General features: G+C 72.2%; 42 protein-coding genes. 30 read left to right on the top strand and 12 right to left on the bottom strand.

What is annotated here, in order from left to right:
- Positions 1-556: IS30 family transposase (locus tag FXF52_RS27930; protein WP_187413739.1), on the top strand; the 556-nt coding region annotated here is incomplete at its 5' end.
- 90 nt (positions 557-646) lie between these two features.
- Here FXF52_RS27930 and FXF52_RS27925 read toward each other — a convergent pair.
- Together FXF52_RS27925 and FXF52_RS27920 are read right to left on the bottom strand one after the other, a co-directional pair.
- Positions 647-1,972, bottom strand: a complete 1,326-nt coding sequence (locus tag FXF52_RS27925; RefSeq protein WP_148801317.1) for a hypothetical protein — start codon at positions 1,970-1,972, stop codon at positions 647-649.
- Positions 1,973-2,038: 66 nt separating this feature from the next.
- Positions 2,039-3,499, bottom strand: coding sequence for an RNA-guided endonuclease TnpB family protein (locus FXF52_RS27920; protein WP_187413738.1), 1,461 nt, complete (start codon positions 3,497-3,499; stop codon positions 2,039-2,041).
- Positions 3,500-3,927: 428 nt separating this feature from the next.
- On the opposite strand from FXF52_RS27920, the gene murD reads away from it, so the two are divergent.
- Positions 3,928-5,274 (top strand): UDP-N-acetylmuramoyl-L-alanine--D-glutamate ligase, encoded by a 1,347-nt coding sequence (gene murD / locus FXF52_RS27910; protein WP_148801311.1) that lies wholly within the window; start codon positions 3,928-3,930, stop codon positions 5,272-5,274.
- 50 nt (positions 5,275-5,324) lie between these two features.
- Positions 5,325-5,690, top strand: a complete 366-nt coding sequence (locus FXF52_RS27905; RefSeq protein WP_148801310.1) for a hypothetical protein — start codon at positions 5,325-5,327, stop codon at positions 5,688-5,690.
- Between the two features lie 49 nt (positions 5,691-5,739).
- On the opposite strand, the gene FXF52_RS27900 is transcribed toward FXF52_RS27905, so the two are convergent.
- A complete protein-coding gene (locus tag FXF52_RS27900) occupies positions 5,740-6,717 on the bottom strand; it encodes a hypothetical protein (protein ID WP_255472411.1) in 978 nt (325 codons plus the stop codon).
- Positions 6,718-6,900: 183 nt separating this feature from the next.
- Here FXF52_RS27900 and FXF52_RS27895 point away from each other — a divergent pair, with 183 nt between their 5' ends.
- Positions 6,901-8,208: an aspartate aminotransferase family protein gene (locus FXF52_RS27895; protein ID WP_148801309.1), complete on the top strand. Its 1,308-nt coding sequence runs from the start codon at positions 6,901-6,903 to the stop codon at positions 8,206-8,208.
- Complete coding sequence (locus FXF52_RS27890) at positions 8,205-9,695, top strand: CoA-acylating methylmalonate-semialdehyde dehydrogenase (protein ID WP_148801308.1); 1,491 nt, start codon at positions 8,205-8,207, stop codon at positions 9,693-9,695. The genes FXF52_RS27895 and FXF52_RS27890 overlap by 4 nt, the downstream gene beginning before the upstream one ends.
- Here FXF52_RS27890 and FXF52_RS27885 read toward each other — a convergent pair.
- Complete coding sequence (locus FXF52_RS27885) at positions 9,667-11,046, bottom strand: acyltransferase (RefSeq protein ID WP_148801307.1); 1,380 nt, start codon at positions 11,044-11,046, stop codon at positions 9,667-9,669. The two genes, FXF52_RS27890 and FXF52_RS27885, sit on opposite strands and share 29 nt — an antisense overlap.
- 210 nt (positions 11,047-11,256) lie before the next feature.
- Between FXF52_RS27885 and ngcE (FXF52_RS27880) the strand changes: the two genes are divergently transcribed.
- From ngcE (FXF52_RS27880) to FXF52_RS27850, 7 genes are all read left to right on the top strand, one after another.
- On the top strand, positions 11,257-12,675 hold the full coding sequence (ngcE, locus tag FXF52_RS27880) for an N-acetylglucosamine/diacetylchitobiose ABC transporter substrate-binding protein (protein ID WP_148801306.1): 1,419 nt from the start codon (positions 11,257-11,259) through the stop codon (positions 12,673-12,675).
- A gap of 66 nt (positions 12,676-12,741) precedes the next feature.
- Positions 12,742-13,650, top strand: coding sequence for a carbohydrate ABC transporter permease (locus tag FXF52_RS27875; protein ID WP_148801305.1), 909 nt, complete (start codon positions 12,742-12,744; stop codon positions 13,648-13,650).
- On the top strand, positions 13,647-14,552 hold the full coding sequence (locus FXF52_RS27870; protein WP_148801304.1) for a carbohydrate ABC transporter permease: 906 nt from the start codon (positions 13,647-13,649) through the stop codon (positions 14,550-14,552). Before FXF52_RS27875 ends, FXF52_RS27870 begins: the two co-directional genes overlap by 4 nt.
- An 89-nt stretch (positions 14,553-14,641) precedes the next feature.
- Entirely contained in the window at positions 14,642-15,244 is a 603-nt protein-coding gene (locus FXF52_RS27865) for a hypothetical protein (RefSeq protein WP_148801303.1), read from the top strand.
- A gap of 86 nt (positions 15,245-15,330) precedes the next feature.
- On the top strand, positions 15,331-15,705 hold the full coding sequence (locus FXF52_RS27860) for a glyoxalase superfamily protein (RefSeq protein WP_148801302.1): 375 nt from the start codon (positions 15,331-15,333) through the stop codon (positions 15,703-15,705).
- Entirely contained in the window at positions 15,698-16,018 is a 321-nt protein-coding gene (locus tag FXF52_RS27855; protein ID WP_148801301.1) for a helix-turn-helix transcriptional regulator, read from the top strand. The genes FXF52_RS27860 and FXF52_RS27855 overlap by 8 nt, the downstream gene beginning before the upstream one ends.
- On the top strand, positions 16,011-16,442 hold the full coding sequence (locus FXF52_RS27850) for an SRPBCC domain-containing protein (protein ID WP_148801300.1): 432 nt from the start codon (positions 16,011-16,013) through the stop codon (positions 16,440-16,442). Before FXF52_RS27855 ends, FXF52_RS27850 begins: the two co-directional genes overlap by 8 nt.
- Positions 16,443-17,152: 710 nt before the next feature.
- Here the strand turns inward: FXF52_RS27850 and FXF52_RS27845 are convergent.
- Entirely contained in the window at positions 17,153-18,142 is a 990-nt protein-coding gene (locus FXF52_RS27845) for an N-acetylglucosamine kinase (RefSeq protein WP_148801299.1), read from the bottom strand.
- Between the two features lie 199 nt (positions 18,143-18,341).
- Between FXF52_RS27845 and FXF52_RS27840 the strand changes: the two genes are divergently transcribed.
- The 8 genes from FXF52_RS27840 (at position 18,342) to FXF52_RS27805 (ending at position 26,781) form a co-directional block, all read left to right on the top strand.
- A complete protein-coding gene (locus FXF52_RS27840; RefSeq protein ID WP_148801298.1) occupies positions 18,342-19,304 on the top strand; it encodes a MurR/RpiR family transcriptional regulator in 963 nt (320 codons plus the stop codon).
- Complete coding sequence (locus FXF52_RS27835) at positions 19,301-20,050, top strand: SIS domain-containing protein (RefSeq protein WP_148801297.1); 750 nt, start codon at positions 19,301-19,303, stop codon at positions 20,048-20,050. Before FXF52_RS27840 ends, FXF52_RS27835 begins: the two co-directional genes overlap by 4 nt.
- 23 nt (positions 20,051-20,073) lie before the next feature.
- On the top strand, positions 20,074-21,489 hold the full coding sequence (gene ngcE, locus FXF52_RS27830; RefSeq protein WP_148801296.1) for an N-acetylglucosamine/diacetylchitobiose ABC transporter substrate-binding protein: 1,416 nt from the start codon (positions 20,074-20,076) through the stop codon (positions 21,487-21,489).
- A 22-nt stretch (positions 21,490-21,511) separates the two neighbouring features.
- A complete protein-coding gene (locus FXF52_RS27825; RefSeq protein ID WP_148801295.1) occupies positions 21,512-22,453 on the top strand; it encodes a carbohydrate ABC transporter permease in 942 nt (313 codons plus the stop codon).
- A gap of 163 nt (positions 22,454-22,616) precedes the next feature.
- A complete protein-coding gene (locus FXF52_RS27820; RefSeq protein WP_255472413.1) occupies positions 22,617-23,420 on the top strand; it encodes a carbohydrate ABC transporter permease in 804 nt (267 codons plus the stop codon).
- Positions 23,421-23,522: 102 nt separating this feature from the next.
- Positions 23,523-25,226 (top strand): bifunctional 3'-5' exonuclease/DNA polymerase, encoded by a 1,704-nt coding sequence (locus tag FXF52_RS27815; protein ID WP_148801293.1) that lies wholly within the window; start codon positions 23,523-23,525, stop codon positions 25,224-25,226.
- A 141-nt stretch (positions 25,227-25,367) separates the two neighbouring features.
- Positions 25,368-25,961: an NTP transferase domain-containing protein gene (locus tag FXF52_RS27810; RefSeq protein WP_148801315.1), complete on the top strand. Its 594-nt coding sequence runs from the start codon at positions 25,368-25,370 to the stop codon at positions 25,959-25,961.
- Positions 25,962-26,022: 61 nt separating this feature from the next.
- Positions 26,023-26,781: a hypothetical protein gene (locus FXF52_RS27805; RefSeq protein WP_148801292.1), complete on the top strand. Its 759-nt coding sequence runs from the start codon at positions 26,023-26,025 to the stop codon at positions 26,779-26,781.
- 13 nt (positions 26,782-26,794) lie between these two features.
- Here the strand turns inward: FXF52_RS27805 and FXF52_RS27800 are convergent, their stop codons facing one another.
- Positions 26,795-27,667: a LysR family transcriptional regulator gene (locus FXF52_RS27800; protein ID WP_148801291.1), complete on the bottom strand. Its 873-nt coding sequence runs from the start codon at positions 27,665-27,667 to the stop codon at positions 26,795-26,797.
- Between the two features lie 100 nt (positions 27,668-27,767).
- Here FXF52_RS27800 and FXF52_RS27795 point away from each other — a divergent pair, with 100 nt between their 5' ends.
- Both FXF52_RS27795 and FXF52_RS27790 read left to right on the top strand, forming a co-directional pair.
- Positions 27,768-28,967, top strand: coding sequence for an MFS transporter (locus tag FXF52_RS27795; protein WP_148801314.1), 1,200 nt, complete (start codon positions 27,768-27,770; stop codon positions 28,965-28,967).
- Positions 28,968-29,076: 109 nt separating this feature from the next.
- Positions 29,077-30,117: a phosphotransferase gene (locus FXF52_RS27790; protein WP_148801290.1), complete on the top strand. Its 1,041-nt coding sequence runs from the start codon at positions 29,077-29,079 to the stop codon at positions 30,115-30,117.
- A gap of 15 nt (positions 30,118-30,132) precedes the next feature.
- On the opposite strand, the gene FXF52_RS27785 is transcribed toward FXF52_RS27790, so the two are convergent.
- From FXF52_RS27785 to FXF52_RS27765, 5 genes are all read right to left on the bottom strand, one after another.
- The gene (locus FXF52_RS27785; protein WP_187413737.1) at positions 30,133-30,528 is read right to left on the bottom strand and encodes an N-acetyltransferase; all 396 of its coding nucleotides are present in this window, start codon (positions 30,526-30,528) and stop codon (positions 30,133-30,135) included.
- Between the two features lie 164 nt (positions 30,529-30,692).
- On the bottom strand, positions 30,693-31,553 hold the full coding sequence (locus FXF52_RS27780) for an amidohydrolase family protein (RefSeq protein WP_255472412.1): 861 nt from the start codon (positions 31,551-31,553) through the stop codon (positions 30,693-30,695).
- A gap of 83 nt (positions 31,554-31,636) precedes the next feature.
- Positions 31,637-32,446: a metal-dependent hydrolase gene (locus FXF52_RS27775; RefSeq protein WP_148801287.1), complete on the bottom strand. Its 810-nt coding sequence runs from the start codon at positions 32,444-32,446 to the stop codon at positions 31,637-31,639.
- A 187-nt stretch (positions 32,447-32,633) separates the two neighbouring features.
- Positions 32,634-33,959: a glycosyltransferase family 4 protein gene (locus FXF52_RS27770; RefSeq protein ID WP_148801286.1), complete on the bottom strand. Its 1,326-nt coding sequence runs from the start codon at positions 33,957-33,959 to the stop codon at positions 32,634-32,636.
- A gap of 146 nt (positions 33,960-34,105) precedes the next feature.
- Positions 34,106-36,046, bottom strand: coding sequence for an amylo-alpha-1,6-glucosidase (locus FXF52_RS27765; protein WP_148801285.1), 1,941 nt, complete (start codon positions 36,044-36,046; stop codon positions 34,106-34,108).
- A 42-nt stretch (positions 36,047-36,088) separates the two neighbouring features.
- Between FXF52_RS27765 and FXF52_RS27760 the strand changes: the two genes are divergently transcribed.
- A complete protein-coding gene (locus FXF52_RS27760; protein WP_148801284.1) occupies positions 36,089-38,791 on the top strand; it encodes a glucosidase in 2,703 nt (900 codons plus the stop codon).
- A gap of 45 nt (positions 38,792-38,836) precedes the next feature.
- Here FXF52_RS27760 and FXF52_RS27755 read toward each other — a convergent pair whose 3' ends face one another.
- Positions 38,837-40,186 carry a hypothetical protein gene (locus FXF52_RS27755; protein WP_148801283.1) on the bottom strand — a complete coding sequence of 450 codons (1,350 nt, stop codon included), beginning with the start codon at positions 40,184-40,186 and terminating at the stop codon, positions 38,837-38,839.
- Positions 40,187-40,355: 169 nt separating this feature from the next.
- On the opposite strand from FXF52_RS27755, the gene FXF52_RS27750 reads away from it, so the two are divergent.
- The 7 genes from FXF52_RS27750 (at position 40,356) to tnpB (ending at position 46,176) form a co-directional block, all read left to right on the top strand.
- The gene (locus tag FXF52_RS27750; protein ID WP_148801282.1) at positions 40,356-41,054 is read left to right on the top strand and encodes an HAD family hydrolase; all 699 of its coding nucleotides are present in this window, start codon (positions 40,356-40,358) and stop codon (positions 41,052-41,054) included.
- A gap of 22 nt (positions 41,055-41,076) precedes the next feature.
- Positions 41,077-41,868 (top strand): DUF4184 family protein, encoded by a 792-nt coding sequence (locus FXF52_RS27745; RefSeq protein WP_148801281.1) that lies wholly within the window; start codon positions 41,077-41,079, stop codon positions 41,866-41,868.
- A 419-nt stretch (positions 41,869-42,287) separates the two neighbouring features.
- Positions 42,288-43,073 (top strand): L,D-transpeptidase, encoded by a 786-nt coding sequence (locus FXF52_RS27740; RefSeq protein WP_148801280.1) that lies wholly within the window; start codon positions 42,288-42,290, stop codon positions 43,071-43,073.
- Between the two features lie 114 nt (positions 43,074-43,187).
- The gene (locus tag FXF52_RS27735; RefSeq protein WP_148801279.1) at positions 43,188-44,120 is read left to right on the top strand and encodes a rhomboid family intramembrane serine protease; all 933 of its coding nucleotides are present in this window, start codon (positions 43,188-43,190) and stop codon (positions 44,118-44,120) included.
- A 120-nt stretch (positions 44,121-44,240) separates the two neighbouring features.
- Complete coding sequence (locus tag FXF52_RS41870) at positions 44,241-44,624, top strand: hypothetical protein (protein WP_187413736.1); 384 nt, start codon at positions 44,241-44,243, stop codon at positions 44,622-44,624.
- Complete coding sequence (locus FXF52_RS27725; RefSeq protein WP_148801278.1) at positions 44,621-45,202, top strand: IS607 family transposase; 582 nt, start codon at positions 44,621-44,623, stop codon at positions 45,200-45,202. The genes FXF52_RS41870 and FXF52_RS27725 overlap by 4 nt, the downstream gene beginning before the upstream one ends.
- On the top strand, positions 45,199-46,176 hold the full coding sequence (gene tnpB, locus FXF52_RS27720) for an IS607 family element RNA-guided endonuclease TnpB (protein ID WP_187413735.1): 978 nt from the start codon (positions 45,199-45,201) through the stop codon (positions 46,174-46,176). The genes FXF52_RS27725 and tnpB overlap by 4 nt, the downstream gene beginning before the upstream one ends.
- Positions 46,177-46,261: the final 85 nt, after the last annotated feature.

Below are 46,261 nucleotides of genomic sequence, written 5' to 3'. Positions count from 1 at the left end.
AATCTTGACAAGCTCTAGTCGGCGTCGGCGGCCCTGGATCGGGGACCTGCACATCAGCGCCCGGCCCGCCGAGGCCGCCGACCGGGCGGTGCCGGGGCACTGGGAAGGTGACCTGGTCATCGGCAAAGCCGGCGGCTCGGCGATCGTGACCCTGGTGGAACGAGCCACCCGGTATGTGATGCTCGGCGCCCTGCCCCACGGCCGCGACAGCGAAGCCGTCATCGGCGTCCTCACCGCCCTGGCCGCCCGGATGCCGGCGCACCTACGCCGCTCGCTGGCCTGGGACCAGGGCGTGGAAATGGCCACCCACCCGGTGTTCACCGTCGCCACCGGCTGCCCGGTCTACTTCTGTGACCCGCACAGCCCCTGGCAACGCGGCACCAACGAAAACACCAACGGCCTGCTACGCCAGTACTTCCCCAAGGGCAGCTACGACTTCCGCACCATCAACCAGACCGGCCTGGACGAGGTCGCCCACGAACTGAACACCCGACCCCGCCAGACGCTGGGCTGGACCACCCCAGCCCAGCGGCTAGCCGAACTCATCACGCCCTAACAATTGCACTCACCACTTGACGCCACCGGACAAATTGCGCGGCTAACCTCATGATCAACGCGGAGAGGCGGTGGGCGGCGCCTGGGCGGGTCAGGTGAGGGTGGTCAGGGCCTTGGCGTAGGCGGGGGGGACGAAGGTGGGGCCGGCGGGGGTGAAGACGTCCGAGGTGGCCGCGGTCGACCAGGCGGTGTCCGGGACCGCGTCGACCAGGGCGCGGACCACCGGGGCGTCGCGCCACTGGTCCTGCTCGGCGAGCAGGCTCAGCGCCACCACCGACTCCTCGACCTCGCCGACGCACTCGAACGGCTTGTGTCCGTCCACGCCGAGCAGCTCGCGGTAGCCGGGGATCTGCGCCTCGTCGGCGAGCAGGTCGCCACCGAAGATCCTGGTGAGCCGCTCCCGGGGCATGAACGGCGCCATGGCCAGGAAGACGAACCGGCACTTCGGGCAGTCGCGGCACCAGCGCTCGCTCGCGTCGCGCAGCTTGAACGCGGCGTTGCAGCTGGTCACCACGGCGTCGTACCGGTCGATCTCGGCGAACAACCGGGCGATGTGCAGCTCCGACAGCGACCGCAGCAGCGAGAAGTACGGCTCGGTGAGCCCGGCGTGCTCGGCGAGCGCGGCCCGCAGCAGCCCCTCCGCCTCGACGCCCTTGGACCACTGGTGGTTGATCTCGTGCCCCTGCCAGCTGAGGTTGGGGTCGGACGCCGAGCGCTCGTTGGACATCACCACCGGGCCGAGGCCGTGCAGCACGGCGGTGGCGACCGCGATCAGCGAGTTGATCGCGGTGACCGGGATATGCCCGTTGCGCGCGCCGGCCGCGTTGAGGTCGAACAGCACCGGGTCGATCCGCCGCCGGGCCGCGAGGGGCACCAGGTCGGACGCCTCGTTGACCGACACGATGACGTGGTTGGGGTTGACCGAGAAGGGCACCGGGTCGAAGCCGGCCCGGCGCAGCGCCTCCAGGCTGACGATGGAGTCCTTGCCGCCACCGACCGCGGAGAGCGGGCGCCGGTCCGATTCGTCGTACACCCGGGGTGGGGTGACCTCCCCGGCCGGCACCTCCGGGCGCAGCTCCAGCACGTGCGGCAGCTGGTTGCGGTACGCGTACTCGCCGAGGCCCTTGGTGTAGACGGCGGTGACCAGCTCGACGGCGGCCGCGCCCAGCGGCGCCGGCAACACCAGCCGGGGCGGCGCGGCGGCCTTGTAGTAGCTGACCCCGGCGACGATGTGCAGCAGGTCGAGCACCCGGTTGACGGTGGCCGCGGTCTCGTCCGACACCGGCTCGGCGGGCAACGGGAAGGTGATCACCTCGGTGAACCGCTGCTCGCCGTCGGGGCCGGTGAGGGCGTAGTCGAACAACGCCTCGCCGGTGGCGAAGTCGATCGAGTAGGACGGGAAGGTGAAGGCGTCCATCCGCCGGAGCTGCTCGTTCTCGTTGGGCACACGCCATACTACAGCGTGTCTCAATCGTCTGTTGGGTCATGAGACACCGCCCTTCTCGGGCGTCCCTGCCGTCGCGGGTGTTCGTGGCGGCGGGGTTCCTCCGTCGTCGGGGCTGGTTTCACCGGCGCGTGGGCGCTGGCCAGAGCCGTCCCCTCGGGAGGCGTTGGTGACCGGGCCTCGTGCTTCGGGGTCCCGGGTCTGGGCGTGGTGTTGCTCGGCCCAGACGGCGAGGTTGACCGCCGCGTTGACGTCTCGGTCCGCCGTATGCCCGCACTGGTCGCAGCGGAAGATGCGTACGGACAGGGGTAGGGCGGGGCCGATGGTGCGGCAGGCGCTGCACATTCTGGTGGACGGGTACCAGCGGGGTGCCATGGTGGCCTGCCCGCCCCGCCAGCGTTGTTTGTAGCCGATGATGCGGGCCAGGTCAGCCCAACCCGCATCGGAGATGGCGGCGGCCAGACGCCGGTTGCGCAGCAGGCCGGCGGTGTGCAGGTTTTCCAGCGCCAGCCGGTCGTGGGTCTTGACCAGCCGGTTGGCGACCTTGTGCAGAAAGTAGCGGCGCACGTTCGCGACACGATGGTGGGCACGAGCCAGTCGGGCGACAGCCTCGCTCCGGTTGCGCGAGCCTCGCTGTTTACGACTGACCTGGCGGGAGAGACGCCGCAGCCTCGGCAGGGCAGCCCGCAGCGGGCGCGGCGCATCATCGACGCGCAGTACCTGCCGGCCGGTCGTGTCGGCAGCCACGACGAGGGCGGCGAGGCCGCGGTCGACGCCCACCCAACCACCGCTGTCGGTGTCGGGGCGGGGCGGGTGCTGGCGGGCCGGATGCAGGTCCGCCGCCTCCACTGTCACGGTGATGGTCCATCGGCTGGCCCGGCAGGAGACGGTGGCATACCGGATGTGCGCTCGCCTGGTGCGGATCATCCGCCGGAGCCGGCGGGTGTCCTCCCGCACCCTCAGGATCCCGATCTTCGGCAGACAGACACTGCGAGGCCCCGCCGTCGGATCCCCCACCCGGATACTCGCCCGACCCGCCTTGGTGGTTTTGCAGCGGATCCGGAACGACGGCCGGGTCCGGGTCTTGCGTTTGAATGTCGGGAACCCCACCCGACGGCCCGGCCGTTTCCCCTGTCGGGAATCGGCCCAGGCGGTTAGGGCGCGGCCCAGGTCGACGGCGGCTTCCTCACACACCTGCTGGCACACCTGCGCCCGCCACGACAACCCCGTCGCCACGATCTCGACCGAACCGGCCGCGTCGACCACGAAACGGCGACCCGCCTGCGCTGAGCACTTCCAGGTGTTGAACGCGTTGATCAGGTCGAAACCCGACCACGGCACCACCACCGACCCGCCCCGACGCTTCGCATCCAGGGCTTCCTTCACCAAAGCAAGGCACTGGTTGAACGCGAACCGGGACGCCCCCGCATGACGGGCCAACACCACCACCTGCGACGGCGACGGGTCGACCGTGAACCGGAACGCGGCAAACCTCCCCACAGCCCCACAGCATGCCTGCCACCTACGACACTTCCGAGACACGCACCAGCTAGGCACTGGTTCGTCCGGCTGCGCCGGGCCGCGCCCCACCGACCGCCGTCGCCACCATCTTTCTGGGCAGGGTGCCCGGTCCTTCACGGCCGTAGGGAATGTCCGTTTTCGTGTAGTGGGGCAGGGGTGGCCGGGGCGCCGCGCAAGAGCCAAGCCGAGTTCGTCTGCTTCTTCTGCGGCTTCACCTGCAACGCCGACACCAAGGCATTAGTCAACGTCGCGGCATGACTGGGCGGAATCCCCTGCCCCGGCGAACAGCCGGTGCCGGATGGGCGACAGCGGCCACCAGCCGTTCGAACGCCCGTGAACCTCAGCCTGTATAGGCTGGATCCCCCCTCATCCTGTAAGAGGGAGGAGGATGTCAACGAGGAGAGCCTGTGCGCCTGTCTGATCTGCGCGGACGTCATGTCGCCGTCTGGGGCGCCGGCCGGGAGGGCCGGGCCGCGGTGACCGCGATCGCCGCGCACGGCCCGGCCGAGCTGGTCGTGGTCGACGACAGTGCGAACTTCCTCACCCTGCCCTGGGAGGGGGCGCTGGCGGAGGCCGCCCCGCTGGTCACCGGGGAGGCCGGCTTCGCCCGGCTGGTCGCCGCCGACGTGGTGGTCCGTTCGCCGGGCGTGCCGAACACCCACCCGTGGATGGTCGAGCTGCGCCGCCGGGATGTCCCGATCACCCAGGGCAGCGCGTTGTGGATGGCCGACCACGCGGCTCGGACGGTGGGGGTCACCGGCAGCAAGGGCAAGAGCACCACGTCCAGCCTGATCAGCCACCTGCTGACCGCGGCCGGTCGACCCAACGTCTTCGGCGGCAACATCGGCGTGCCGCTGCTCGATCTGCCCGAGGCCGAGCTGTACGTGCTGGAGCTGTCCAGCTACCAGTGCGCCGACCTGACCGACTCCCCCCGGGTGGCCGTGGTCACCGCGCTCTTCCCCGAGCACCTCGACGCGCACGGCGGCGAGCGGGAGTACTACCGGGACAAGCTGAACCTGCTCGCGCACGGCCCGCACACGGTGGTGGTCAACGGCGCGGACCCGCGGCTGGCCCTGGAGTTGGGGGACCGGGCCGCGGTGCGGGTCGGCCTGCCGGACGCCACCCACGTCGCCTCCGGCCCGGACGGCACCCCCTGGTTCCACCTGCGGGACCAGCCGCTCTTCCCGCGCGCGGTGCTGCCGCTGGTCGGCCGGCACAACGAGGGCAACCTCTGCGTCGCTCTCGCCGTGCTGGACGCGCTTGGCGTGGACGTGGTGGCCGCCAAGGACACCCTCGCGGTGGCGGTCGCCGGGTTCCAGGGGCTCGCCCACCGGCTGACCGAGATTCCCGACCCGTCCGGCCTCACCTTCGTCGACGACACCCTGGCCACCAGCCCGTACGCGGCGATGCACGCGATCGACGCGTACGAGGGGCGGCCGTTGACCGTGATCGTCGGCGGGACCGACCGGGGGCTGGACTACACCCCGCTGCGCGACCACCTGGCCGAGCGGGAGGTCACCGTGATCGGCATCCCGGACAGCGGCCCCCGGATCGTCGAGGCGCTCGCCGGGCTGCCGGCGGTGCGGACCGAGCTCGCCGAGGACCTGGTCGCCGCGGTGGGGCTCTCCCGCAAGCTCACCCCGGCCGGCGGGGTGGTGCTGCTCTCCCCGGCCGCGCCGAGCTACGGGCGGTTCCGCAACTTCGAGCACCGGTCCGAGGTCTTCGCGCAGGCGGTCGCCGACACCGCCCGCTGAGCCCCGGCCGGCCCTGGTCGGGGCCGGTCCGTCGGGCTAACCTCGTGATCATGGCGGTGCTAGTGGACGTGGACCCGGAACAGTTGGTCGTCCGGCTCACCGGCGCCGACCGGCTGTGGGCGCTCACCGCCGGGGTCCGCGTGCCCACCGCCGCGATCACCGGCGTGCGGCCGGTCTCCCGCGCCGAGGCGTACGCGCGGGGCTCTGGCTGGCGGCTACCCGGCACCTTCTGGCCCGGCCTGATCATGGCGGGCAGCTACGTCTCCCGGACCAACGGCCGGTCGTTCTGGTGCGTGCACCGCGCCGAGGAGGTGCTGCTGGTCGAGTTGGACGGGGAGCCGTACGACCGGCTGGTACTGGAGGTGGAGCAGCCGGCGGAGGTTTCTCGGGCGATCGCGCGTGCCCGGTTCCGCTGAGTCCCTCCCGGTGAGGGCAACCGGGGCGGGCTCCTGCACCGGTGCCGGCTCAGCTGGGTGGCAGCACCGCGTGCAGGGCGCGCATCGACCGGATCGCCGACCGGATCTCCTGCAGGTAGCGGCCCGGGGTGAGGGTGGGTTCGGGTAGCCCGGCCACCGCCGCCAGCGCCGGGTCGACCCCGACCGTGTCGATCCCGCAGCGGTACGGCACGGCGAGGGTGCGCAGCGCGTCGCAGTGCTGGAACGGCACGTAGATCGGCGCGGTCACCATCAGCACCGGGTCGCCGGCCCGTAGCCGGACGTGTTCGGCCCAGAACCGCTGGGTGTCGGCGGTGTGCGCCCGGCGCCGGTCCGGCTCGCTGGACGGGGCGGCGAGGACCCGGACCGGGGGCAGGCCGGCCGGTCGGTAGGTGCGCGAGGACCAGGCCCGGTGCGGGTGGTCGGCCGGCTCGCCGCGCTCCTCGCTCGGCGTCGTGACCCCGAACGCGGCGCGTACGGCCGCGTCGAGGGCGTCCACCTCGGTCGAACAGTCGGTGATCCCGGCGTCGGCGAGCATCCGCGACTCGGCCGGGGAGAGGACCCGGCAACTGCCCAGCACCGCCACCTCGCCGGAGATCCCGGCGACCGTGCGCGCCAGGTGCGCGGCGTACGCGGTGCGTCGCAGGCAGGCGTGCGCCAGCCCGCCGAGCACCAGCAGGTGGGCGTATCGGGGTAGGGCCGGCGGGACGGGTCGGACCAGGCCCAGCGCCGCCGCGGCGTCGAGTACCAGCCGGACGGTCGCCGGGTCGAAGGCCGGCTCCCGGGCCTCCGGGCGTTCCCGCCCCTCGCGGAAGTCCCAGTGCCGGGCGGAGAAGTCGTCCAGCCCGGACAGCACCGCCGGCAGGTCCCCGGCCGGCCAGTCACCGCCGAAGTGCCGCACCAGGGCGCGCAGCGGCGGCGAGTCCACCCACGCGCGTACTCCCGCCGCGAGTTCCCCGTCGGTCGTTCCCGCCGCGCCGGCCGGCAGCGCCACCCCCGTCGTCCGCACCCGGCGGATGCTACCGCCCGTCCGGACGCGGGCACCGGCCGTTGTGGATCGTGGCCACACCGGTGGCGGCGCGGGTTGACGCGGTGTCAGGCGGCCGGGGCCGCTGCGCTACACAGTGACAGTTGTCCCCCTCATCCGGCGGTGAGAGCGTGCGAGGACCAACCGCCGCTGAAGGGTGCGACGATGACCTCCGACGATCTGCTGGCCCGGCACCGGGCCGTGCTCCCGTCCTGGATGCCGCTCTACTACGCCGAACCGATCGAGCTGGTCTCCGGCTCCGGCCGCCGGGTGACCGACGCCCAGGGACGCAGCTACCTGGACTTCTTCGGCGGGGTGCTGACCAACATGATCGGCTACGACATCCCCGAGATCCGGGACGCGGTCGAGCGGCAGCTGCGCACCGGCATCGTGCACAGCTCGACCCTCTACCTGATTCGGCAGCAGGTGGAGCTGGCCGAGAAGATCGCCCGAATCTCCGGCATCCCCGACGCGCGGGTCTTCTTCACCAACTCGGGCACCGAGGCGAACGAGGCGGCGCTGCTGGTCGCCACCAACCACCGCCGCTCGCACCAGATCCTCGCGGTACGCAACAGCTACCACGGCCGGTCGTACGCGGCCATGGGCGTGACCGGCAACCGCAGCTGGTCGGCGAGTGCGCTCAACCCCCTGCAGGTGGCCTGGCTGCACTCCGGTGAGCGGCTGCGCGGTCTGCTGGCCCGGCTCGACGAGTCCGACCGGATCGACGCCGCGGTGGAGGACCTGCGCGAGGTGCTCGCCACCCAGACCTCCGGCGACGTGGCCTGCCTGATCGCCGAGCCGATCCAGGGCGTCGGCGGGTTCGTGCACGGCCCGGACGGGCTCTTCGCGGGCTGGAAGAAGGTGCTCGACGAGCACGGCATCCTGCTGATCAGCGACGAGGTGCAGACCGGCTGGGGACGGACCGGCGAGCACTTCTGGGGCTACCAGGCGCACGGCGTCACCCCGGACCTGCTCACCTTCGCCAAGGGCATCGGCAACGGCTTCGCCCTGGCCGGCGTGGTCGGCCGGGCCGACGTGCTGGAGTCGGTGCCGGCGATCAGTTTCTCCACCTTCGGCGGCAACCCGATCTCCACCGCGGCCGGCAACGCGGTCCTCGACTATCTGCTGGATCACGACCTGCAGGCCAACGCGGAGCGGGTGGGCGCGATCCTCGGCGACGGCCTGCGCGCCGCGGTGGCCGATCTCGACTGCGTCGCGGAGGTACGCGGCAAGGGCCTGATGCTGGGCGTCGAGTTCGTCCGCCCGGGCACCAGCGAACCCGACCCGGCGCTCACCGCCCGGGTCTTCGAGGCGTGCCGCGCCGGGGGCCTTCTGGTCGGCAAGGGCGGCCTCTACGGCAACGTGGTGCGGATGGGTCCGCCGCTGACGCTGACCGAGGACGAGGCCCGGGAGGGCCTGGCGATCCTGGTCGACGCGATCCGTTCCTGCGTGGCGGCGGAGGTGGCGGCGTGAACACGATCGGGCATTTCGTCGACGGCAAGCGGGTCGTCGGTGACTCGGAGCGGCGCGGGGACGTCTTCGACCCGGCCACCGGCCGGCGTACCGGGCGGGTGGCGCTGGCCTCCGCGGCGGATGTGGCGGGCGCGGTGGAGGCGGCCGAGCGGGCCGCGCGGGCCTGGCGGGACGCGTCGCTCTCCAAGCGGACGGCGGTGCTGTTCGCCTTCCGCGAGCTGGTCCACGCCCGGCGCGACCGGCTCGCCGAGGTGATCACCGCCGAGCACGGCAAGGTGCTCGCGGACGCCGCCGGCGAGGTGCAGCGGGGCCTGGAGGTCATCGAGTACGCCTGCGGCATCCCGTCGGCCCTGCGCGGCGGCTTCAGCGAGAACGTCTCCACCGAGGTCGACTCGTACAGCCTGCGCCAGCCGCTGGGGGTGGTGGCGGTGATCTCGCCGTTCAACTTCCCGGCGATGGTGCCGCTCTGGTTCGTCCCGGTCGCCGTCGCCTGCGGCAACGCGGTGGTGCTCAAGCCCAGCGAGAAGGACCCGAGCGCGGCGCTGCTCCTGGCGGAGTGGTTCAGCGAGGCGGGCCTGCCCGACGGCGTGCTCAACGTGGTCAACGGCGACAAGGAGGCGGTCGACGCCCTGCTCGACCACCCGGGGGTGAAGGCGGTGTCCTTCGTCGGCTCCACCCCCGTCGCCCGGTACGTGCACCAGCGCGCCGCGCTGGCCGGCAAGCGGGTGCAGGCGCTGGGCGGGGCGAAGAACCACATGGTGGTGCTCCCCGACGCCGACCTCGACCTGGCCGCCGACGCGGCGGTCAACGCCGGCTTCGGCTCGGCGGGGGAGCGGTGCATGGCGATCTCCGCCCTGGTCGCCGTGGAGCCGGTGGCGGACGCCCTGGTCGCGAAGATCGCCGAGCGGATGGCCCGGCTGCGTACCGGGGACGGCCGGCGCGGCTGCGACATGGGTCCGCTGGTCACCGCCGCGCACGCCGAGCGGGTCCGGTCCTACGTGGAGTCCGGGATCGCGGCCGGCGCGGTGCCGGTGGTGGACGGGCGGAACGTCAGCCCGGACGGCGACGCGGGCGGGTTCTGGCTCGGTCCGACCCTCTTCGACCACGTCACCCCGGACATGTCGATCTACACCGACGAGATCTTCGGCCCGGTGCTCAGCGTCGTCCGGGTCGGCTCGTACGACGAGGCGGTCGACCTGGTGAACGCCAACCCGTACGGCAACGGCACGGCGATCTTCACCAACGACGGCGGGGCCGCCCGGCGGTACCAGCACGAGGTGGAGGTCGGCATGGTCGGCATCAACGTCCCCATCCCGGTGCCGATGGCGTACTACTCGTTCGGTGGCTGGAAGGCGTCGCTCTTCGGTGACCTGCACGCGCACGGCGCCGAGGGGGTGGCCTTCTTCACCCGGGGCAAGGTGGTCACCAGCCGCTGGCTCGACCCCCGGCACGGCGGGGTCAACCTCGGCTTCCCCACTCAGACCTGAGCAGTCGCAGCACCCCCGCCCCGGCCAGGTACGCCGCCAGCGCCGGGGCGGGCAGCCCCAGCGGCTCGGGCGCGGTCTTGCCGGTGAGGCTGTTGATCAGCAGCCCGGCGACCGGGCCCGCGTAGCCCACCGCGACCAGCGCGGTCCGGACCGGTCCGCCGGTGCTCGCCCGGCCGTGCCGGCGGGTGCGGGCCTCGATCGGGCCGAATACGGCGACCAGCGCGGCCAGCACCACGGCCAGGGCGAGCAGCCAGGGCACCCGCCAGGCCCACCAGGCCGCCGTGGCGACCTGCGGGGTGGGCAGCACCCCCAGGGTGTCCAGCAGGCCGACCAGCAGGATGGTGGCGGTCAGGTGCCAGAGGAAGACGGTCAGCACCACCGCGTTGACCGCGATCACCGCCTGCCAGGGGCCGGGGCGGCGCAGCCACCGTCGGGCGGGATTCTGCAGCAGCAGGATCAACCCGAGTTGCGCGGTGGCTGCCGCGAGCAGCGCCACGCTCGGCGGGGCGGTGTTGTCCAGCCGCTCGCCCGGCACGTTCAGCATCGATACCGGGTACGGCCCGACGCGGGTCAACAGCAGCAGCGCGACCAGCCCCACGAGCACCAGCACCGCCCCGGCGCGCCGCGAGGTGGGCAGCCGTCGCCGGCGCAGTCCGGGCGGGTCCTCCCTGCCTCGTTCCGGTGCTGGGGGGTTCGGGCGTCGGGCGTCGTACCAGGCGAAGCCGAGCTGGTGGACGGCCAGCCAGCCGAAGAGGTAGTTCCCGGTGGCCAGGTCGGCCGGGCCGAGGATCCGGCCCAGATCGCCGAGCGCGACCAGCCCGACCAGCACCAGCGGTACGACCAGGCCGAGGCGGCGGTGCACCGCGTACATGACGGGGGTCAGCGGGACCACCACCAGGTAGGCGACGAGGAACCAGAGCGGGATGGTGGCGAACCAGACCACCGTGCGGATCTCGGCGGCGTCGGCGCCGCGCAGCCGGGCCACCGCCGCGCCGGCGGCCAGCACCACCAGCAGCGCGGTGGTGGGCCGGATCAATCGGCTGCTGCGGTCGACCAGCCAGCCGGTGGCGTCCCCGCCCCGGGACCGCCAGGACGTCAGCGCGGCGGCGTTGGCGTAACCACCGACCAGGAAGAAGACCGGCATCACCTGGACCACCCAGGTCAGCGGCCAGGCCCAGGGGAGGTCGCCGAGCGCGGAGTGCCCGGTGGGCCGGCCGGCCTGGTCGTGCCCGATCACGGCGATGGTCCAGTGGCCGAGGACGACCAGGGTGATGGCGAGCGCCCGGAGCAGGTCGACGTAGCGCTCCCGCCCGGCCGGCGTGCGCTCGGCGAGCTGCCGCAGGCGGCGCATGGGCCCAGGCTATGCCAGCCGATGTTTTCTCGGGGTGATAACGGTTCGGTCGTCGGGTCTTGTGGTCCGCGCCCCACTGTCGTAGAAATTCTTCAGCAATACGGAATGAACTGAAGACAAGCAACGTGTAACCCCACCGTGCCTCGCCGTCGCGGCCGCCGTCCCCCATTCCCGGCGGGCCGCCCCCCGTACCCGAACCGAGGAGATGCGATGAACAGGCGTGAGATCCTGCAGCGCACCGCCGCCGCCGGCCTGTTGGCCACCCCCGCCGCCGGCCTGCTCGCCGGCTGCGCCACCTCCGGCGGCGACGACAACAACAAGAAGGACACCGGCTACCAGGGCACCAAGAGCGCCCAGAACCCGCTCGGCGTCAAGGAGGCCGCCCCGCTCGAGGTGGTGATCTTCAACGGCGGCTTCGGCGAGGAGTACGCCAAGGCCCACGAGGCCATGTACAAGGAGAAGTACCCCAAGGCGGAGATCAAGCACTCGGCGACGCAGGAGATCAACAAGACCCTGCAACCGCGCTTCGTCGACGGCAACCCGCCGGACGTGGTGAACAACTCCGGCGCCGGCCAGATCGACCCCAACGGCCTGGTGTCCCAGGGCGCCATCGCCGACCTGGGCGAACTGCTCGACGCCCCGAGCCTCGACATCCCCGGCAAGAAGGTGCGCGACACGCTGCTGCCCGGCACCGTCGAGGTCGGCTCGTACGACGGCAAGTTCCTCGTCCTCAACTACACGTACACCGCGTACGGCATCTGGTACTCCACCAAGCTCTTCACCGAGCGCAACTGGCAGTACGGGAAGACCTGGGAAGAGCACATCGCGCTTTGCAAGCAGATCAAGGCCGCCGGCATCGCGCCGTGGACGTACGCGGGCAAGCACCCCCGCTACATGAGCTGGCCGCTGATCTCCACGGCGATCAAGTTCGGCGGACCGTCGGTGGCGATGGCGATCGACAACCTCGAGCCGAACGCGTGGAAGTCCGACGCGATGAAGGCGGCCGCCGACGCGTGGCACCAGATCGTCAAGGACAAGTACATCCTGGACGGCTCGTCGGGCCTGGACCACATCCAGTCCCAGACGGCCTGGTGCCAGGGCAAGGCCGCCTTCATCTCCTGCGGCTCCTGGCTGGAGAACGAGCAGGCGAAGGTCACCCCGGCCGGCTTCAACATGACCGTGGTGCCCACGCCCAGCCTGAGCACCGGCGACAAGCTGCCGTTCGAGGCGATCCGGGGCACCGCGGGCGAGCCGTTCATCGTCCCGGCCAAGGCCAAGAACGTCGCCGGCGGCTTGGAGTACATGCGGGTGATGCTCTCCAAGAAGGGCGCCCAGGACTTCACCAAGAAGGTCTCCAGCCTGCCCGTGGTCGCCGGCGCCACCGAGGGCGTCGAGCTGCCGTTCGGCCTGAGCACGGTGTCGAAGGCGCTGGAGGCCTCCGGCTCCAACGGCTTCAACTGGGTCTACAACAACTTCTACCGCAAGCTGGAGCGCGAGCTCGTCGACGCGGCGTGCGGTGAGTTCTTCAGCGGGCGGATCGGCCCGGCCGAGTTCCTCGACCAGTGCCAGAAGGGCGCCGACTCGATCGCCCAGGACAGCTCGATCAAGAAGTACAAGCGGGCCGCGTAGCCAGCCGGTGGGGGTGGGCGTCGGCCCGCCCCCACCTCCCTGGCCGGTTGGAGGAGGATCCCCCTCGTGCGACATGGCAAGTACCCGCTGATCATCACGTTCCTGCTGCCGCCGCTGGCGCTCTACGTCCTGTTCGTGATCTCGCCGTACCTGCAGGCGTTCCAGATCTCGACGACGAGCTGGCTGGGCTACTCGGCGCAGGCCGACCCGGTCGGTCTCGCCAACTTCCGGGCGATGCTGCATGACGACCGGGTGTGGAACGCGATCGGCAACAACGCCATCCTGCTCGCCGTGGTGCCGGTGCTGACCATCGGCCTCGGCCTGTTCTTCGCCACCATGCTGTCGATGGGCGGTCGCGGCGACCGGGCCGGCGTGACCGGAGTCCGCGGATCAGCCTTCTACCGGCTGGTCTACTTCTTCCCGCAGGTGCTCTCAGTAGTGATCATCGCGCTGCTCTGGCGGGAGATCTACCACCCGAACAACGGCCTGCTCAACGGCTTGCTACGCGCCGTCGGCCTGCCCGCGCCGACCTGGCTCGGCGATCCGCGCACCGCCTTCTGGTGCGTACTCGCCGTGATGGTGTGGAGCAACGTCGGCTTCTACGTGGTGCTCTTCGGCGCGGCGATGTCCGCCATCCCGCGCGACATCTACGAGGCGGTCCTGCTCGACGGCGCGTCCCGGTGGGTCACGCTGCGCCGGATCACCATCCCGCTGCTCTGGGACACCGTGCAGGTCGCCTGGATCTACCTGGCCATCGCGGCGCTGGACGGCTTCATCCTCGTCCAGCTGATGACGAACGGGGGGCCGAACTTCTCCTCCGACGTCATCGGGCTGCGGATGTACGAGACCGCGTTCGGCAGCGAGAGCAAGTTCGGGTACGCCTCGGCAATCGGCGTGGTGATGTTCTTCCTGACCCTCACGGTGGCGGTGCTGGCGCTGCGGGCCGCCCGGCGCGAGAGGATCGAGTACTCATGACCACCCTGGACAGGCCCACCACGACGGGCGCGGAGCCGGGCCCGACCCGCCACGACCCGGCGCCGGCCCGCCGCGAGCTGGGCGTGGTGAAAGTCGCGTCGCACGGCTTCCTGCTGGTCTGGGGCGCGCTGACCGTGCTGCCGCTGCTGTGGATGTTCCTCAGCTCGTTCAAGAGCGACGGCGAGATCCTCTCCGACCCGTGGGGGCTGCCCGGCGCGCTGCGCCTGGACAACTGGGCCCGGGCCTGGACCGAGGCGCACATCGGCCGGTACTTCCTCAACAGCGCCATCGTGGTGGCGGGTTCGCTCACGCTGACGATGCTGCTCGGCGCGACCGCGGCGTACGTCTTCGCGCGCTACGAGTTCCGGGGCCGTCAGGTCGCCTACTACCTGTTCGTCGGCGGCATGATGTTCCCGGTCTTCCTCGCCCTCGTCCCGCTCTTCTTCGTTGTCCGCAACGCCGGTCTGCTCGGCACCTGGCCCGGCCTCATGCTGGTGTACGCGGCGTACTCGCTGCCGTTCACGGTGTTCTTCCTGACCGCGTTCTTCCGCACCCTGCCGACCGCGGTCGCGGAGGCGGCCCTGATCGACGGGTGCGGCCATTTCCGGCTGTTCTTCCGGGTGATGCTGCCGATGGCGCGTCCGGGACTGATCAGCGTGGCGATCTTCAACTTCCTGAGCCACTGGAACCAGTTCATCCTGCCGCAGGTGCTCATGCAGGGCGACGACTCGAAGTACGTCCTGGCCCAGGGCCTCACGGCACTCGCGGTCAGCCAGGGCTATCAGGGCGACTACAGCGGCCTGTTCGCCGGTCTGACCATCGCCACACTGCCGGTGCTGGTGGTCTACGCGGCGTTCCAGCGGCAGATCCAGGCGGGCCTCACCGCTGGCCAGCTCAAATGAGGTGGCGGTTGCCACAGGCAACGGGGCAGCGGGGCCAGTGACGACTCCCCTATGGTGGGCCGGCATCTTCACCGATTGACAGGAATCAGATGTTCTTCCTCATCTATGACTTGCTGCTGCTGCTCGGCGGCATCGCGATGATCGTCTTGGGCCTGGCGATCCGCGAGCAGTCCACCGGATCCCGGATCCTCAACGTCGTCGTCGGCCTGGCCATGTTCGGCTACGGCTTCTACCTGATGTTCCTCTTCGAGGGCGGGACGTACCGGATCTTCTTCTACGTCTTTATCCTGCCGATCCTGCTGATCGTCCGGGCGTTCAAGGCGCGCAAGGAGGCCCGCGAGCAGGCAGCGGCGCACCAGTTCGCCGGCGCGGCCCAGCCCGGCTACGGCCAGCCGGTCGGGCCCGGCCAGCCGGCGCAGGGCTGGCCGGCTCCGCAGGGCCAGGCTGCCCCTTACGGTCAGCCGGCCCCGTACGGCCAGGCCCCGCAGGCCCAGCCGGCCCCGTATGGGCAGGCCCCGCAGGCTCAGCCCGCCGCGTGGGGCCAGGCCCAGCCGGGCCAGGGCCACTACGGCCAGGCCCCGCAGCCGGGTCACCCGGCGCAGCCCGGCCACCAGATCCCGCAGGGCCAGTACGGCCAGCCCCAGGGGCACCACGGGCAGCCGCAGGGGCATCCGGGCTACCCAACCGCCTGACGGACGCGGAGCGGGGCCGGTCGACGTCGGTCGACCGGCCCACGCTCGATTTGACCGGTAGGAAATCTCCTACCTATTGTGATGGCATGACCGTGACCCATGTGCAGCTCGTCTCCGTACCCGTCAGCGACCAGGACCGCGCCCGAGACTTCTACGTCGACGTCCTTGGCTTCGACCTCGTCTGGGACAACCCGATGGGGCCCGGCGGTCGCTGGGTCCAGGTCGCCCCGAAGGGCGCGGCGACCGCGCTGACCCTGGTCACCTGGTTCCCGACCATGCCTCCCGGCTCGCTCAAGGGCCTGGTGCTGGAGACCGACGACCTCGACGCCGACGTGGCTCGACTGCGGGAGCGGGGCGTGGTGTTCGCCGACGGCGGCATCCAGACCGCGCCGTGGGGCCGGTACGTCACGTTCGACGACCCGGACGGCAACGGCATCGTGCTCCAGGCGACCCGTGTCTGAGGGGGACGTCTTCGCCGCGCTGGCCAACCCCACCCGGCGCGAGGTACTCCGGCTGCTGCTCGAACGGGGCGAACAGCCGGTGCAGCGGCTCGCCGACCACTTCGAGATGCGCCGGCCCAGCCTCTCCGAGCACCTGCGCGTGCTCAAGGACGCCGGGCTGGTGACCGAACAGCCCGTCGGCCGGCAGCGGTTCTACGCGCTGCGACCCGAGCCGCTGCGCCAGGTGGCCGACTGGCTCGGCCCGTACGAGCGGTTCTGGCGGGCCCGCCTGGCCGACCTGCGCGAGGTGTTGGACGGGCTGCCCGATGAGTGAGTCGACGGCGATCGCCCTCGACCAGTTCCTGCCCCACCCGCCGGCCAAGGTCTGGCGGGCGCTGACCGATTCTGATCTGCTGGCCCGCTGGCTCATGCCGAACGACTTCCGGCCCGTCCCGGGGCACCGGTTCAGCTTCCGCACCAACCCGCGCCCCGGTCAGGGGTTCGACGGTGTGATCCACTGCGAGGTGCTGGAGTTGGACGAGCCGCGCCGACTGCGCTGGGCCTGGCGCGGTGGCCGCCTGGACACCGTGGTCAGCTGGACCCTGGTGCCCGAGGGACGGGGCACCCGGCTGTTCCTGGAGCACGCCGGCTTCGACCCGGACGACCCGGTGCAGCGGCGCACCTTCACCCTGCTCGACGGCGGCTGGCGCAGTCACGTCTGGCGCCGCCTCGAGCAGACCCTCACCGCCCTGCCCTGACTTCCGCCTATCCGCCCGCCGGGCCTGCCCACTCGCCGGGCCTTCGCGCCCCGGCGGGCTTTCGCGCCCGGCGGAGCCGACACGGCGGCGGGCTTTCGCACCCCGCACCACGTGGCCGAGCCGGATCAGGCCGCGTCCGAGGTGGTCCGGGTGTGCCGCAGCGGCGGGCGGGTCGTGGTCGCCGGCCTTCGCGCCGCGGCGAGCCTTCGCGTCGCCGGCGGCCGCGGGTCTCCTTCGGGCGCTACGAACTTGATGACGCGAATGATTCGGGTCGGGGTGGGTGGTGATTGGTGCCGGCGTCCGGTGCTGAGTCGTCTGCGTCATCAAGTTTGTAGGTGGGGCTGGGTCGTCTCGTCGTGGGTGGCGGTGATGGTTCGTTGGGGTGCTTTGGAGCTGATAGCGGCAACGACTCAGGTGGCCTGACCCGTCGCCGGCTGCGCGGTCCCACGGGTCGGGTGTTGGGCCTGTCGGTCGTGAGTCGTTGGTGATGTCAGGTCCACAGGTGGGCCGGGGTTATGGTTCCTCGGCGCTCGGCGCTCGGCGCTCGGCGCTCGGCGCTCGGCGCTCGGCGCTCGGCGCTCGGCGCTCGGCGCTCGGCGCTCGGCGCTCGGCGCTCGGCGCTCGGCGCTCGGCGCTCGGCGCTCGGCGGGGGGCGCGGGGGCGCGGGGTGCTCAGGCTGGGTGGGCGAGGAACCGGCCGGCGGGCGGGCGTCAGGCGGTTGCCGGGACCAGGAGGGCGTGCAGGGCTGCCGGGTCGGTGACCTCGGGCAGGTCGCGGGCGGCGAGCCAGGCCGCGGCTGCCGCCCCGTCGCCGGCCGGGTGCAGCGGCGCGTCCGGCCACCGGCGGGCCAGCTCGGCGCGGACCGCGGCGGCGAGCGGGGTGTCCCCGGTGAGCAGCCCGCCGCCGAGCACCACCGGGTCGGCCGCGCCGGGCGGCCGGATCCGGGCGACGTTCTCCGCGAGCAGCATGGCGGCCTCGCCGATCAGCGCCTGGGCGGTCGCCTCGCCTGCCCGGGCCGCGGTCACCACCAGCGGCGCGAGCCGGGCCAGTTCCACCGGCGGTCGCCGGGTGACCGCCTGCACGACGGCCTCGGCGGTCGCCCGCGGCCGGGTCGCCACCTCGGTCGAGCCGGTCAGCTCGGCGAGCACGCGGCGGGCCAGTTCGCCTGGCAGGTCGGCGCGGTCCAGGTCGGACAGCAGCCGCCGCACTGCCTCCCGGCCCAGCCAGAACCCCGAGCCGGCGTCGCCGAGCAGCCAGCCGTGCCCGTCGGCGGTGCGGTCCAGGCGCAGGTCGCGTACCTGGGCGGCGATCGCGCCGGTGCCGGCGATGAGCACCGTGCCGTCCGGGGCCGCAGTGCCCGAGGCGTACGCGACGAGCGCGTCGCCGTGCACGGCGTAGGGGCAGCGCAGGCCCGCGTCGGACCAGGCCCGGTCGAAGGCGGCCCGTCCCCCCGGGTCGGCGAGGATCCGGCCGGCCCCGGCCAGCCCGATGACGCCGGCGCGTACCCGGGTTGGGTCGACGTCGGCGAGCGCGGCGCGTAGCGCGGCGAGCAGTTCGACGGCGGCCCGATCGGCGCCGTGGCTGGTGGGGTTGCCGCCGCCGGCTCGGCCGGTGCCGAGTCGTATGCCGTCGAGGCTGACGGCGGCGGCGCGGGTGGACGTACCCCCGACGTCGAGGCCGACCACGACGGTGTCGGACATCGGATGGGCCTCCCTGCGCTCGGGCGTTGTGGCCCTTCATGCTGGTCTGCCCGGCCCCCCCGAGGCAAGATCCACCGCTCTGTCGGCGGCTGTGCGCCGGGTAACAGTTTGAAAACTTCGCCCACGGCCTTGACACGGAGGGGTCCTCAGTAAGAACTTTTACCACTAACAGTTAACACTCTTTTCCGAAAGGCGTCCCATGGTTGATCACGAGGTGAACACCCCCGCGGGGACCGCGGTGGTCGACGCCGACGCGGTCGACCGGCGGGGTGCGGTGGCGGTCTCCTCCGACGGCGTGCTGGCCAGGGTCCGGGCCGGGGCCGGGGAGCTGACGGGAGCGTTGCGCCGGGTCGCCGAGCACGTGCTCAGCGACCCGGAGGCGGCGGCCCGGGCCACCATCGTGGAATTGGCCGAGCGCAGCGGCACCTCACCGGCGACCATCACCCGGTTCTGCCGGGCGATGGGCTTCGAGGGCTACGCCGACCTGCGGCTCGGCATCGCCGCGGAGACCGGCCGGGCGCGTTCGGCCGGCTGGACAGTCGACATCGGCCGGGAGATCCAGCCCAGCGACCCGCTGTCCCGGGTCCTCGACCAGATCATGGCCGCCGACACCCGCGCCATGCACGACACCGCCGCACTGCTCGACCTCGCCGAGGTGGAGAAGGCGGCGGTGGCCATCGCCGGGGCGAGCCGAGTGAACATCTTCGGCGCCAGCGGCAGCGCGCTGGTGGGCGAGGAGATGCAGTTCAGCCTGCACCGCATCGGGGTGGCCGCCTGGGCCTGGAGCGACGTGCACGAGGGGCTGGCCAGCGCCGCGCTGCTCGGCGTCGGCGACGTGGCGCTGGGCATCTCGCACACCGGGCAGACCCGGGAGACCATCGAGATGCTCGCCGAGGCCGGCAGTCGAGGCGCCACCACGATCGCGCTGACCGGCTTCCCGCGCTCGCCGCTGGCCGAGCTCGCCGACATCGTGCTGGTCACCGCCAGCCAGGCCACCACCTTCCGGCCGGACGCGCTCTCCGCCCGGCACCCCCAGCTCGTCGTGCTCGATCTGCTGTACATCGCCGTGGCGCAGCGCACCCACGACCGCGCCCACGCGGCCTTCCGGCGTACCGCGCAGGCCGTCGACGGGCACAAGTCCGCGAAGGGGGCCACCTCATGATCAGCGCCCAGCGGTACGCGGACGCCGTCCGCCCGGTGCTCGACCGGCTGGTCGACACGCAGGCGGAGGCGGTGGACCGGGCCGCCGACCTGATCGCCGCCGGGCTGCGCGCCGGCGGGGTGCTGCAGGCCTTCGGCGCCGGCCACTCCGAGGCGTTCGCCGCCGAGCTGGTGGCCCGGGCCGGCGGGCTGGTGCCCACCAACCGACTCTCCCTGCACGACCTCGTGCTGCACGGCGGCGCGCCCCGCGACGTGCTCGCCGACCCCAAGCTGGAACGCGACCCGGCCGTGGCGCACCAGCTCTACGCCCTGGCGGCGCCGCAGCCCGGGGACGTGTTCGTGGTCGCCTCCCAGTCCGGCATCAACGGCTCGGTCGTCGAGTTGGCGACGCTGGTCCGGGCGCACGGCCACCCGCTGATCGCGGTCACCTCGGTCGAGCACACGGCACGGGTCGCCCCGCGACATCCGTCCGGGCACCGGCTCGCCGACCTCGCCGACGTCGTGCTGGACAACGGCGCGCCGTACGGCGACGCACTGCTGCCGCTCGAGGGCGGCGGCGCGGTCTGTGCGGTCTCGTCGGTCACCGCGGCGCTGCTGGCGCAGCTGCTGACCGCCGAGGTCGTACGACGGTTCCACCAGGCCGGGGAGGTACCCCCTATCTACCTCTCCGCCAACGTCCCCGGTGGGGACGAGCACAACCTCGCCCTCGAGTCGCGGTACGCCGGGCGCCTCCGGCGGACCGCCTGACCCGACCACAAGGAGAGACAGAGATGTCGGTTACCCCCGAAAACCTCGGCGACCTCAGCCGCCGGACCCTGCTTCGCCGGGCCGCCGCGGCCGGCCTCCTCGCCACCCCGGCGATGGGGCTGCTCAGCGCCTGCGCCGGCAGCGAGCCGAAGAAGTCCGACGACACCGGCGGCGCGGCCAAAAGCAAGCACAACCCGTTCGGTGTCAAGGACGGCAGCGCGGTCAAGGTGGTCATCTTCAACGGTGGCCTCGGTGACCAGTGGGCGAAGGAAGACAAGGTCATCTTCAACGCCAAGCACCCGAACATCACGGTCAACATGTCTTCCACCCAGAAGATCAAGACCGAAGAGCAGCCGAAGATGGCCACGCAGCCGAGCGACCTGGTCATGAACTCGGGTGCGGACATGATGGACCGCAGCACGCTCATCAACGAGGGTGCCATCGAGCCGCTCGACGACCTGCTCGCCGCGCCCGCCTGGGACAGTGAGGGCACCGTCGCCGACTCGCTGCTGCCGGGCACGGTGGGCGACGGCACCCAGAACGGCAAGTTCTACGTCGTGAACGTCGCCTACACGGTCTGGGGCAACTGGTACAACGCGGCCCTGTTCAAGAAGGAGGGCTGGCAGGCACCCACGACCTGGGACGAGTTCTTCGCGCTCGCGCCGAAGATCAAGGCCAAGGGCATGGCGCCGTACGTCCACGACGCGGTGCACGGTTACTACCCGCGCTGGGCGCTGATGGCGAGCATCTGGAAGTCCGCCGGCAAGCAGGTGGTCGTCGACATCGACAACCTGAAGGACAACGCCTGGAAGGCCGACGGCGTCCTCAAGGCGCTGGAGCCGTGGGAGAAGCTGGTCAAGGACAAGCTGCTCCTGCCCGGCAAGCTCGACCACACCCAGTCGCAGCAGGCGTGGCTCGACGGCAAGGCGGCATTCATCCAGGTCGGCACCTGGCTGAAGAACGAGATGGCCGCCACCATCCCGCCGGGCTTCGAGCTGACGCTCTCCGACTACTGGTCCAACCCGGGCGACAAGGCGGCGAAGGACGTGTTCGCCGCCTCCGGCGAGGGCTTCGTCGTGCCGAGCAAGGCCCCGAACAAGGAGGCCGCGAAGGAGTTCCTGCGGGCGATCCTGTCCAAGGCGGGTTCGGCGAAGTTCGCCGAGCTGACCAAGTCGCTGGCCTCCACCAAGGGCTCCGGCGACAACGTGCAGGACTCGGCGCTCTCCAGCTCGAACAACCTCATGAAGAACGGCGGCAGCGAGCTCATCTCGGTCAAGTTCCAGGACTTCTACGCCGACCTGGACAAGGAGAGCCAGAACCTCTCCGAGGAGCTGATGGCTGGCCGGCTCACCGCGCAGCAGTTCGTCGACAAGATGCAGGCGGCTGCCGACAAGGTCGCCAAGGACTCGTCGATCAAGAAGCAGACCCGCACCGCCTGATCCGTTCGAGGAAGTGAGTCCAATGCGGCACGGAGTCGCGCGCTTCGTCACGGGCTTCCTGGCCCTGCCCGTCGCGCTGTACCTGTTCTACGTGGTGTGGCCGTTCGTGCAGGCGGCGGGATACTCGCTGACCGACTGGGGCGGGTACTCGGATTCCCAGCACTTCGTCGGGTTGGACAACTACGTCCGGCTGCTCTCCGACGAGCTGATCCGGAAGGCGTTCTGGCACAACGTCTTCTTCCTGGTCACCGTGCCGCTGTTCACCATCGCGCTGGCCCTGTTCCTCGCGTTCCTGCTCAACGTGGGCGGACGCGAGGACAGGGCCGGCATCCGCGGGGTGTTCGGCTCCGGGTTCTACAAGATCGTCTTCTTCTTCCCGCAGGTGCTGTCGCTGGTGCTCATCGCCGTCATGTGGCAGCAGATCTACCGCACCGACGGTCAGGGCCTGATCAACGGCCTGCTCATCAAGATCGGGCTGGTCGACGCGGACAACCCGATCGCGTTCACCGCCGATCCGGAGCCCTTCCTCGGCGTGCCGGCGGTGCTGTGGTGGCTGCTGTTCATCGCGGTGTGGAGTGGGGCCGGTTTCTACATGGTGCTCTTCTCCGCGGCGATGCAGTCGATTCCGAAGGAGATCTACGAGGCGGCGATCCTCGACGGCGCCGGGCGCTTCCACACCTTCTTCCGGGTCACCCTGCCGCTGCTGCGGGACACCGTCTCGGTGGCCTGGGTCTACCTGGGTTTCATCGCGCTGGACATGTACGCGTTGGTCTTCGTCATGACCCCGAGCCAGGGCGGCCCGAACCACGCCAGCGAGATCTTCGCGTCGGTGCTCAACTTCACCGCGTTCCAGAAGGGCCAGTACGGCTACGCCTGCGCGATGGGTGTCGCGCTGGCCATCTTCACGATCCTGCTCGCCGCGGTGCAGCTGAGGATCACCCGTCGTGAACGTATCGAGTTCTGAAGGAGGCGCGACGATGAGCACGGCGACACACGGTCTCGGCCAGGCCGACCAGGCCAGCCCGTCCCGCCCGGCGCCCGTACGGCGGGCGCGAGCCCCACGGGCAGGCGTGGGTGCTCGGATCTTCAACGGCTTCTCCCACCTGTTCCTGGTGGTCTGGGCCCTGATGGTGATCTATCCGCTGCTGTGGGTGGTGATGTCGGCGTTCAAGGGCGACTCGGAGGTCATCCGCGAGCCGCTCTCCCTCATCCCGAGCAAGCTGCACTGGGACAACTTCTCCCGCGCCTGGCTCGGCGGGCACCTCGGGTCGTTCTTCCTCAACACGGTGCTGGTGCTGGCCGGCAGCGTCACCCTGACCATGCTGCTCGGCTCGATGGCCGCGTACGCGCTGGCCCGCTACGAGTTCCGCGGCAACCGGCTGATCTACTACATGTTCCTGTCCGGGCTGACCCTGCCGGTCTACCTGGCCGCGGTGCCGCTGTTCAAGGGCGTCTACAACATGGGCGTCACCTTCCCGCTCCTCGGGCCCAACAAGCACCTCATGCTGATCGTGGTCTACATCGCCTGGTCTCTGTCGTTCACGATCTTCTTCATGCACTCGTTCTTCCGGACGCTGCCCGACTCGATCGCCGAGGCGGCCATGGTCGACGGGGCCTCACACACCCGGACCTTCTTCAGCGTGATGCTGCCGATGGCCAAGCCGGGCCTGATCAGCATCGGCATCTTCAACGTGCTCGGCCAGTGGAACCAGTGGTACCTGCCGACCCTGCTCATGCAGTCGCTGTCGGGCGAGCCGAAGCACCAGGTGATCTCCCAGGGGCTGATCGAACTGTCGGTCAACCAGGGCTACCGGTCCGACTGGTCCGGGCTGTTCGCCGGCGTCACCATGGCCACGCTCCCGGTGCTGATCGTGTACATCGTCTTCCAGCGCCAGGTCCAGTCCGGCCTCACCGCCGGCGTCGGCAAGTAACCCCCGCCCGGCGAGGGCGCAGATTCACGGGACGAGTGGCCATTCGAGGCGGGACGGCCACTCGTTCCGTGACGGAGGGCGTTCGTCATCCGGCGCGGACGAGTGTCGGACGGGCGAGGCAGAATCGCATCCGTGCTGGTGGCGGTGGTGTCGGACGAGAGGGGCGGGGGAGTGTGGCAACCCCTCGACCCGGCCGGCCGACCCGCGGGCCCGGCCGAGCCGGTCGCCGACCTGGCCGCCGCGATGGCCGCCCGGGAGGCCGCCGAGCGCCCCCGCTGGGTGTGGGCCACCGGCGTCCCGCTCTACCCGGCGCTGCTGCGCGCCGGCGTACGGCTGGACCGCTGCCACGACGTCGAGCTCACCGAGGCGCTGCTGCTCGGGCACGCCGGCCGCTGGGGCGAGCCCCGCTCGCTCGCCGCCGCCTGGGCCCGGCTGACCGGCGCGCCGGTGCCGCCCGACCCGGCGCCCCGCCCGGCGGAGCCGCCCGGTCACGGCCAGGGCGCGCTGTTCGACCCGCCGTCCGGCCCGCCAGGCCCGGACATCGAGGCGTTGACCCGGGTGTACGCGGACCAGCTCGACCGGATCGCGGCCACCGCGCACCCCGGCCGGTTCCGGCTGCTGGTCGCCGCCGAGTCGGCCGGTGCGCTGATCGCCGCCGAGATGGGGGCGGCCGGCCTGCCGTGGCGCGCCGACGTACACGACATGATCCTCGCCGACCTGCTCGGTGAGGCGTCACCGGTCGGCGGGCCGCCCCGCCGGCTGGCCGAGTTGGCCGCCCGGATCGCCGACGCGTTCGGCGTGCGTCAGCTGCACGCTGACTCCCCGGCCGAGCTGCTGAAGGCGTTCGCCCGGGCCGGGGTGGAGCTGCCGAACACCCGGGCCTGGGTGCTGCGCGGGGTGGAGCATCCGGCGGTGCCGCTGGTGCTGGAATACAAGGAGCTCTACCGGATCTGGACGGCGCACGGCTGGGCGTGGCGGGACGCCTGGGTCTCCGGCGGGCGCTTCCATCCCGAGTACGTGCCCGGCGGGGTGGTGTCCGGCCGCTGGGCGACCCGGGGCGGCGGTGCCCTGCAGATCCCGAAGGTGATCCGCCGCGCGGTGGTGGCCGATCCGGGCTGGGCCTTCGTGGTGGCCGACGCGGGGCAGCTCGAACCCCGGGTGCTCGCGGCGGTCTCCGGCGACGAGCGGCTGGCCGCCGCCGGTGGCGCCGGGGACCTCTACGCCGCCCTGGCCCGGGACGCGTTCGCCGGTGACCGGGCCCGCGCCAAGGTGGCCCTGCTCGGCGCCATGTACGGGCAGACCGGTGGCGCGGCGGTGCCCGCACTCGCCGTGCTCAAGCGGAACTACCCGACGGCGTTCGGGTACGTGGAGGCGGCCGCCCGCACCGGTGAGGCGGGCGGGCTGGTGCGGTCGTGGTTGGGGCGTACCTGCCCGCCGGGGTCGGTGGACCTCGGCGACGGGGCGGAGGTGGACCCGGAGGCGGCGGCGGACCCGCAGGGTCCCCGGGCCCGGGCGGCCCGCTCCCGCGGCCGGTTCACCCGCAACTTCGTCATCCAGGCCACCGCCGCCGAGTGGGCCGCCACGCTGCTGGCCACGCTCCGCACCGCGCTCGCCGGCACCGGGGCCGAACTGGTCTTCTTCCAGCACGACGAGGTGATCGTGCACTGCCCGGCCGGCCAGGCCGAGGCGGTGGCGGCGGCGGTCAGCGCCTCGGGCGCCCGGGCCACCGGGCTGCTGTTCGGGGACACCCCGGTCCGGTTCCCGCTCGACCTGTCCATCGTCGACTGCTACGCCGACGCGGCATAGTCGCACAAATTTCCGTTTTGCCCCGCTACCCGCTCCCGGCGGCGCTCGTTGGTCCGGTGTGCGTACGACGGGACGGACCGGGTGCGGCTGCCCCGCTCCGTCCCCCTGGTCGAGGGGGCACAGCTGAACCGGATCGCAGGAATGATCATCGCCGCTGGTGGGGGCCGTCGGATCGGCGGACCCGAGGCGTTGCTGCACCAAGGGGAGAAACCCCTGGTGAGCCAGCTGATCGACACGATGCGCGAGGCGGGCTGCGAGCAGGTCGTGGTCGTGCTCGGCGCGGCGGCTGACCAGGTCCGCCAGACGACGGACCTGACCTCGGCCACCGTGGTGGTCAACCGGGCCTGGGGGACCGGGGTGGGCTCCTCGATCCGGGCCGGGCTGGCCGCGCTGACCGACGAGGGGATCGAGGCGGTCGTGGTGGTGCCGGTGGACATGCCCGGGCTCACCACCGCCGCGGTCCGGCGGGTGACCGCCCTGCCGTACCCGGACGTGCTGGTCTGCGCCACCTACGACGGGCTGCGCGGCTACCCGATGCTGTTCGGGCGCCGGCACTGGTCCGGGATCGCGACCCTGGCCAGCGCCGACGTGGGGGCCCGGCCGTACTTGCTGGCGCACAAGGACATGATCGTCGACATCTCCTGCGACTCGGTGGCCGACGGCAGCCGGATCGACAGCCCCGAACTGATGGCCCTCTACGGCCTCTGCATCCCCGAGCAGCGCGTCGGCGTCTGAGACACCCGGACTGAGTATCCATACGGATGCGCAGGGGCGGCTGCCGGCCATGCTCATTGCCATGCGTCGACTCGTCACCGCCCTGCTGTGCCTGGCCGCCCTCCTGAGCTGCGCCAAGCCGGGCGACGCGTCCTCGCCGGCCGGCTCCGCCGAGGGCTCCAGCTGGGGCACCTACCAGGCCGACGTCACCGCGGTACGCGTCAGCGACGACCCGCGTTCGCTCGTGCTGACCCTGGCGCTGCTCGGTGACGCCGATGGTTGCTCCCGCGATCCGCGCATCACCTACTTCGTGGAGGAAAACAACCGCATCTACGCCAACGTGGTGCAGGACTCGCGGCTGTCGGGAGTGGTCGGGGCCTGCCCCACGCACACGTCGGGCGAGGTGACACTGACCGCGCCTGGGCCGATCGACGGCCGGATCGTCGTGCTCAACCAGGAGCCGTGGAAACGCGATGGAGAGAACTACCGCCGCTGCGACCCGACGTTCGGCTGCGACCCGATGCCGGCGGACCACTGTGCCCGTGCCTGGATCGACGTCGCGGTGCGCGGCATAGACGTGTCCCGGCACTCCGTCGGCTCGCCCGAGGGCTGCGACGGCACGTGGCTGGTCATGACGGTGCCGTTCGATCCGGTGCCATGCGGTGCCGAGGCACGGCCGGGCTGCAACCCGTCGGTCAACGTGCGACGCTACTTCCTCCGCTGGGCCGGCCAGCAGGGGTGGGCCACGATCGCCAGTTCGACGGAGGCCGGCTGCGGACGGGTGCTCACCGTGCAGCCGGCCTTCCCGAGGAAGCTGTGCGCGGACCTGCCCAGGCCGTGACCGTCGACCTGCTTCAGGTCCGTCCCGCCCGTTCCAGACCGAGCCGGTCGGCCAGCCCGTCCACCACGGTCGCCAGAGTGGCCGGCGTGGGTCGCCGGGTGACCAGGAAGAGGGTGAAGCGCCCCGGGACCGGCGCCGCCGAGACCTGCTCGTCCGGGGCCGCGTAGGCGAGGGCGAGCCCGCGCGGCAGGACCACCGGGCAGTCGAGCAGCCGGCCCATCCGTACCGCGGTCTCGCCCGTGGCCGCCGGCCTGGGCTGGGCGCCCAGCGCGGAGAGCCGCCGGTGCAGCGCGTCGGCGGACGGGTCGTACGTGTGGGCCACCACGTCGAGGCCGGCGAACGGCCGACGTCCGGTGCCGAGCCGCACCCCCGGCGGGGTGAGCACGGCGAGCCGGTCGCCGGCGACGGGTGTCGCGGTGGCCGTGGCCGGCAGCCGCAGCTGGTTGGCGACGGTGACGAAGGCGGCGTCCAGCGAGCCCTCGCCGACCCACTCGACCAGCCGGTCACCGTGGTCGGTGACCTGCTGCAGGGTCACGTCGCCGAGCAGGCCGACCAGGGCGGGGAACAGCAACGCGGCCAGGCTCGAAAAGGTGCCGACGCTCAGCACCTCGCCGCGTGCGGCCGCCCGGGTCCGGTCGAAGATCGCCTCCAGGTGGCCGAGCACGTGGGCCGCCTCCGCCGCCAGCGCCCGCCCGGCCGGGGTCGGTCGCGCCCCGGTGGTGTCCCGCTCGAAGAGCCGCTCGCCGATCCGCCGCTCCAGCGCCGCCAGCCGGTTGCTCGCGGCCGGCTGGCTGATCCGCATCTCGCGGCCCGCCGCGCCCACGGAGCCGTGCCGGGCCAGCGCCTCGACGAGCCGTAGATCATCGACCGTGGGTAGGGAGCTCATAGGCACAGATTATGAGCTGGCATGCCGTTTCGCCAGCTACCGTGCGAGCCGCCGGAACCACAGGATCGAAATCGTGAACCCACGCCGCGCCATCGCCGCCATGCTGACCACCACCTTCGTGACCTGGTTGGGGCAGCGTGCCACCGCCGTCGCGCTGCCTCTCGTCGCGCTCGCCGAGACCGGATCCGCGTGGACCACCGGGCTGGTCGGTGGCGCGGTCGGGCTGCCGATGCTCACCTCGCCCTGGTGGGCGCGGGGTCTGCGGCAGCGGCTCACCACGGGACGGGCCCTCGCCGGGGTGCTCGCGGTGCAGGTGCTCGGGCTGCTCGTCGTCCCGGTCGGCGCGGCGGTCGGCGCCGTCGGCCCGCTCCACCTGGCCACCGCCGGGCTGATCACCGGGGCGGCCACCGCGCTGAGCGGGCCGGGGCAGCGGGCGCTGCTCGCCGACATCTGCGACGGCGCCGGCCCCGGTGTCGCCGCCCGGATGCTGGCCTGGCAGGACTTCGCGCACCGCAGCACCATGATCCTGGCGCCGCCGCTGGCTGGGTGGGCGATCACCGTCGGCGGGCCGTTCCGGCTGCTCTGGGCGGAGGCGGCCGGCGTCGCTCTCGGTGCCGCCCTGCTACTGGCCGTACGCGGCACCGCCGCGCCCCGCGCCGAGGTCGCCGCTGGCGCTCCCGCACTCCGGCACGTGCTGGCCCGTCACCCCGAGGTACGCCGCGCGGTGACCATGGCCGGCGTCGGCGGCCTCACCTGGTTCGCCTTCACCCTCGGGCTGGCGATCCTCGGCGCCGAGACCGGCCGCCCCGGCCTACTCGTCTCGGCCGGCATGACCGGCTACGGCGCGGGCTCGCTCGCCGGCGCGCTGCTCGCGCCGATGCTCGTACCCCGGCTGCCGCCGCTGGCCACGATGGCGACCGGCTGGATCCTGCTCGGCGCGACCTTCGCCGCGCTGCCCGCCGTCACCTCCTCGCTCGTGCTGATCGCGGCGCTGGCCGCGGTCGGCGGGTTCGCCATGCCGCTCGGCATCGCCGCCCTCAACCGCCTGATCACCACCCGCACCGACGGGGCGGAACGGCGGGCCGCCTTCGCCGCGGAGAGCCTGGTGCACGACGGCGCCGTCTCGATCGGGCTACTCGCCGGCGGGGCCGTCATCGGGCTGGCCGGCGCCGGCCCCACGCTCGTGGTCGCCGGCGCCGCCCAGGCCGCTGTCGGACTCCTCGCCGGCCCCTGGCTTCTCCCGGTCCCGGATCCCGCCCAGCGCCGCACCCGGCCACTCGTCGGCCCGGCCCCTCGTTGATCCACTCCGGCGCGCCGAGGTGGCGGTGTCTGCGGGCACCGGACACCGCCAGGTACGCGATCTGGCGCGTCCAGCCAGCCGGTGGCCTATCGCCGGTAGGCTGCGCGCGGTGACCCGCCCTCCGCTCGACCTCGTCCCCGCCGAGGTGCCGGCCCATCCGTTGACCCACAACCCGCTCAACGGGGTGACCGGCGGCATCTGGCGGACCCACCGGAACGGCCGGCCGGCCGTACTGAAGCTGATCACGCCACCCAGGCACGGCACCGGCCCGACGCACTGGGCGGCGAGCGCCGACGTCGGCCACTGGAACTACTGGCGGCGCGAGGTCGAGGCGTACGGCAGCGGACTGGCCGCCACCGCATGGGCCGGCGCGGGCCTCGCCGCGCCGGACGTGTTGGCGGTCGAAGAGCGGCCGGACGGCACGGTCGCGCTCTGGCTGGCCGACATGGACGGACGGCCGGGGACAGTCGGCACGATCGGCGACTTCGGCGAGGTCGCCCGCCGGCTCGGCGTCGCGCACGCCGACTGGCTGGATCGGACCGCCGAGCTGCCCCGGTACGACTGGCTGGCCCGGGACTGGCTGCGCGACTACACGCTGAGCCGCCCGGTGACCGAGCCAGTGCCGTGGGACCATCCGGCCGCGGTGGTGGCCTGGCCGGCGTCGCTCCGGACGACGCTGCGCCGGCTGTGGGAGCGGCGGCACGCGGTGCTGGCTGCCACGGACCGGCTGCCGCGTACCCTCTGCCACCACGATGTCTGGCCGACCAACCTGATTCTGGCCGGCGGCGGCCCCGTGCTGCTGGACTGGTCCTTCGTGGGCCCCGGCCCGATCGGCGAGGACGCGGCCAACCTGGTGTTGGACACCTTCTTCGACGGCCTGGTGGACGTGGCGCTCCTGCCCGACGTGGCGGATGCGGTGCTGACCGGGTACGTCGAGGGGCTGCGTGGGGTCGCCGATCCGGCACTGGTCGCCCGCGCCGTGCGGATCGCCGGCGCGGCCAAGTACTTCTGGCTCGCGCCGGTGATGCTTAACCGGGCCGGCGGGGCGACCGGCCAGACCTACGACCAGCGGGACGAGGCGGCGATGTTCGCCGGCCGCCGGCCGGTGCTGGAACTCCTCGCCGACTGGTCGGCCGCGGCGCTGGACTGATCCCAGCCGTGGCGGTCACCGCAGAAGACGCCGCATGATCAACGTCGGCGCCGTGCCTTCGTTGATCACCGCCCCGGTACGCGGGTCGAGGGAACGCCAGTGATGCTGATGGTGGCGTACCACGGTGTAGCCGAGTGCCTCGTAGAAAGCGATGGCTCTGGCATCGTCGACGTCCACATCCAGACTCATGTGGTCCGCGCCGTGTCGTCGGCCGAGCTCTTCGGCGGCCCTCACCAAGGAACGGCCGATGCCCTGTCCTCGAAATTCCGCCGCAACCTGAAGCCCGTACAGCCAGGGGTTCGGAGGATCGCAGCCCTGGGACCACCGGATGCTTTCTGCGCCGACGATCCTGGATGCCAGGACAGCCACCAGCATCCCCTCTTCGCCGTGCTCGGCGGCCTTCAGCCGCACCTCTGCTCGATCCCGAGAACCCGCGAGCGGACTGACGCTGTCAAGATCCGGTGGCATGACAGGTCGGATCAACAAGCCACGACTCACTTGGCCATCATGCCGTGGCAGATGGCCGCCACGGGGGAGATCAGATGGCGGCGCCCCACCGCAAGCCCGGTCGGGCCTCAAAGGTCGAACAGCGCGGCGGCGTTGCCCCAGCAGACCGCCCGCAGCCAGTCGTCGCCGAGGTCCAGCCGGGCCAGCCCGTCGAGCTGCTCCGCGTACGGGTACGGAATGTTCGGGAAGTCGCTGCCCAGCAGCACCTTGCCGGCCAGCCCCAGCTCCCGCAGCCGGGGCAGTTCCGCCGGCGGGAACGGTTCGAGCCGGTCGAAGAACGAGGTGAACACCATGGTGGTGTCCAGCCGGACCCGCTCGTAGGCGGCGGCCAGGTCGAGGAACGCGGTGTAGTCGGGCGCGCCGAGGTGCGCCACGACCGCGGCCAGCCGGGGGTGCCGGGCGAGCACCGCGGCGAACGGCTCCGGTCCGGTGTGCGCGGTGCCGACCGGTGCGTGCCCGGCGTGCACCACCACCGGCACGCCGGCGTCGGCCAGCAGCCCCCATACGGCATCGAGGGCCGGGTCGGTGGGCAGGAACGCGCCCACCTGCACGTGCACCTTGAACACCCGCGCGCCCGCGTGCAGCGCCTCCGCGACGTAGCGGACCGCCCCGGGTTCCGGGAAGAACGTGGCCGAGGGAAGGCAACCGGGGGTACGCGCGGCGAAGTCCAGCGTCCACCGGTTCAGCGATTCCGCCATCCCGGGCCGGTGCGGGTACGCCAGCGCGGTGAACGTCCGGACGCCGAGCCGGCGCAGGTGCGCCACCCGCTCGGCGTCGTCCCACCGGTAGCGGATCGGCCACTCGGTGCCGACCAGCGGGCCCGCCGCGTCGAAGTACGCCCACACCTTGCGCAGCAGCCGGGGCGGCAGGAAGTGGGTGTGCACGTCGGCGAGCCCCGGCAGCCCCAGCCGCTGCCAGAATCCGGGCACCGCCGCGTCCTCGGCTGGCGGTCGGGCGTCGTCCGTCGGCCCGGCCGCTGCTGCCGGCGTGGCGGCCGGCTCGTCCGTGGAGGTCACACCTCGATGTTGAACCGTTGCAGCACCGACGGCGCGACCAGCCCGACCGCGGCGAGCACCGCGAGGACGGTCATCGCCGCGCGCAGCACGATGGTCTCGGCCTTGCTCCCGGTGCGCAGTGCGATGCTGTTGGGCAGGCCGATCATCGTCCACATCCGCCGCTTGATCGGGATCGGCCAGAGGATCGGCACCCCGGCTCGGGTGATCATGTCGCCGAGGATGTGCACGAAGCAGCCCACGCCGACGGCCGTGCCGATGAGCGGATAGCCCCGGTCGCCGGGCAGGTTGGCGAAGGTGAACCAGGCGGCCCCGGCCGACGCGAGGGTGACGATCACCCAGCCGGCCCGCTCGGCCCACTCGTCGAAGAGCCCGCGCAGCGCCAGCCCGATCATGAAGAACAGGATGCTGACCACGGCCCATTTGCCGTAGTGGGCGCAGAGCGCGGTGGTGCCCCAGCCGACCAGCAGGGTGAACGGGATGGTGTGGGTCAACGTCCGGTGCCCGTTGTTGCGCTTCGGATCCTTGCTGAGCTTCGTGGCGTAGTAGACGCCCAGCGAGATCTTCTCCATCACCTCGGCGAGGAAGAGGCTGACCACGCCGAAGGTGCGGGCTACGGTGGCGCCGCCCTGGTTGCGGGTCACCTTGCCGGACAGATCGAGGTCGGGGAACAGCGCCCCGCCCGCGCAGACCGCCGTGCCCACCGCCAGCGCCAGCGGTGTCTGGTGGTAGTCGGCGAACTGGTCCAGCGCCCAGGAGCCGGTCAGCCACACCGCCGCGCCGGACAACGCGTGGGACGGTCCCATCATGTCGGCTCGCCCTTCCCCAGAGATCTTGATCGACAAAACTACGCCACTGTAATCAAGTTGTCGGGTGGAGGGGCATCACCCGGACGGTCCACAGGGGAGGGGGCCGGGACCGGTCCGGCGGACCGGCCGGATCACCAGGAAGTATGTCCTGGTGGGCCGGGCGGATCTGTCGGCGATGCGACGCGGGTCAGCTCGCGGCCTCGGCCAGCAGATTGCCGTCCGGGATGGTGATGGCGGGTCGGCCGTCCGCCAGCGTCATGGCCGCCCGGTGGGCCTGGAACGCGTCGTGCTCTCGACGGGCGGCGGCGTAGCTGCCGGCGGTTCGGGCGGCGACGGTGGCCCAGCCGTACCGTTCGGTGACCATGGTGCGGGCGCGGTGGGCCACCCGGCGGGCGAAGACCTCGTCGCCGAGGAGCCGGTCGACCGCGCCGGCCAGGGCGTCCGGGTCGCTGTGCGGGAAGGTCACGCCGGTGACGCCGGGCTCGACGATCTCGGCCAGCCCGCCGGTGCGGGCCACCGCGAGCGGCGCTCCGGCGGCGGCCGCCTCCAGTGCCACCATGCCGAACGGCTCGTAGAGGCTGGGCACGACGGTCGCGTCGGTGGCGGCGAGCACCGCCGGCAGTTGGGTGGTATCCAGGAAGCCGGCGAACCGGACGGTCTCGCCGAGGTGCAGCCGCCGCGTCTGGTCGACCAGTTCCTCCCGGTACGGGCCGTCGCCGGCGATCACCACGCGCAGTCCAGGGTGCCGGTCCCGCAGGTACGGCACCGCGTGCACCAGGTGCTGCACGCCCTTCTCGTAGACCAGCCGGCCCGCGTACCCGACCAGGGGGCCGTCCCCGGCGAAGCGGGCCCGGGCGGTGGCGACCGCGCGGGGCCGGGCCCGCCAGGCGCGGTCGTCGACCCCGTTGGGCACCACGTCGATCGACCGGGCCGGCACGTCGAACAGCCGGGTCACCTGGTCGCGCATGTAGCCGGAGCAGGCGATCACCCGGGTCGAGGCGTTGCTCAGCCAGTGCTCGACGCCGTGGATGGTGCGGTTCATCTCCTCGGGCAGCCAGCCCTGGTGCCGGCCGGCCTCGGTGGCGTGGATGGTGGTGACCAGGGGTAGGTCGAGGTGCTCGGCCAGGGTCATCGCGGTGTGTGCGACGAGCCAGTCGTGGGCGTGGATGACGTCGTATCCGCCGGATTCGGTGGCGCGCAGGGCGGTCCGGGTGAGGGTGTGGTTGAACGCCATGGTCCAGGCCAGCAGGGAGTTGGTGGCGAGGGGGAACCGGACGGGGTCCTCGGCGGCGCGCAGGATCCGTACGCCGTCGGCGTACTCCTCCAGGGGTGCGCCTTCGGCGTGGCGGGTGACGACGGTGACCTCGTGGCCGGCGGCGGCCAGGGCGACGGAGAGGGCGTGCACGTGGCGGCCGAGGCCACCGACCAGCACGGGCGGGTACTCCCAGGAGAGCATCAGCACCCGCAGGTGCCGGGCGGGCTGGATGTCGATCACGTCGGCGTCAGCGGACATGCGGCCCCCTTTGAGTTGTGTCTCCCGCATCGCGCACGGTCGCCCACCGCACCGGGGGCCGTCGTCCGCGTCCGGGGTCGCAGCTCATCCTGCCGAGCCGTCGATAACCAGCGGAGACGCGCTGATTGCCGAGATGTAACGCGTGGTCAGCGGGCCCGGCGCACGCGCAGCAGCTCGGCGACCGACCACGCCTGGAACGGGCAGCCGGTGGCGGCGTGCGGCGGGTCGGCGTCGGCCGTTTCGCTCACCGAGCCGAGGCCGAACTCCGTCAGATGGCCCTCCAGGCCCGTGAACAGGTCGTCGGTGGGTAGCCCCGCCCGGCGGTATGCGTCGGCGAACGGTCCGATCAGCCACGGCCAGACGGTCCCCTGGTGGTAGGCGGCGTCCCGCTCCGCCGGCCCGCCCCGGTGCCGGCCCAGGTAGCTGGGTGAGTCGGGGGCGAGGCTGCGCGGGCCGAGCGGGGTGAGCAGCGCCTCGGCGACCCGGCGCAGCGTCGCCGGGTCCGGTTCGAGGGGGGCGTACGGCAGCGACCAGGCGAGTAGCTGGTTGGGGCGGAGCAGGTCGTCGTCGTGGTGTGGCGCCTCGCCGAGGGGGTACGCCGGGGCGGGCGCGTCCACCACGTCGTGCAGCCAGCCCACCGGTGTCGGGAACCGGGCCCGGAACGCGGCCGACGCCCTCGTGTGCAGGCCCCACAGCGCGCTGGCGTCCCGCCGTACCAGCTCGGTCAGCTCGGCGAGCCCGGCCAGCCCGTTGACCCAGAGCGCGTTGACCTCCACCGGTTTGCCGGTACGCGGCGTCACGGGCACTCCGTAGACCCGGGCGTCCATCCAGGTCAGCGCGGTGCCCGGGGTGCCGCCCTGGGTGATCAGCCCGTCCGCCGGGTCGACCCGGATGCCGTAGCGGGTGCCGGCCAGGTGCGCCTCCACGACGGCATGCAGCGCGGGCAGCAGCTCGTCGCCCAGGTCGGTGTCGCCGGTGACGGTGACATGCCGGGTCACCGCATGCAGGAACCACAGCGTGGCGTCGACCGTGTTGTACTCCACCCGCCCGGTGTCGGCGGTGTTCGCCAGCATCCCCTGCGACAGCGTCGCGGCGTACGCCCGCAGCAGGTCCCGCCCCTCGTCGGCCCGGTTGGTGGTCAGGAACAGCCCTTCGTAGGCGGTCATGGTGTCCCGGGACCAGGCGCCGAACCAGGGGTAGCCGGCCACCACGTCCGGCCCGGTGCCGGTGCGGATCACGAACGCGTCGGCCGCCAGGGCCAGGGTGGCCGTCACCGGGTCGTCCGGTTTCGCCGCGGCCACCACCGCCCGGTTACGCCGCCGGGCCGCCTCGACCAGCGTGGTCGCCGGCGGCGGGTGATCGGCCAGGTCGTCTGCCCAGGCCAGCACCGGGACCGTGTCGCCGGGGGTGTCCAGCGCGCCGGAGAAGCCGCCCGCGTGCCAGAGGTCCTCGTCCGGGTTGAGGCCGCGCGCCGCCTCCTCCCGGTGGTGCACGCCCAGCCACCACTGCCCTTCGGGCGCCCAGTCCGGCCCGGTCAGCCGGAACGCGCCCTCGATCACCGCCCCGCCGGCCACCGGCTCCAGCCGCGGGGCCGGCCCGTCGGCGCGGCGCTCTCCGTGGGCGTCCCGCCAGGTGCAGGCCGCGGCCAGGTCCAGCCGCACGGGGCCGCCGGAGATCAGCCGGTGCACCACCGCCACGCAGGGCCGGCCGTACGCCATGGCGATCTCCCGCTCGATCACCACGTCCCCGATCCGCCACCGCCAGCGCGGCACCCCGTCGACCAGGTCGAAGCGTTCCAGCAGCTCGTGCCCGCGCGGGTCGAGCACCCCGGAGGACCACTCGTGCGTGCCGAACCGGACCCGCTGCCCGGAGGGCAGGGTCACCGCCGGGTCCAGGCTGACGAGTCCCACCTTCCGGGTGGCGGGGGTTTCCCCGGCCACCACCAGCAGCCCGTGGTAGCGGCGGGTGCGCAGCCCGCTGACCGTGCCCATGGCGTAGCCGCCCCGGCCGTCGGTGACCAGCCACTCCCGGGTCGAGGAGGCGGACAGCTCCCCGCAGACTTGCGGGCCAACACGAATGTCGATCAACTTTCCTCCACCGGCGGCGAGGTGCTACGCGCCACGACGACAATGGCCGCTGTGGAGATGTACCCCGGCGGCGTCGAAGATGTGCAGGTGATCACTGACGGCCCGACCTCCGAGACCCCCGACCCCGAGCGGCACCGGCTCGCCCAGGCCGACGCCGGGGCGCAGGACTGGCGCGCATGGGGTCCCTATCTGTCCGAGCGGGCGTGGGGGACGGTTCGGGAGGACTACAGCGAACACGGCACGGCGTGGGACTACTTTCCCCACGATCACGCGCGCTCCCGAGCCTACCGCTGGAACGAGGACGGGATGGCGGGCGTCTGCGACGACCGGCAGACGTTCTGCTTCGCCCTGGCGCTCTGGAACGGGCGGGACCCGATCCTCAAGGAGCGGATGTTCGGCCTGGGCGGCGACGGCGGCAACCACGGGGAGGACGTCAAGGAGTACTGGTGGTACGAGGACTCCACCCCGACCCACTCCTGGATGCGCTGGCGCTACCACTATCCGCAGGCCGCCTTCCCATACGACGAACTGGTCGCGGTGAACGCGCTGCGCGGCCGGGACGACACCGAGTACGAGCTCGTGGACACCGGGATCTTCGACGACGACCGGTACTGGACGGTGACCGTCGACTACGCCAAGGCGTCCCCGACGGACCTGTGCATCCTGATCACGGTCGCCAACCGGGGGGACCGGGACGAGACCCTGCACGTGCTGCCCACCCTGTGGTTCCGCAACACCTGGGCGTGGGGGCTTCCCGGCGGCGACCGGGTGCCGAAGCTGGTCGGCGAGGGCTCCCGGCTGGTCGGGGAGCACTGGGTGCTCGGGCAGCTGCGGCTGGAGGGCGACGGCACACCCGTCCCGCTGCTGTGCGACAACGACACCAACGCCGAGCGGCTCTGGGGGCTGCCCGGGCGGTCGCCGTACCCGAAGGACGGGATCAACGACCACGTGGTGGCCGGCGCGGCCACCGTCAACCCGGACGGGGAGGGCACCAAGGGCGCCCTGCACTACGTGCTCGACGTGCCGGCCGGTGGGCAGCGGCAGATCCGGCTGCGGCTGACCCGGACCGCCCCGCCGCCGGCGAGCGCGTCGCCGGCCCCGGCGGATCTCGGGGACGACTTCGACCGCGTGCTGTGGGCCCGGCGCGCCGAGGCCAACCGTTTCTTCGCCGGGGTGATCCCCGCCGCGGCCACCGCCGACGAGGCCCTGGTGGCCCGGCAGGCCATCGCGGGGCTGATGTGGGGCAAGCAGTTCTACCACTTCGACGTGCAGCGGTGGCTGGAGGGCGACCCGGGCTCCACGCCGCCCCCGGCCGGCCGCCGGCACGGGCGCAACAGCGCCTGGTGGCACATGAACAGCTTCGACGTGATCTCCATGCCCGACCCCTGGGAGTACCCCTGGTACGCGGCCTGGGACCTGGCCTTCCACTGCGTCACCATCGCCCGGGTCGACCCGGGCTTCGCCAAGGATCAGCTGCTGCTCCTGCTGCGCGAGTGGTACCTGCACCCCAACGGGCAGATCCCGGCGTACGAGTGGGCGTTCGGCGACGTGAACCCGCCGGTGCACGCCTGGGCGGCGTTGAAGGTCTTCGAGATCGACGGCTCCCGGGACCACGAGTTCCTCGCCCGGGTGATGCACAAGCTGCTGCTCAACTTCACCTGGTGGGTCAACCGCAAGGACACCGGCGGCAACAACGTCTTCGAGGGCGGCTTCCTCGGGTTGGACAACGTGGGCCCGTTCGACCGGTCGGCCGCGCTGCCGGTGGCCGGGGTCCTCGAGCAGTCCGACGGCACTGGCTGGATGGCCATGTACGCGCTCAACCTGCTCGACATGGCCGTCGTGCTGGCCGAGCACGACCGGGCGTACGTGGACACCGCGACGAAGTTCTTCGAGCACTTCGCGTACATCGCCGCGGCGGCGTACCAGCAGGGGCTCTGGGACGACGAGGACGCCTTCTTCTACGACGTGCTGCGGCTGGCCGACGGCACGAAGGTGCCGCTGAAGGTCCGCTCGGTGGTGGGGTTGCTGCCGCTCGCGGCGGTCACCCGGCTCACCGCGCGTACCCTGCACCGCCTGCCCGAGTTGGGCGCCCGGCTGCGCTGGTTCCTCACCAACCGCCCGGAGTTCGCCGACGTGGTCGGCGCCCGCCGGCTCGGCCCCGACGGGCGGCAGCAGCGGCTGCTGTCCATGGTCGGCCCCGAGCAGATGATCCGGCTGCTCGCCCGGATGCTCGACCCGGACGAGTTCCTCTCCGAGTTCGGCCTGCGGACGCTGTCCCGCGCCCACCTGGACAAGCCGTTCACCGTCACCCTCGGAGGGCAGGAGTTCAGCGTCGGTTACGAGCCGGCCGAGTCGACCAGCGGCCTGTTCGGCGGCAACTCCAACTGGCGCGGCCCGATCTGGATGCCGACCAACTTCCTGCTGGTCAGCGCACTGCGCGACTACGCCGCCTTCTTCGGCGACGACCTGCAGGTGGAGTACCCGACGCGCTCCGGGCAGAAGCGGACCCTGGACGAGATCGCCGACGACCTCTCCGCCCGGCTGATCGCGCTGTTCACCCGGGACGGCTGGGGTCGGCGGCCGATCTACGGCGCCTGCCAGCTCTTCCAGACCCACCCCGACTGGCGGGACCTGATCGCCTTCCCCGAGTACTTCCACGGCGACAACGGCGCGGGGCTCGGGGCGTGGCACCAGACCGGGTGGACGGCCCTGGTCGCCGACCTGATCCTCACCCTGCGCCGCTGAACACTCCGGGCCGGGCCGGGGGAGCGGCCCGACCCGGAGTGCGACTCAGGGCAGCGGGAAGAACGCCACTCGGGCGTGGTACTCGCCGGCCACCGTGGTGGTGTCGCTGCCGACCCACAGCCCCCGCTCGGTGGCGTACAGCTCGCCAGTGCCCACACCCCGGTCCTTCGTCGGGTTCCAGGGCAGCGCCTTCCCGGTGACCGGGTGGATCGCCCCGATGCCCGGCCGGGACACCGCCCCGGGCCCGGCCGAGTCCCGGCCGAGCGGGTTGTCCAGCCAGCGCTGGTGGCCGCCGACGTACACCGCCGACCCGGTGATCGCCACCGAGAGCAGGGTGTCCCCGCCGGTGTAGTTCGCCCAGGTCGGCTGCTTGCCGGCGGTCTCCGTGCCGAACTCGAAGCGGGACGCCGTGTCGCACAGCGTCCCCGGGAACGCGGCGCCGGTGGTGACCGCCACGAACCAGGTGCCATCCGGGGAGATGTCCACCCCCCGCAGATAGGTGGGCATGGTCCGGGCGCACTGCGGCTTGTACCGGTCGGTCGACCAGCCGGAGAGCGTGGCCCCCGCGGCGGTCAGGTTCGCCACCGCGAGCTGGTGCCGCGGCTGCCCGGCAACGGAGCTGAAGTTGCCCACGAAGACCAGCCGCCGGCCGTCGGCGGAGACGTCCAGCGCCTCGATCTTGACCGGGGCGGTGGCGCCGGAGGAGGTCACCCGGGGACCTTCCAGCCGCAGGTTCACCGACGCGTCGGCGGCGCCGGTGGTCGCGTTCAGGGCCGCCAGGGCGCGCCGGGTCACCCCGCCCACCGTCTGGAACGCCCCGCCCACGAGCAGCCGGTCGCCGACCAGCCGCATGTCGTTGACCTGGTTGTTGAGCGCGGCGGGGGCGAATCCGGCGACGCGGGCGCCGGTGGCCGCGTCGATCCGGGCCACCCGCGGCGCGGCCACCCCGTTGACCGTGGTGAACGCGCCGCCGATGTACAGCGAGCGGCCGTCCGCCGAGGCGGCGAGGGCCTTCACCGTGCCGTTGACCACCGGCTTGAACGTGGTGTCGATCCGGCCGGTGGTGGCGTCGAACGCCACCAGCCGGGGCAGGGCCAGCTGCGCGGTGGTGCTCGCGTTGCGCACCTTGGTGAACGAGCCGGCCAGGTAGACCCGGTTGCCGATCTGGAGGATCCGGTACACCGTGCCGTCGAGCGCGTGCGGTGTCCAGGCCGCCGGCTTCGCGCTGACCACGGTGGCGTGGTTGGCGTTGACCGCGAGGGCCGGGGCCGCGGGCAGCGCGCCGCCCGCGGCGACGAGCGCGGCGAGCAGTCCGCCGGCTGCCCTCCGCCGCCGCCGTCGTCGGGTGTCCGGTCGGGCTCGGGTCGCTTGTGGATGATCGCGAGAGGTCGTCATCGTCGAAGCATGCCGTGCCAACCCGGGTACGCACAGTCGGGCGCCCGCCGCCCGTCCGTCGGCGATCGGTCACCCCGGCGCCGGCCGTCCGGTCCGTCGGAAACCCGGGTGTGGTGGTCGGCGGGGGCGCAGTAGCGTGTCCCGGTCCGCCGCACGGAAGGGATACGCGATGCGACAGCGCCGGGAGGCCAAGGTGCTCGTCTTCGACGCCGACGACACGCTCTGGGAGAACAACATTCTCTTCGAGCGGGTGATCGACGACTTCCTCGCCTGGCTGGACCACCCGACGCTGGACCGCGTGGCGATCCGGGCCGTCCTCGACGACATCGAACGGGCCAACGCCGTCGCGCACGGCTACGGCGCCAAGGTCTTCCTGCGCAGCCTGGGCGAGTGCCTGGAGAAGCTGCGGGAGCGCCCGGCGACCGATCGGGAGCGGGCCGAGATCGAGAGCCTGGCGGCGGCGCTGGTCGGCCATCAGGTGGAGTTGATGCCCGGCGTGGCGGAGACGCTGGACGACCTGGCCACCCGGCACGAGTTGCTGCTGCTCACCAAGGGGGATCGGGAAGAGCAGCAGCGCAAGCTCGACGCCTCCGGGCTGCTGCACCACTTCCGCGCCGCGCACATCGTGCCGGAGAAGAACGCCGACACGTACCGCTGGCTGGCCCGCGAGCACGGCTTCGACCCGGCCGGCGCGTGGATGATCGGCAACTCCCCGCGCTCGGACATCCTGCCCGCCCGGGCCGCCGGCATGAACGCGGTCTTCATCCCCAACGAGAACACCTGGGTGCTGGAGCACGACGAACTCGACCCGGGTGACCATGGGGTGATCCGGTTGGCCGCTTTCCCCGACCTGCGCCAGCACTTCTGACCCGCCGGGTAACGTCCCGCCTGTGCCGTTGACCTTTCCCTCGCATCTGGCGCCGGTGCTGCCCCTCAAGCTGTGGCGACCGCGCTGGTTCGACGGGGTGGCGCTGGCCACCGGCGCCGTCGCACCGGACGTCGCCTACCTGTTCACCGGCACCCGGTTCGACCTCGGCGCGCGTACGCACACCCTCGGCGGGCTGCTCTGGTGGTGCCTGCCGGTCGCGCTCGCGTACACCTGGGTCGTCCGCCGGGTGATCGCCGGCATCGCGGTGCACCTGCCCGGCGAGCGCCTGTTCGCCTGGCGCGACCACGCCGCGCTGGGCGGCGTCCGGCATCCCTGGCAGGTCACCGTCTGCTCGGTGCTGATCGGCGCGTTCAGCCATGTCGCCTGGGACCGACTCACCCACAGTGACCGCTGGCCGCGCCTGCTGGGCATCTCGGACTTCCACGCGCTGACCGGGGTCTACTGGTGGCAGTTCTCGGATCTGCTCAGCACGGGAGTGGGCGGGGTGGTCGTGCTCGCCCTGGCGGTGCGGGCCGCCCGCCGGCATGAGATCTTCGACGGGGTACGTCCGCCCGCGCCGCCGGCCCGGCCCGGCCTGTTCTGGGCGGTGGCGCTGCCGGTGATCGCGCTCGGGGCGGTGGTGCTGCCCGGCCTGCCCGGGGCCACCCTCCTGGCGCCGACCGGGGTGCGGTGGCTGCACCTGGCGGCGCTCGCGTTGATCGCCGCAGCCGCGGCGGCCGGCGCCCTGCGCCCGGTCCCGCCGGTCGCGGCGCACGATGGTCGCCTCGCGGACAAACAGCGTCAGCCCGGCTGACCCTGTTACACCGACATGCCGTATTTCGACATTGGCATCAATCACATTCTCCCGGCCGAGGGGGAGCTTGTTGCACCTGCGAGAAGCTGCCTAACCTGAGGCCGCGTTCGCGACTCTTCGGGGTGAGTCGGGGGCGCACCGAAGTCCGGTAGTTGGGCACCGTGGAGCTGAGTGCAGGCGGGCCGGCTCGCCGTGCTGAGCCCGGCGTGGGCGGCGTGCCACGCCCGCCGTGCTCGCAACGGCGAAATCCGCTACCACGCCGGACGGCTGGGGGTCAGGACCGGGGAGTTGCGGACCCGGTCCTGACCCACCCCGCGTTCCCCGCCCTCCGCCCGTGCTGATGCCGCGGCAGCAGATGGTGCGAAAAGTCGCGCTTCAGGGGACCATACGGATACGCGCGAAGTGCGATGATCACCCGAATGAAGCGGAGATCTCTGTTCATCGGTGCGGCGGCCGGCGTGGCGGCCCCCGTACTCGCCTCCGGCGCGACCCCCGCAGCGGCCCGGCCCCGGGGCGCCACGGCCACCAGCGGCACCGTGCCCACCGTGAAACGCCACTGGCCGACCCCTCCGGAAAACAAGGCGTCCCGCCTGACCACCCTGCCGTCGACCACGCAGCAGGTCATCATCGTCACGGGGGACAGCTACACCACCACCTACGCCACCCTGGAGACGTTCGCGCGGATCCGCGGCGTCTGGACCCCGGTTTCCGCGCCGCTGCCCGCCCGGATCGGCAGCAAGGGATTCAGCGACAACCACGTCGAGGGGGTGCCCACCACGCCGACCGGCGTCTACGCCATCGGCCCGACGATGTACGGCATCGCGGCCAACCCGGGCGTCAGCTACCCGTATCACCAGTTGGTGACCAACGACTGGTGGAACGAGAACCCGGATTCGCCGGCCTACAACAGCTTCCAGCACACGACCACCAACCCGGGCGGCTACAGCGAGGCGCTCTGGCAGGAGACGCCGGCCTACACCCATTTCGCCGTGATCACCTACAACATGGCCCCGAACGTCGCCACGCCGGTGCCCGGCGCCGGCAGCGGGATCTTCCTGCACGAGTTCAGCCGTACGCCGTCCGGCCCCACCGCGGGCTGCGTCAGCCTCTCGCACGAAGACCTGGTGAGCGTGCTGACCTGGCTGAAGCCTGACCTCATGCCCCGCATCGTGCTCTGCCCCGCGCAGAACCTCAGCCGCTACTGAACCGGCCCGCGGACGGCTACGCTGACCGTCCACCGCAGGGCCTCCGGCCCACGGCCGGAGGCCCTGCGGCACGTCGGCACGTCGGCACGAACGACCCGGGGAGATCCCCACCTCATGGACACGATCAGCACCGGCCAGCCCTCCGGCGAGGAGGCGACCGCCACCTGCTACCGGCACCCCAAGCGGGAGACGCTGCTGAGCTGCACCCGCTGCGACCGCCCCATCTGCCCGGACTGCATGCGGGAGGCGCCGGTGGGGCACCGCTGCCCGGAGTGCGTACGCGACGAGAACCGCACCGTCCGCCAGGCCCGCACCGTCTTCGGTGGCCGGGTGACCGCCCGGACCGTGGTGACGTATGTGCTCATCGCGCTCAACGTGCTGGCCTACCTGGCCGAGCTGGTCCACCCGGCGATCCTCGACCAGTTCGGCAGCCTGGGCACCGGGCTGGTCGATGACGCCGGCCAGCGGTACGTCGACGACGGCGGCGCCTACGACGGATACCAGCTGATCGGGATCGCGCACGGCGAGTGGTACCGGCTGATCACCTCCGCCTTCCTGCACCTGCTGCCCACCCAGGGCATCCTCGGCATCCTGCACATCGTGTTCAACCTGTACTGGCTCTGGGTGCTCGGCCGGGTCATCGAGGAGCGGCTCGGCCCGGTGCGCTTCCTCGCCGTCTACCTGCTCTCCGCACTCGGCGGGTCGGTCCTGGGTTTCCTGGTCACCCCGCACCAGGCCGCCGTCGGCGCCTCCGGCGCGATCTACGGGCTGGCCGGCTGCTACTTCGTGCTGACCCGGCGGCTGCACCACCGCCCGATCGACCCCAACCGGGTGATCATCCCGTTCCTCATCTGGATGGTCTTCTCCGCCGGCTGGACCTCGTGGGAGGGGCACCTGGGCGGCCTCCTGGCCGGCGGCGCCGCCGCCGTCGGGCTGGCGTACGCGCCGGCTAAGCGGCGGACGCTGGTGCAGACGGCGGTGCTGGTGGGGCTCACGCTGCTGCTGCTCGTGCTGGTAGCGGCGAAGTCGCTCGACCTCGCCGGCTGAGCAGCGCAACGGCACCGGGCCGGGCACCGTCTCGGCGCCATCCGGCGGCAGCCCGAACGGGCCGCCGCACCGCACAATCGGGCCGTGCTGGTGGCCTGCCCGTCGGCGTCACACTGAGTCATGACACCTCAGCGCGTACCACTGCTCGCCAGCGTGGTCGTGCTGCTCGCGGCGGCCTGCACGACGACGACCGACCACGACGGCGCGACCACGGCGCCCGCGCCCGGCGCGACCGCCGCGGCCATCACGCCCGCCGCCACCCCGGCTGCCACGACCGCCGCGCCCCCTGCCATCGGGGACTGGCGGGTGACCTACGGGTGGGCCGTGCCCTCCTCACCGGCCCGGGTGACGCACCAGGTCGGGGTGCCGGTCACCCCGGCGCCGGGGGAGTCGCTGCCCGTCCTGGTGCAGGTCCAGACCGGTGACCACCCGGCCGAGGGGTTAACAACTGCTCGCGATTGGGTGTTCTCTAGTGTTCTTACGCGCGCTATGGTGATCGGGTGAATTTGAAGGAGTGGGCGGCGTCTCAGGGCATCGCGTATGTCACCGCGCGGCGGCAGTACGCGGCTGGGACGTTGCCTGTTCCTACTTACCGGCTGGGCCGACTGATCATGGTGGGTGAGCCGCTGCCTGCTGCCTCGGCTCGCGTTGAGCGGGTGGTGGTGTACGCCCGGGTGTCGTCCGTCGACCAGCGGGCTGACCTTGACCGGCAGGTCGCTCGGGTCGTTACGTGGGCGACCGGGCAGAGCCTGCCGGTGTCGCAGGTGGTGACCGAGGTCGGGTCCGCGCTGAACGGGCAGGGCAAGAAGTTCCTCGCGCTGCTGCGCGACCCGGCGGTCACGACCATCGTGGTGGAACACCGCGACAGGTTCGCCCGCTTCGGCGCCGAGTACGTCGAGGCGGCGCTGGCCGCGCAGGGGCGCAAGGTGTTGGTGGTCGACCCGGCCGAGGTCGACGATGACCTGGTTCGAGACGTCACGGAGATCTTGACCTCGTTGTGCGCGCGTCTGTACGGCGGTCGGGCTGGGGCGGATCGGGCGCGCCGGGCGGTCGAGGTTGTCACCAAGGATCCGCCGTTGTGAAGGCGATTCAGGCGTACCGGTTCGCTCTGGACCTGACTCCAGCACAGGAGCGTGACGTGCTCGCCAACGCCGGCGCGGCCCGGGTGGCGTACAACTGGGCCTTGGCGCGGGTGAAGGCCATCATGGACCAGCGCGCCGCGGAACGGACCTACGGTGTACCTGAGGAGTTGCTGACCCCGGCCGTGGGGTGGAATCTCGCCGCGTTGCGCAAGGCGTGGAACCAGGCGAAGTCGGATGTGGCGCCGTGGTGGCCGGAGTGTTCCAAGGAGGCGTTCAACACCGGTCTGGACAACCTGACGCGCGGTTTGAAGAACTGGTCCGACTCCCGGGCCGGGAAACGGGCCGGGCCGCGGGTGGGGTTCCCGCGGTTCAAGTCCCGCCGCCGGTCGACACCGTCCGTGCGGTTCACTACGGGTGCGATCCGGGTGGAGCCGGACCGCAAGCATGTCGTGCTGCCCCGGCTGGGCCGGCTCAAGCTGCACGAGTCCGCCCGTAAACTCGCCCGCCGTCTAGAGGCGGGCACGGCCCGGATCCTGTCCGCGACGGTGCGCCGTGACGGCGGCCGGTGGCATGTCGCGTTCTGCGTCGAAATCGAGCGGGCCGAACGCACCCCGACACGCCCGCGGGCGGTGATCGGGGTGGATGTGGGGATCACCCACCTGGCGGTGCTGTCCACCGGCGAGATGGTCCCCAACCCCCGCCACCTGGACGAGGCGGCCCAGCGGATGCGCCGCCTCGCCCGGCGCATGTCCCGCCGGGTCGGGCCGGACCGGCGCACCGGTCAGCAGCCATCCAGGCGGTGGGAACGGGCGCGGCGGCAGGTGGCCCGGGCGCACGCGCGGGTAGCGAACCTGCGCCGCGACGGCCTGCACAAACTCACCACCCGCCTCTCGCGCGAGTACGGCACGATCGTGGTCGAAGACCTCAACGTGGCCGGCATGCTGCGCAACCGGCGGCTAGCCCGTGTTTCGTAAGGGCTTCCGGCCGGTGAGGTAGGCCCGGCGTGGCGGTGATCGATAAAGGTTGAGGTCTCCGGTAGATCGGTTAGCGACCAAGCAC

The organism is Micromonospora sp. MP36 (assembly GCF_008119785.1).
In the GTDB taxonomy this organism is placed as follows: domain Bacteria; phylum Actinomycetota; class Actinomycetes; order Mycobacteriales; family Micromonosporaceae; genus Micromonospora.
Note: the sequence above shows the minus strand (reverse complement) of the source record. Positions and strands in the feature narration are given on the sequence as shown.

What these genes read in the sequence shown, in the direction of transcription:
- FXF52_RS27820 (WP_255472413.1), top strand. Translation starts at nt 22,617, where the DNA reads ATGGTGATCTATCCGCTGCTGTGGGTGGTGATGTCGGCGTTCAAGGGC.
- FXF52_RS27885 (WP_148801307.1), bottom strand. Translation starts at nt 11,046, where the DNA reads ATGCGCCGCCTGCGGCAGCTCGCCGAGCGCACGCCGGCCGGGCGGGAG.
- ngcE (WP_148801306.1), top strand. Translation starts at nt 11,257, where the DNA reads ATGAACAGGCGTGAGATCCTGCAGCGCACCGCCGCCGCCGGCCTGTTG.
- FXF52_RS27750 (WP_148801282.1), top strand. Translation starts at nt 40,356, where the DNA reads ATGCGACAGCGCCGGGAGGCCAAGGTGCTCGTCTTCGACGCCGACGAC.
- FXF52_RS27850 (WP_148801300.1), top strand. Translation starts at nt 16,011, where the DNA reads ATGAGTGAGTCGACGGCGATCGCCCTCGACCAGTTCCTGCCCCACCCG.
- FXF52_RS27860 (WP_148801302.1), top strand. Translation starts at nt 15,331, where the DNA reads ATGACCGTGACCCATGTGCAGCTCGTCTCCGTACCCGTCAGCGACCAG.
- FXF52_RS27770 (WP_148801286.1), bottom strand. Translation starts at nt 33,959, where the DNA reads ATGTCCGCTGACGCCGACGTGATCGACATCCAGCCCGCCCGGCACCTG.
- FXF52_RS27800 (WP_148801291.1), bottom strand. Translation starts at nt 27,667, where the DNA reads ATGAGCTCCCTACCCACGGTCGATGATCTACGGCTCGTCGAGGCGCTG.
- FXF52_RS27905 (WP_148801310.1), top strand. Translation starts at nt 5,325, where the DNA reads ATGGCGGTGCTAGTGGACGTGGACCCGGAACAGTTGGTCGTCCGGCTC.
- FXF52_RS27840 (WP_148801298.1), top strand. Translation starts at nt 18,342, where the DNA reads ATGGTTGATCACGAGGTGAACACCCCCGCGGGGACCGCGGTGGTCGAC.
- FXF52_RS27845 (WP_148801299.1), bottom strand. Translation starts at nt 18,142, where the DNA reads ATGTCCGACACCGTCGTGGTCGGCCTCGACGTCGGGGGTACGTCCACC.
- FXF52_RS27895 (WP_148801309.1), top strand. Translation starts at nt 6,901, where the DNA reads ATGACCTCCGACGATCTGCTGGCCCGGCACCGGGCCGTGCTCCCGTCC.
- FXF52_RS27735 (WP_148801279.1), top strand. Translation starts at nt 43,188, where the DNA reads ATGGACACGATCAGCACCGGCCAGCCCTCCGGCGAGGAGGCGACCGCC.
- FXF52_RS27795 (WP_148801314.1), top strand. Translation starts at nt 27,768, where the DNA reads ATGCTGACCACCACCTTCGTGACCTGGTTGGGGCAGCGTGCCACCGCC.
- FXF52_RS27810 (WP_148801315.1), top strand. Translation starts at nt 25,368, where the DNA reads ATGATCATCGCCGCTGGTGGGGGCCGTCGGATCGGCGGACCCGAGGCG.
- FXF52_RS27865 (WP_148801303.1), top strand. Translation starts at nt 14,642, where the DNA reads ATGTTCTTCCTCATCTATGACTTGCTGCTGCTGCTCGGCGGCATCGCG.
- FXF52_RS27775 (WP_148801287.1), bottom strand. Translation starts at nt 32,446, where the DNA reads ATGATGGGACCGTCCCACGCGTTGTCCGGCGCGGCGGTGTGGCTGACC.
- FXF52_RS27805 (WP_148801292.1), top strand. Translation starts at nt 26,023, where the DNA reads ATGCGTCGACTCGTCACCGCCCTGCTGTGCCTGGCCGCCCTCCTGAGC.
- ngcE (WP_148801296.1), top strand. Translation starts at nt 20,074, where the DNA reads ATGTCGGTTACCCCCGAAAACCTCGGCGACCTCAGCCGCCGGACCCTG.
- FXF52_RS27825 (WP_148801295.1), top strand. Translation starts at nt 21,512, where the DNA reads ATGCGGCACGGAGTCGCGCGCTTCGTCACGGGCTTCCTGGCCCTGCCC.
- FXF52_RS27870 (WP_148801304.1), top strand. Translation starts at nt 13,647, where the DNA reads ATGACCACCCTGGACAGGCCCACCACGACGGGCGCGGAGCCGGGCCCG.
- FXF52_RS27925 (WP_148801317.1), bottom strand. Translation starts at nt 1,972, where the DNA reads ATGGACGCCTTCACCTTCCCGTCCTACTCGATCGACTTCGCCACCGGC.
- FXF52_RS27740 (WP_148801280.1), top strand. Translation starts at nt 42,288, where the DNA reads ATGAAGCGGAGATCTCTGTTCATCGGTGCGGCGGCCGGCGTGGCGGCC.
- FXF52_RS27835 (WP_148801297.1), top strand. Translation starts at nt 19,301, where the DNA reads ATGATCAGCGCCCAGCGGTACGCGGACGCCGTCCGCCCGGTGCTCGAC.
- FXF52_RS41870 (WP_187413736.1), top strand. Translation starts at nt 44,241, where the DNA reads ATGACACCTCAGCGCGTACCACTGCTCGCCAGCGTGGTCGTGCTGCTC.
- FXF52_RS27755 (WP_148801283.1), bottom strand. Translation starts at nt 40,186, where the DNA reads ATGACGACCTCTCGCGATCATCCACAAGCGACCCGAGCCCGACCGGAC.
- FXF52_RS27760 (WP_148801284.1), top strand. Translation starts at nt 36,089, where the DNA reads ATGGCCGCTGTGGAGATGTACCCCGGCGGCGTCGAAGATGTGCAGGTG.